We start from the raw sequence: 57671 nt of genomic DNA, 5'->3' as shown, positions 1-57671 counted from the left end.
GGATAGCGCCCGTGCGCTCTTTGCCGAAGCGGGCTACAAAGTGAATGCCCAGGGCGTGCTCGAGAAGGATGGCAAGCCTTTCGCTATCAACTTTATCACCAGCCAAGAAGACTTGCGCCACCTCACGCTGTTCCAGGAAGACCTGAAGAAGGTGGGCGTGGTGGCGACCATCGAACAGATGTCGCAGAGTACTTTGCGCAAGCGTCTGGACGATGCCGACTTTGACCTTTACTGGGTGAACTGGGGCGCTGGCCGCCTCCGCGACCCGGAAGCGAGCTGGTCTTCGGCAACGGCCCTGCAGAAAGGCACGAACAACCTCGCCGGCGTGCAGGACAAGGTGGTCGATAGCCTCATCAACTTGCAGAAGACGGAATTTGATTTGGCCAAGCGGAACGAGATTTTGAAGGCATTGGATAACCGCCTTGCCGAAATCGTGCCGTATGTGCTCATGTGGCAATGCGACCATCACCGCATCCTCTACTGGAACCGTTACGGCACTCCCGAGAAGGTGCTGGACCATTTCAACCGCGAAGACGCCATTCCCGTCTACTGGTGGCTTGACCCAGCAAAGTCCGCCGCCCTCGACAAGGCCATGAAAGCGGGCGAAAGCCTGCCGATTCCCGAATACGACGTGAAGTAGGCTATGTCATCCCCGCTATACGATACTTGGCAACTTGTTGCCATAGTAGAGTTATCCTCTTTGGGGAGTATGCGGGGATCTTATGTAAAAACAAAAGAGACGTGCATTGCTGCACGTCTTTTTAAATGCTATGCGCTAGCAGTTTCGGTTAGAACCAGTAGGTGGCGCCGAGCACGAACTGCAGGTTGGAAGCGTTGATTTCGGCCGAACCGACCAGGGGTACATCGATGTCGTCGTAGATGTTGGTCATGCCGAGCACCACGCGGAAGTCGACATCCACGAACGGGATGATTCCGGTTCCCAGGCCGAACACGAGGTCGAATTCGAAGGAGTTCATCGGCAGGAGTTTGTCGAAGTTCTTGATTTCGTCACCGGAAGCGTCTTCGGCGGACTGCGAAATGTTGAAGGAGAACTGCGGACCGGCCTCGATGAAGATAATCGGGAGCGGGGAGAAGCGGGCGAGCACGGGGATGTCGATGTTCCACTGGGTCACGCTGTAATCGGTGATGGCCTGCTCAAATTCGTAGTTACGCATGTCGGCGAGGACGTTCGCTTCTACCGTGAGGGGCAGGAGCGGCAGGGAGAACTTGATGGCGCCACCGAAGTTGAAGCCGATGCCGGATTCAGAGTTGTCGGTGTCGTCGCCCCAGACATTGTTAAGGTCGCCGCCGGCGTGAACACCGAAGCTGAGTTGAGCGAAGGAGGCGGTCGCCGCGAGTGCTGCTGCCAGGATGATTTTCTTGAACATTAGGATACTCCTTGGTTTTGTTTGTATGCTAACAAAAATAATATAAAAGTAAGCGAAAGGCACGGGTTGGACGCAAAAAAAGCGCCCGCATGTGCGGACGCTCTCATTTTTCTTGAATTTTTGCGCTAGAAGTTGAAAATGACGCCCATGTAGACGCCGTCGGCGTTGCCGCCGAGGTGGAACGGGCTCTCGACAGTTTCGTAACCCCTGTACTTTTCGTGGCGGAAGATGAACTCGGCCTTGACTTCGATCATCTTGTTGATGGCGTACGAGGCGCCGAGCCACAGGTTGAACTGGCGGGACTTGCGGTCGCCGTAGCCGTGGTACTTGTCTTCGCCCTTCACGTAGTATTCGCTTTCGGAAAGGCGGTACTTGAGGAGGAATCCGAGGTAGGGGGTGAGTCCGACATTGGGGATGGTGTAGGCTGCTTCGGCACCGAGGTGGAGGTCAAGCCCGCGTTCATGGTCGTCGTATTCGAATCCCCAGAGGAAACCGCCTTCGGTCCCGAACTTGAATCCCTTGAGCTTGGTCGGCACGGAGAACTGGGCGCCCAGGTACATGGAAAATTCGCCGTTCGAGGGGGCGTGCGTGCCAGGACCGTCATATTCGTCTTCGCCTACGGGGAGGTTGAAGTCGAGGAATGCGGTTACCATGGGGGCGACTTGGTAGCGGCCGCCGATGGTGAGGTCGCGGAGGCCTTCGCCGCCGTTGACGCAGCCGGCGCAGTCGTCTTCGTTCCAGAACTGGTAGCCCCAGCTGGTAAAGGAGATTTCGAGGCTCTTGATCATCGTAAACCGGCCTCCGACCTTGAGGCCAGCCTGAGACCAGTTGTGGTCCTTGTCGTAGTAGAGTCCCGCTTCGAAACTCCCGTGAGAGGAATCCGGGATGGGGTAGTAGTCCCAGGTGGCAAAGCTTGCGCCTGCGAGCAGGGCGACTGCCAGGATGAATTTTTTGAACATCTTTTACTCCTTGATGAATCTTGCGAAAATTTAGAAAAATGCATACTCTTATTCCAAGTTGGAATATAGGGGTTTGTCTTTTGGGCGATAAAGGGTGCGCACGCTCACTGCCGTGCGGGGGTGTGATGTCCGTCGCTTTAAATTCGGGAACATATAATATATCTTTTGGCAAATAGAGGGTTGAGATGTCATTTTTTTCACGTTTTTTTACAATTTCGCTGTTCTCCGTAGCGCTTCCGGCGTTTGCGGGTGGGTTCTATAGCCTCTTTTCCCTGAACTCTAGCCCCGGCAACCTGTATCTTTCCCAGAATGCGAACGCGGGCTGTAACGATCCCGCATGGCAGATCGTGGTGAACATGGCGTCCTACACGGGCGGTCCCCACGGAATCAGCGGCAATGGCGGCTTTTTCCAGGCGTCGGGCGGCCAATGCCTGGGCGTGGCCGATGACGGGAATCCGCAGGCGCTCTACGACTTGGTCCAGGAACATTGGGGCAATGCCGAGAAGAACCTGATGCTTGCTTCCGATATCGACCTTCACGAATTTGACGAGACGACTCCCGCCGGGACATGCCTTATGAACCACGTGCCGCTTGATTTTTCGACAGCGCATGTGATTTTCGACGGCAACGGGTTCTGGGTAAAAAACCTTTGCTATGTGCACGATGTCGCGTCTGGAGCGATGACGCAGCCGGCCGGTTTCTTCAGCTCCATCAAGGAGCACGAGGCCGTGAACGTGAACTTCAAGAATGTTCGCATGGTGGTGTCGGATTTGCGTGCGGACCGCGATGTGGCGGAAGCGGGCGCGGACTACTATCCGGTTGGTGCGCTTGCCGGTTATGTGTGGATGTCGACGGTGCGTCGCGTGAGCTTACAGGATGTGGATATCCAGGCGCCCGTAGCGGGGGCCCTTGCGGGCAATATCAGCGCATCGACGGTTTCGGACATTACGGCGAACGACGACATCCTTATTCGCAACGTGCTCGAACTCTCGAATGAAAAAGGGAACTTTGCGGGCTCTACGTTGTTTGACTGGGGCAGCCGCTATTCCGTGTTCCTGGGTGGAATTGCCGGTTTTGCTTTCCAGGTGGACTTCAAGAATCTGACGGTCCGTGCCAAGGTGCAGGATTCCTCTTCGGCTGCAACGTTGTCTGCTCTCGGTGGCGTTGCCGGGCTCTATGCGTATGCGGGCTTTGTCGATGCGACGGTGGATAGTTCGTCGGTCGTTATGGACAACATAAAGCTTGATTCCAGCGACAGCGGCAAGGCGTATACCAAGATTTCGGGCGGTATGGCGATGGGCGGTATCTTCGGCGAAGCGGGAATCACCTATGGCACCAATGGCCCGTATTCGTCGGCGGTGGCGAACCTCTCGATTGTGAACAGCGCGGGTGTCGTCGGAATCGGCGGTGCCAACGCGGACAGCGTGTTTGCGGGTGGCCTTGTTGGTCGCGTCTCCGTGTTCAAGGGGGCTTCGTTCTCGCTGCAGAAAGATACGGTGAAGGTGATGGTGAAGGATTCCTTGACGCGCGCTGTTTCGCATGCCTACTATGCGGGTGGGCTTTTGGGCCTTGCGGGAGAAACCGATGCCGCTAACCTCACCGACGACAGTTTTGTCTCCATCGTGGGTTCCCGCGCGCTGGGTTCTATCTCGGTGGCAGGGTCTGCGACTGCGGTAGGGGACGGGTTTGATGTGAACGCCTACCTCGGCGGTTTCGCGGGAATTGCTATTTTGTCTGTAAACGGAAAGGGGCTTTTGGGATGCCGTAGCGATGTGGATATCCGTTCGAACCTGAAATCCTCTTATGAAGGCGAACTGGTCAATAGCTATTTCCCGGCATACGACAGCATTTTCGTCGGTGGGTTCTTCGGGATTGCCGATATCCTCGGCAACGGCACCAAGAATGACCTCGAACTTTTGAATTCGACCTATACGGGCTCTATCTCGGTGGCCGACAGCGTAAGCCCTGTTTACGTGGGCGGTATCCTGGGGGCGTTCTTCAATAGGGCGGTCAGCGGGGGAACCAAGTCCGTGTCGTTCCGCGATGTCACGGTAGATGCTTCGGGCGATAACCTTATCCGTATCGACGCTTCGGGATCGAATTTCGAGAAACCTTCCGCTTCGATGGTGGGCGGCATCTGCGGCTATTGCTATGCGCTGCGTAGCATGCAGAAGTCGGGAGCCTCCGGCAATATTGCGGTTCAAGGCGCGTTCGGTACGGACAGCCTGCTGGCAGGTGGCCTTGTGGGTGCGACCGTCACCTATGCCGACGTCGAAATGAAGAATGCCTTCTATGTGGGGAACCTCGTTTCCGTCGATGCGGCTCCCGTCAAGACGGGATACCTTTTCGGAAAGCTCGATGCCACCGCGAAGGTCGATGTGTTTTACGCATACCATTATGGCGAAGATGCGGTGGAATATCCGTATGGCGCCTTCAAGTATAGCGGCAACGATGCTACTGCATCCTGGAAGGTTCAGAACGGCCAATACGCTTCGGGTTACGTGATCAGGAATGGCGCGGTCCGGTCGCTTGACGAAAATAGCAACGGTACGGAGGTTTCTGCGACGATGCAGAAATCCGCTTTCGCCGGGTTCATGAATACGGACCAGTCGCCCTACGTGTGGGCTTTTGAGCAAGGCGAAAACGGGAGCCTTCCCTTTATCGCGTGGGGTCCGCATTCGGCCGTGGCTCCGATTTCCGTGGTGGCCTTCCATGTGAATTTCATGGATAAGGACGGCAAGACGCTTGTCGGGACGCAGACGGTCAAGAGCGGCGAAGCCGCGGTTGCGCCCGAGCCCCCGGAACACGAAGGTTACACCTTTGCAGGCTGGGACAAGGCTTTCGACAATGTGGAATCGGACTTGACGGTGACTGCCCGCTATACGATCAACAGCTACAAGGTGGTGTTCAAGGAAGGTGAACGCAAACTGTTCGAAAAGGAATTCGAGTACGGGACGATGCCCGTGTACGATGGCGAAACTCCGACGAAGCCCGCGACGGAACTGCATACGTGGACGTGGACGGGATGGGAACCGGCTTTGGCGCCGGTGAAGGGAGATGCGGTTTACCATGCGACCTTCCGTGCCGTAGAAATCCCGGTTTCGAGCAGCAGCGCCGAAGTTTCTAGCAGTAGCGTGCCGGAATCGAGCAGTTCGCTCCTGTCGAGCTCGAGCGTGCTCCTTTCGAGTTCGAGCGAAATGCAGCCCGCAAGTTCTTCCGAAGAAGTTGCCGAATCCAGTTCCAGCGGAGAATACGAAATTTCGAGCTCCAGCGAAGAAGTCCCGGAATCGAGCAGTGGAATCGAAAAACCGGAATCCAGTAGCGACCGGGCGGTGGAACCTGCACACATTACGATGGAAGCCCATTCTTGGCAGCTGGTGAGTGTCGCCGCATTTAAGGATATGGAATCCTTCGGCGAGGAATCGGCGTTCTACTGGTGGGACGAACGCAATCCCATCGGCGAATACTGGCAATACCGCCGTTATGACGAAACCGAGAAATACGATGCGACTCGCGGATTCTGGTTTGGAACGTTCGAAAGCAAGACTATCGAACTCCGGAACAGCAACCCCGAGGAGGCTTCCGATATCGAATGGGAACTCGATAGCCTCTACAGTGGTTGGAATCTGGTGGCGAATCCCTACAGCTGGAACATCGTTCTTGATGCGGATGATTACGGTGATGTCCAGTTCTGGCAGTGGAATCCGGAAACAAGCGAATACGAAATTGCCGATACCCTTGCGCCTTACGAGGCCATATGGGCGAAGGTCTCTAGGCCGGTGACGGTTCGGATTCCGGCAAAACCTGCTGCGAAGTCGGCCCCTGCTGTAGCCGGGGCTTCCAAGCGGATGCTTGCGAAGTCCGCAAATGGAAATGGCGGCTGGAATTTGCGTGTGATGCTGTCCGACAAAAACGGCAAGCGCGACAGCTGGAACTTTATTGGCGTGGGTGATGAATCGACGCTGGCGGAACCGCCTGCCGGCATGGGCGATTTTGTGAACCTCTCCATTGTCGAAGACAACCAACGCCTGGCAAAGAGCGTGAAGGCCCGCTCCTGTGCCGCAGAAGTTGATTGTGAATTTGTATGGAACATGGAGGCGAGTGCCACGAGTGCGCGCAAGGCGTCCCTCTCCTTCGAAGGTCTCGAAGATGTCGTGGCCGCGGGTCTCCGCGTGTTCGTTGCCGTAGATGGCAGGACGTTCGAAGCCACGGACGGCAAGGCTATGGAAATTTCACTAGAGAAAAACGCCAAACCCGTGACGCTACGTGTTTCCAGGGAGAACGTGGCCGTAGCGGGGGCGGCGAAATTCTCGAATTTCCGCTTTGTGCAGCAGGGCTCGCTAGTCGGCGTGTCTTTCGATGCGGCGCCCGGCCTGGCGGGCAGCGAAGGCCGCGTTGACATCGTTTCGGTGAACGGAAAGGTTGTTGCAAGCGAACGGCTGGTGGCCCGTCGTGGCGAAAATACCGCTTACATCGCAACATCCGTTAAGGGACTCTACTTAGTACGGGTTCGCCTTGAAAATCAAGTCGGAATCCATAGAATTGTACTAAAATAGTACCTCTTTCTTTAGAAAAAAGATAGATTTGTAGCAGGCCCCTTCCTAAAAAAGGAGAATGTTATGAGTTGTGCCCGTCGTTTGCTGCCCCTTTTCGGTGTCGCTTTTTTTCTTGCGGCCTGCGGTGATGACAATGGCGAGAGTATCCTGGACGAGCTGATGCTTGCCGATTATGTGGTGGACGATGCCGACGGCCTCAAGGAATGCAACGAAGACCGTGATGGCATGACGGCCTACCTGAAGGATGCCGATTCTCTCTTGGTCTGCAAGAAGGGAAACTGGATCGCGTATGATACGACTCGGTCTGGTGATGAAAAATCTTCCAGCAGTGCGGTGAGTTCTTCGTCCGATGGCGGAAGCGGGATTGAAGATGAGTTTATTACGGGCATGAGCCCGTTTGAAACCCTCACGGCAGTTTCTGTGCTGGAACTCAATGGCGAAACGCTCGAAGAGACGGGCCGCGTATACAGGGGATGGTCTACAGGCGGCCTCGGCGGTTATGAGGTGCATGGGGTGACGCTTGCTTCGCAATATGCTGCTGTCGAAATTAGCGGCAATTACCGCCTTGCTGTATCGGGCAGCGTGACAGACATTCCCGTCACCCTGAAAGCTTTGGTGGATTTCTCTGAAACCAGCTCGGTGAACGTGAACTTGCTGACGCATCTGGAATACGCGCGCGTGCGTAGCTTGGTGGCGTCGGGCAAGAGTGTCGCGGACGCGAGGCAACAGGCAGAATCCGAAATCCTGGACGCTCTCGGCATTGAAGGCTCTGTCGGAAATTTCGGGGACCTGGATATCGCTTATTCCGATGACGGCAGCGCCATTCTGCTGGCTGTCGATGTAATCATGCAGGGCGACGTGAGCGACGTGCAGCTTCTGCTTCGGTTGAAAAATTTTGCAGGCGATATCGAACGCAATGGCGAATGGAAAGATTCGACCGTCAAGACCGAAATGGCGGACTGGGCGGTACAGATGGAAATGGGCGGCAAGCTTGCCGCCGTGCGCAAGAACATGGATGCATGGGGCATGGGCGAAATCGCGAATTTCGAAAAGTACGTGCGCATGTTCTGGGCCAATGTCTTTGGACTTGGTAAATGCGATGCGAAAAATGAAGGTAAAAGAGTCGAGATTGCGAATGAGCTCAGCATCTACTATGGGTCGCGATACCGCTTCCTTTGCAGCGACGGCGAATGGGTCGCGGATATCAGGCAGGATTTCGAAGATTGGGAGGCTGTAGAAGATGGCTCTATCAGGTGGAGCGAAACCGGAGATTGCTACAAATACGATGAGTCCCTCGAAAAGTGGGTGGTTGCGACCCCGCGCGAATATATGCTCGGGCTGGGTGGCTGCACGGAAAAACGCAAAGGGTTGGTCCTGAAAAGCAACATGGACTATTCCTATTACATGTGCTCCGATATTGGCTGGCGGACTGTATCTCAACTGGATTTTGACACCTACGGCCATGAGTGCGGGACGGATAACGAGGGCGAAGTCAAGCTGCTTGGCGAAGAGGGATATACCACCTATTATATCTGCAAATCAGACGGCTGGGACGAAGCCCTGGAAATAGAGTATGATACCTATGGCCTGGACTGTGCTTCGAAAAATGTCGGTGATATTAAGTATGGAGTCGTGACGGGGAATGTGAGGTATTACTGCACGGCTAACGGCTGGGTGGATTTTGAAACATGGAGCTGGAATGTTCCTACGGAAACTCGCCTTAGACCGGATATAAAATATGGCACGCTGGTCGACCCCCGCGATGGACAAAAGTACAGGACAATCGTTGTCGGATCCCTGGAGTGGACGGCCCAGAATATGAACTATGCGCCTGTCGAGGGTAGCTACTGCTATGATGACAATGCTGATTATTGCAAGGTGGCGGGGCGCATGTATGACTGGCAAATTGCAGTGGACTCTGCATGCCCTGAGGGGTGGCATTTGCCTACCCAGGCGGAATATAAAACACTGGTAGATGCTATGGGAGGCTCGAGCAAGGTCGGCCCCAAGTTGAAAACGACTAGCGGTTGGAACGATGGATGGAGTGGTTCTGATTCTGTGGGGTTTGCTGGTATTCCGGCGGGCTACCGGTACAATTCCCATTCCTATGAAGAGGGATACAGGACGGGATTCTGGACGAGCGAAAGAAAGGATATTCTGAGCTATGCTTATTTCCTTCCTTTGAACAATAGCAGTGTGATAAACTTTAGTTATGATAGTATTGATGACTATGCGTATTATGTCCGCTGCGTCAGGGAGGTCGAAGAATGACGGGTCGATTTTTTATGGATAGCTTTTTGAACAGGAGTTTCCGTATGGACAGGAAATTTGCCTTCTTGAAAACAGCGGTCGCGCTTTCTGCGACACTCCTCGCTGTGTCGCCGTGGGCGGCCGGAACGTCTAACCAGGAAGAGGAAGGGAAGGTCTATTGCGTAAAGCGGACCGGGTACGACGGCGAATACTACGTGCAGCTGTCGCAGCAACAGGCCGGCTATCAGCCTGCCGAAGGTGAAACATGCAGCGCTCTCTGGATTGGCCCTGAAGACGGAGGAGAGCAGGGAATTTACGAAACCTTGTATGAGCTTATCAACCAGGAGGATGCCCCTATCATGGGTCTCTTCTTGGCGTCGGATGTCGACTTCGGTGGCTATGACGAATCGCAGCAAAAGTGCAATCAGGAGTTCCGTCCGTTTGTTTTTGAAGGGGTAAGCGGTGCGATCATCATTAGGAGCAAGGACAGCAAGACATACACGGTGCGAGGTCTTTGCCGCATATCGGAATACTCCAGTGATTACGCTGCCTTTGCCGCAAGGAGGGATGGGGGCGAAATTACACTTGAGAATGTCAATTTCGAGGATGTCCATCTGGAGAATGATGAATACGCGGGACTTCTTATAAATGAAGCGTCTCTGGGCGCTGCTTCGACTTTCGGGGTGGTTTCGTATGTATACACGAACGTTTCCGTGAAAGATGCCGTTATCAAGTCGTATTCCTTTGCTGGGGTCTTAGCTTCGCAGGCCGTGAATGTAAGTGTTTATAATTTCCAGGGCGAAAATATTTCCGTTTCGTCGGTGGCGACTGAAAATCCGAATGAATATGACCAAGTGATGATCGGCGGTCTCTTTGGAAAAGTGGATACGCTTGCTTCTATGGAAAGTGTCGTTGTCAAGAATTTGTCCGTAACGCATCATCGGGATGCGAAATTTAGCGATGGTCGGAATGAAAATGGACTTATCCTTGCTTCGATCGGGGGTCTTGTCGGCAAGGCTTCTGGAGGCACTTTTGCGAACGTGGCTATAGAAGGTCTTGAAGTTGCGGACCAGACCGAAGCGGGTGGAAGCCGAGTCGGTGGCCTTGTGGGTTATGCAGATCCTTTGCCGTTTGGCACTTCCGGCTATGCTATCCAGATGACCAATACTTTCACCGTGGGCGATATCCGCTGCGATGGCTCGACACCGTGCGAAATCGGGTTTGGAATAGGTTCTATGGCGTTGGGACAGAATCCTAGCCAATATGAGTGGCTCTTTAATTTCTATGCAAACTATCATTATTCCGATAATTCCGGTGACGCCGCCGGCTTTATGGGTGAAATTAGCAGCGATTTTCTTGCCAATCCAGAGACGGCTGCGAATGAATTCAATACCGAGGGCACGCTGACTCCAGGCAGTCAGGCCACGGCTCCGCAACCTATGACTGTTGCCCGGGGCAATTTCCGCAATGCGGTCGGCGATCTCACGGCGGGTGTTTTCGATACGAGTTCCTATGTGGTACGGATCGAGGAAGAGGATGGCAGCGATGGCAGCGAGTTTATGAACGGAGTCATATCCAGTTCTGCCATGAAGTCGGCAAGTTTTGCCGCTGCGATGGACACCTACGGTCGGCGCTTCTTCACGGAAGTGTCCAATCTCTCGTGGCAATATGGCGACAAGCTTGCGACTCCCTATATTTCGGGCTTGCCGGGGTATGCTGACCAGAGTCAGGTCATTGTTGATGATGTTTGGGTCTACTTCTTGATGGATTGTGTCGAATCTGGCTGTCTCACCGAAAGTGAGGAGCGGATGCTTTCCAACTACGGCAACTATCGTATGAGCAATATTAATGAGAATCTCTTTAGGTTCGAAACGAATGATGGGCGCATCAACCAAAAGTGGGCCGAGTTCGCCTACGAACTGACGCAGGACAATCCTGATCGCGCTCCCGTATGTTGGGTGATGTCCAGGGGCAAGATCCCGTTTGCTGTGGATAATGTCTATACGCAGAGTCAAAACTATACGCTTTCTACCGATTGCAATGCGAATGCGGTTTCGGAAGCCGAGATTTTCCTTGGCGAAGGCGTGGATTACATGATGTCGCCCGTGACTGTCATGACATTCTCCAAGGATTCAGCGACGGGCACATTGACGGAAGTGAGCAGCATGGCTAGCGATGGAAGTGCCCCCATGTTCTTCGAAATTGGCCAGGTCATCTATATCTATTCCTCTACGCCGGCAATTACGGATGGCTCCAGGTTCAAGGGCTGGAAACTCCGTGCCGCACTTGCTCTCACGACAGATCAGGATGTCCTGCTTGAAAGGGCGAGGGCGGGCATTCTTGTCCCGTCGGACGAAAACGGCTATTTCGACCTGGGTTCGGTGAACGACGAACTTATGGAAGAATTTTTGAAAACGCCCGAAGGCAAGAAGGCGATGCAAGAAGACGAGGGCGAAATGAAACCCGTCGTTGCGGTGCTAGTCTATCCTGAAGGCTTCGAGAAAGCGAACGGAATCACGGATTCCGGCGATTCGGGAAATGACGAGCCCGGTAAGGAAGGCGATGCCGAATTTGAATTGCTCGAAATCGTGAAACCGCGAATCCTGAGTTCCGGCAACGCTATTCAGTTTGTCGCGCAAACGGGGAACTTTAGGTATGTGCAGGATTACCCCTTTATTGCCATCATGATAGAAAATGACGATGGCGAGCTGATCGTAAATGATACCATCTATAACGGAAGTTGGTGGCCCGAAGAGACGCGCTGGACCAAGTACCCGCTGGCATTCGGAAACTACCTGCTGACCGCGACAATCTTCAATGGCGATCAAAAGGCGACCTATATGCAGGATTTCGAGGTGAAGTCGACAATCGCGGACGGCAAGGCCGATTCCTGGCACATGGTTTCGCTTTGGAATGTCGATTTCGATAGTTACAAGTGGTCGGACGATGGAATCTTCTACTGGTGGGACGAATCGAATGCTGCGGGAAAGTTCTGGCAGTATCAGGAACTTTCGCCCAAGGATTCCTTGGTACAGGGCCGCGGCTACTGGTACAATTCGCTTGACGGCAACGCTCTCAAGCTGAAGGATTCCGCATTCGTCGATGACCTGACCTGGAAACTGGACAGCGTGAACAGCGGTTGGAACCTTGTCTCGAATCCCTACGGCTGGTACCTGGATCTGGGTGTAGACGATGAGGAAGAAGAGGAGGAAGGGGACTACAATCAAGAAAATTCGTGTGACGAGAAGTGGGAATGGCTTGAACACGAAAGCCACATGGGTGGAAGGTTCGACAAGGAGTTCTACGAAAGCCAGAAGGGATGGGTTGAGGAATATTGCAGGAGCTTGTTGCCTGCCGTGGAATTCTGGCGCTGGAATCCGACAACCGGCAACTATGACCCGGCCAAAATTCTTGCTCCCTACGAGGCGGTGTGGGTGAAGGTGAACAAGCCCGACTCAATCTCCAAATGGGAACTTTCATCGGACCCCTACTTTGCCGACTCGCTCAATATGGATGGCGAAAATGTGCTTACGAAGTCGCTGAACAAGAAGTTTGTGCTTGCGAAGGCCGCCGGCAAGAGCGGCTGGGCGCTACAGGTGAAACTCTCCGATGCGCGAGGCAAGATGGATAACTGGAACGTGCTCGGCGCGGGCCGTGTCGCCTTGCGTTCCGAGGAGCCGCCTGCCGGCATGGGCAACCGCGTGAACCTTTCCATCGTGGAATCGGGCAAGCGGCTTGCGAAGAGCGTGAAGCGTATTTCTGACGGCTCCTACGATTGGAATGTCGAACTCTCGGCGACCAGCGACCGCATGGGTTATCTCGAAATAGCAGGACTCGACGACCTTGCTTCGAAGGGCCTCTCCGTGTATGTGACGGTCGACGGCAAGACGACGAAGATGGTCAATGGCACAGCCATGAAGGTGATGCTCTCTACGACGCCGAAGGTCGCGAATGTCCATGTGGGTGACGCCCCGAAGGCCGTGCTTGCGCGCACGCTTGATGGTCTCAAGGCTATGCAGTCCGGTACGACGCTCCAGGTGGGCTTCGATGCAGGATCAGGCCTCGCGGGTAGTGCCGTAAGTGTGGATATCGTAGACCTGAAGGGACATGTGGTGCGCTCCGTTTCTACGAAGGCGCTTGCGGGGGCCAACAGCGTCGCCGTCGAAACGCCGAAGCCCGGTGTCTATATGCTCCGCGTCCGCGCGGGGAATGTGGGCGGAATGGGTCGCTTGATGGTGAAGTAGCAGAGTCCTGTTTTTGAAGGTGGTCCTTTATGAAGACGCTCGTCGTTGTTGGTTTCGTATTAGCCCTTTCCCTGTTCTCCGGATGTTCTATATCGGGGAGCTACGGGCATGTGGAACAGTTCGAGATGGAGGCTCTCGCGTCGCCCGAATTGCGCGGTGCGGGAGGCTTTAGGGAACCCAACACGACAGCGACGCGCCTGACGGCGAATGTCCACATGGGAAACCCGGAGAAGGAACGGCTTTCCGGCATTGTCAACAAGAAGGGAAATTGTGGCAACCTTGCGGACTGCGAGGAATACAAGGATATCGAGGTCAATGAAAACGTGGATGCTACTTACAGGATGGGATTCCCTGTTTTGACCGCTTCCCTGGATTTCGTGTACAAGCATAACCTGCTCATGCTGGGAGGGAGCGCCTCCATTGACAAGGGCGTGTTCGGCAACGCGTTTATGGGACTGAATACGAAGTATTTCGAAATCGGGGCTGCGGCGGGCTTGTGGATCCACCGACGCGAATTCACCTATTCGGGAACGGACTTTTTCTGCGTGCATTATTTCTTGGGCGGGGATGAGCTCGAGGAAGGTTCCTTTGAGTCTTCGACGAGTGTCGGGCAGGTGGCGGTCTATGGCGGTTTTGCCAGTGCCTACTATGGCCCGCTTTCCCTCAGTTTCTCGTTCAGCGTCTATCGCCCCGACCCGGCTTATCCGAATCGGTCCAACGGCAATTTACAGGCGAAATTTGCGTTCCCGCGGGTGATGACGGAATACATTGTCGCGGGCTACAGGCTCAACGACAGTTGGGAATTCCGGGTGGGTGCGGCCAACACCTTCGGAGAATTTCCCGGTTGGCATTGGTCTGTCACGGGCGGCGTGAGCTACTATCCCAAGTAATTGCTATCGGCCCGAGTGGTATATTTGAGACCACAAAAAAAGGAACCCTCGCGGGTTCCTTTTTAGTTATTCTGTCGCGACAGTTGATTACTTGATAATCAACATGCTGTCGTCCCAAGCCTCGTGCTTTTCGAGGCCGAGGAGGTTGGCCGTCGTTGCTGCGATGTTCGACAGACCCCAGTCGCCTTCCTTGAGGCCGAGCTTGCCGCCGGTTACGTTATCGTAAAGGATGCAAGGAACCTTGTTCAAGGTGTGGCTTGTCTTTGCCTTGAAGGTACCGTCCTTGTTGAGCTTCGGCATGCCGGTCTTCTTGTCGATTTCGTACATTTCGTCTGCGTTACCGTGGTCAGCCGTGATGATGGCGACACCACCGAGAGCGTCAATCACCGGGAGCAAGCGGGCGAGGCCGATATCCACGGCTTCGATAGCCATCGTTGCAGCGCGGAAGGAGCCGGTGTGGCCCACCATGTCGCCGTTCGGGAAGTTGCAGCGGAGCGTCTGGTACTTGCCGCTCTTCAAGGCTTCGATCATGGCGTCGGTGATTTCGGCAGCCTTCATCCACGGGCGCTGTTCGAACGGAACAACGTCGGATTCGATTTCCAAGTATGTTTCGCCGTCGAACTTGCTGGAACGGTTACCATTCCAGAAGTAGGTCACGTGGCCGTACTTCTGCGTTTCGGAGCAGGCAAACTGCTTGACGCCCGTTTCGGAAAGCCATTCGCCGCTGGTTTCCTTGATGGCCGGAGGCGGCACCAAGAAGCGGTTCGGGAGCTTGAGGTCGCCGTCGTACTGGAGCATGCCGGCGTAGCACACATGCGGGAAGCGCTTGCGGTCAAATTCGTTGAAGGATTCTTCTTCGAAGGCGCGGGTGATTTCAATAGCGCGGTCGCCACGGAAGTTGAAGAACACCACGGAGTCGCCGTCGTTGATGGTGCCGACCGGAGCGCCGTCCTTTGCAATCACGAACGGGGGCAGGTCCTGGTCAATAGCCTTGGTTTCGCCGCGGAGAGTTTCGATAGCCTGCGTGGCGTTGTCGAAGTAGCGGCCTTCGCCGAGCACGTGGGTCTTCCAGCCGAGTTCCACCATCTTCCAGTTGGCATTGTAACGGTCCATGGTAATCTGCATACGGCCACCGCCGCTAGCAATGCAAACGTCGAATTCCGGGCTGCGGAGTTCGTCCATGAACTTTTCGAACGGGCCAACGTAATCGAGGGCGGAAGTTTCCGGCACGTCACGACCGTCGAGCAAGATGTGCACGCGGACCTTCTTCAGGCCTTCCTTCTTGGCCTGGGCAACCATGGCCTTGAGGTGAGAAATGTTGGAGTGGACGTTACCGTCGCTGAAGAGGCCGATGAAGTGGAGCACGGAACCGTGGTCACGCACGTTCGCGGCAATTTCCTTCCAGGCGTCGCGGCCGAAGATGTCGCCGGAGACGATTGCGTCCTGCACGAGGGCTGCACCCTGGTTATAGACCTGGCCGGCACCGATGGCGTTGTGGCCCACTTCGGAGTTACCCATGTCTTCGTTGGTCGGCATACCCACGGCGCGGCCGTGAGCCTTCAAAAGCACGTTCGGGTACATCTTGAAGAGGTTGTCGAGAGTCGGGGTGCGGGCAGCCTTGATGGCGTTGCCTTCGACCTTATCGGTGATACCAAAACCATCCATCACGATGGTTACGACCGGTCCCTTGATGCCGGGGAAATTGGAAAGCTTCTTGAGCATATTGTGTCTCCTTGAGCTCGGCCTGAGCCTAGCCAGTTGAATTAAAATCCGAGCACAAATTTAGAAAACATCGGGGCTTACGGCTCCGATGTTTCCGAAGACACGACAATATGGCGTGTTACTTTTTCTTTCCTTGGTTGGCGACTGCTTCCATTTTGGCTTTGAGGGCTTCCTGGTCTCCAAGGTAGTAGTGTTTAACCGGGTTCAAGTTGTCGTCAAACTCGTAAACGAGCGGGGTCGCAGTCGGAATATTCACCCCCAGAATTTCTTCCTTGGTCAACTTGTCGAGGTACATCACCAAGGCGCGCAGGGAATTGCCGTGGGCGGCAATCACGACTCGCTTTCCGGCCTTCATCTGCGGCTTGATTTCTTCGAGGTAGAACGGGATGACGCGGGCGATCGTCGTTTCGAGGCTTTCGTTTTGCGGGAGGAATGAAGGATCGATATCGCGGTACATGGGCTGTTTCTTTGCGCTGCGCTCATCGTCGTCATCGAGAACGGGAGGTTTCACATCAAAGGATCTGCGCCAAATTTTCACTTGTTCTTCACCGAATTTCTCGGCGGCTTCGGACTTGTTTTTGCCCTGAAGGTCTCCATAGTGCCTCTCGTTCAGTTTCCAACTCTTTACGACAGGAAGCCACGCTCTGTCCATCTCGTCAAGCATGTGGTTCAAAGTATGGATGGCGCGCTTTAGGTATGAAGTGTAACATAAATCAAAATCATAGCCTTCGGCTTTTAAAAGCTGACCTGCAGCTGCAGCTTCTTCGTGACCTTTTTCGCTCAGGTCGACGTCCATCCAGCCGGTAAAGAGGTTTTTCTTGTTCCATTCGCTTTCGCCGTGGCGGATTAGTACGAGTTTTATCATGAGGTTTCTCCTGATTATTGGTTCTTATGAATAGCAATAATAGAAAAAAAACTGATGAAATTAGATGAATCTAATAAAATTAGTCTAATATAATTTAAAAATATGAAAAAGCGGTCCTTTGCACATCAAAAAAGCCCTCCCGTAGGGGAGGGCTTTTGAAAAGCTTTTAGCAGTCGATTACTTGTAGTAAATGAGAGTCACAGAACCCTTGGTATTGCTTTCGAACATGGGCTTCTTGATCATGACGGGGTAGGTCTTTCCGTTCGCCACGATTTCGAGCCAAAGGCCGGAAGTGAGTTCTTCGTCATAGGCGCGGCTCGAGGCTACGAACTTTTCGAGGCAGACGGGCTGGCCGGGGTTTGCGACTTCCGGTTGCAGGCCGGTGGTCTGGCTGTTGTCTTCGAACACGGAGACTCCGGCGCCCGGGACAAGAGATGCTTCCCTGCCGGAAATGTGCAAGGTGACATGCGGATTGTCTGCGAGACCCGTTTCGAAGTTGAGCGCATTCTGGGAACTACCCGTGGTGTTGGAAAGTTCGACTTCGTTTGCGGTCACCGGGGTGCAGGTTTCCGGTTCCGAAGCAGAAGATGATTCCGGTTCCGGTGCCTTGCATTCGCTTTCGTTACGCGTGAAGGTTAGCTGGTTGTAGGTGTTCGTGTAGGTAATAGTCTTGACCTTCGGATCGACCGTGTGCTTGGTGCTTGAGAATACGGTGATATAGAGGTTGAAAACTCCGCAGCTGCTAAGCTGTGAAAATTCAAAGAACTTCTGGGACAGGGAGATGCGATCGGTGGGTAAAACCTGGCCGTCGAGATTGATGGCGATGGGTTCCTGCATAATCTTTCCGTCGCCTGTGGGCTTGCCCACGGCAAAGTGCACGCTGTCGATGCGCGTCACCTGGTTCGTGTCGCCTTCGAATGCACCTTCGGAACTGAAGAAGTCCGGGTCGATTGTGATGACGCCGCTCAAAGAACCCTGCATGCCGTTCATTCCGGACATTACCGTAACGGAGGGCTCGTTGAACAGGACCGGATTTAGAGAGGATTCCTTGGGAAGTTCGACGGGCTTGGAGGACGAGGATCCCGGACCGACCGGGTTGTCTCCGCCTTCACCGCCGCAGGCAGTGAAACTGAAAAGAGTGGCGGCCGCAGTTAGGCCGAAAAGAATCTTTTTGGAGTTCATGAGTGTACCTCTGTTTGTTTTTCTTGAAAATAAACAAAAATAAGCCAAAATGCAAAGGGAAAAACGTAAAAAAAGGCGAAAAACAATAAAATGTGCTTAAAATCGCCATTAAAAGCCTTATTTTGACAATTGACGGCGCTTTCGGGTCAGCAGAGCCTTTCCGTGAGCCTTGTAAACCGTCTGATGCTCCTGTTGTTGCGGACGGCGGTCGAGAATGCCCCGGGGGCAGAAAGCACCCACACGTGCCCCTTCGCTCGGGTGATTGCCGTGTATATCAGGTTCCGCTGGAGCATCATGTAGTGGCTCGAATCGAGAATCACGATGACCGCCGGGTACTCGCTTCCCTGGCTCTTGTGGATGGTGCAGGCGTAGGCGAGCGCGAGCTGTTCCAGTTCGTCGCCCTCGTACTCGACGGTCTTGTCGTCGTAGAACACCGTCACCTTGTCGTCGCTCTTGTGTACCTTGAAGATTACGCCCACGTCGCCGTTGAATACGTTCTTGTCGTAATTGTTCTTTATCTGCATCACCTTGTCGCCGTCGCTCCAGGGGACTCCCATAATCCTGTGGCGTGCGACTCCGGGGTTCTGCAGTTCTTGCAGGAAGGCGTTCAGCTCGAAGATGCCGAGCGGGCCCTTGCGCATGGGGGTAAGGATTTGCAGGTCGGCCTTCTGGTCGATGTCGATTTTGCTCCGCACGCCCGTAGCGAGAAGGTCCGCGATAATCCGCTTGGCCTGCTCGGGCTCCTCGAACGGGATAAAATGGAAGTTCGGTCCGTCGATAGGCGAGGGGACAATGCCCTGGTTTATCTTCGCTGCCTTGTCGGCGATGTCGTTCCCGCCCGCCTGCCGGAATATGTGCTGCAGGCGCGTCGTCGGGATTTTCGGGCAGCGGATGAGGTCGTTCAGCACGTTGCCCGGGCCCACGCTCGGGAGCTGGTCCGCGTCGCCCACGAGAACGATGCGGGTCTTCGCGTGAATCGCCTCGAACAGCGCCGCCGCAAGCCAGGTATCGACCATGCTGAACTCGTCGATGATGAGCAAATCGCAGGGCAGCTTGTTTTCGGCGTTGCGGTTGAATTTCTTTGTGGCGGGGTCCATCTCGAGCATGCGGTGGATGGTGCGGGCCTTTAATCCGCAGAGGTCGCCCATGCGCTTGGCGGCGCGGCCCGTGGGGGCGGCGAGGAACGCACTCTCGTCCATCTTCTGCGCGAGGTGGAGGATCCCCTTCAGGATAGTCGTCTTGCCGGTGCCGGGCCCGCCGGTGATAATCGATATGCGGTAGGCGAGCGCCATCTGGATAGCTTGCCGCTGGATGGGGTCGAATGCGAACTTGTGCTGGTGTTCCCAGTCCATGAGCGCCCGCTCGAAGCCCGCGGTGGGGAGCGCGTTTCCCGCAAGGCGGTACAGGATGTTGTCTGCAATACTCTGTTCGGCGCGGAATATCGGCGGGTAGAAGCAGTCGTCGTCGACGCGCTTGATGCGTTCGCGTTCGCACAGGTAATCGAACTGCTGTATGAGCCCGTAGACGGCATCGTCGTCTTCCATCGGAATGCGCAGAATCCGGAAGGTCTTTTCGAGCAGGATGTCCTTGGGAAGGTACACGTGGCCTTCGCTGAAACTCGATTCCTGCAGTACGTACATGAGGGCGGACTGCAGACGCTTGGGACTCTCCTTCGGGATGCCGACCTTCATCGCGATTTCGTCGGCCTTCAGGAATCCGATGCCCCAGATTTCTTCACAGAGCAGGTACGGATTCTCGGTAATGCGGGAAATCGTTTCGGCGCCAAACTGGTTCCACAGGCGTTTCGCGACACTGCCCGCGATGCCGTGCCCGTACAGGAACAGCATCGTTTCCCTGCTGTGGCGGTTCAGTTGCCATGCGGCGAGGAAGGCTTCGACCTTCTTTGCCGGGAACCCCTTGATTTTTGCCTTGCGGAATATTTCGGGATGGTTGTCGAGAATGTCCGCGGTGTCGTCGCCGAACACCTTCACGATTGCTTCTGCCGTCTTGGGGCCGATGCCGCGGAATATACCCGAGGCGAGGTATGCGCCGATATCACTTTCCTGCGGGGCCGCGACCTTGTACGAGGTGCACTTGAACTGTCTGCCGTACTTGGGGTGGCGCCCCCATTCCCCTTCCATCAGGAGTCTTTCTCCGCTCCCCAAATCGGGAAAAGTCCCCGTCACCACGACGGGGGCTTTTTCGCCTTCCACGGTCACGCGGAAAACGGAAAACCCGCTATCGGCGCTGTGGAACGTGACGCTCTTGATGGTTCCTTCGAGCTGCATCCGCTAGGCTAGAACTCCTTATTCCGGCTCGTAGTCGTTCTTCTTGTCGATTTCGCTATCCCACTTGTCGGGGTCGAACTGCTTGTTGGAGGCGAGTTTCTTGCCGCGCAGGCACAGGAGTGCACCGAGCACGGCCGCATTTTCGATGGCGAGCACGAGGGCCGTCTTGTAGTCAAGCCCGAATCCGAGCGGGGCGCCCTTCAGGTTTTCGGGGCTCACCCACAGGATGTAATCGAAGCAGATGAACGCCATGAACATGCACGGGATAAGCGCAATCACGTAGTTTTTCTTTTTGCTGCGGAGGTAAACTGTTGCTACGCACAGGCTGCACACGGCCATGAGCTGGTTGCTCCAGCTGAAGTAGTTCCACAGGATGTTGAAGCCCTGCGGGTTCAGGTTGCTCCAGAAGATAATCACGAGGCAGATGGCGAACATCGGCACGGTGAGGAGCAGGCGCTTCTTCGGGTCGGTCTGGTCGATGCCGAAGAGTTCCGAAATCGTGAGGCGCAGGCTACGCAGGCTCGTGTCGCCGCTCGTAATCGCAAGGATGATGACACCCACCACCACGAGGATGGAAATCGGGGCGAACGGGATGACGGTGGAGACGAGAACGCTCAGTACCTTCACGCCGCCGGCCGCCATGAGTTCAGGTTGCATGTGGTAGATGAACATGCCGCCCGCGGCCCAGATCATGCCGATGAGGCCTTCGATAATCATCATGCCGTAGAATGTCTGGCGGCCAGTCTTTTCGGTCACTTCGGTGCGGGCCACGAGCGGGCTCTGCGTGCTATGGAAACCGCTGATGATGCCGCAGGCAATCGTCACGAAGAGCATCGGGATAATGGGCTGGTGTGCCGGATGCTGTGTGAAGTTCGAGGCGATGTCAGAGAGGTTGAATTCGCTAAGCACATTGAGGTGCGGCGCGATGCCGATCATGATTCCGAGGGAAGCGAGAATGAGCATGCCGCCGAAAATTGGGTAGATGCGGCCGATAATCTTGTCGATGGGGAAGAATGTGCTTGCGAAGTAGTAGGCGAAAATCACGCCGACCGCTACCCAGAAGAGCGTGGGGGAGACTGCGGAACCCGCGATGATGGGCGTGTTGATGAGCTGCGCCGGCGTGTTAGTGAACACAGCACCCACGAGGATGAGCGCGATGGAAATGAGCGCCATCACCACCTTCGAGGGGCCCTTGCCCAAGAACTTGCGCGAAAGTGCCGGCACGTTGTAGCCGTTGTTGCGCATGCTTATCATGCCGCTGAAGTAGTCGTGCACCGCACCGCCCAATACGTTACCCAGCGGGAGGATGATGAACACGATGGCTCCGAACTTGATGCCGAGAATCACGCCGATGACAGGCCCGATACCCGCGATGTTCAGAAGCTGGATGAGCATGTTCTTCCAGTGCTTCATCGGGACGCGGTCAACGCCGTCGGGGTTAGCGAGTGCCGGAGTCTTGCGGTCGTCAGGGCCGAAGACATGTTCGACAAACTTTCCGTAGGTAAAGTATCCGCCAATCAGTATGGCGACACCGATAAGGAATGTAATCATGTTATGCCTTCTTGTTTGTTAAAAATCTATTCTTCGGACTGCTCGGCTTCCTGGCTGAGTTCCTGTTGGGCGTCATCGCTTGCTTCTTTTGTGGCTGCGTCCTTTTCTGCAGTCTCGTTTGCCTTCTCTTCGTTCTTTGCTCTGCGCACGTAGCCCTTGTCCTTCGCAATCTCATCCGGTGTCTTGTCTTCGCCGAATTGCTGGCGCAGGTAGAGGATATTCGTCGTAAAGCTCGACTTGCCCGCATAATCGAATCCTGCGACCGGATGGAAACTCTTGCCGAGCTGGAGCGCAATCGCGATGCCGAACTTGAATCCGTTATTGCCTTCGACAGAAATGTTCGGGTTGAGGGTCTGGCCGTAGTATGCGGAAGGATTACCGAAAGCGTCCTTCGCCTGGCAGGTCAGCTTGCCGGAAGATTCCATGGTCGCGGACTGGTAGCCGAGCGTCATCATGACTTCGAAGAAATTGAAGGGCTTGTATCCGATGACTACATCGAATGTTGTCGCCGAAATGTCAAGATCGAGCTGCCCGGTATAATCCTTGGGCTTGTAGCTGATGCTGCTGGAGTTGTATCCGAAGACGAGGCTCACGTCGAGGCCCTGGGCCGCCTTCGGGAGCATGTACTGGAACCACCTGCCAAAGCTGTATTGCAGGCCGAAACCGAGCAGGCTGAACCCGCGCAATTCGCTGATGGCGGGGAGCCACATCCCGCGAACGACGGCACGGGCATGGAACATGCTGACTCCGAGTTGCAGGTAAGGGTAGGTGAAGACTCCGAGACCGTTCAGGGTCTCGTTACCGTAAACGAAATTGTTCGTATTTAGCGGGTCTGCGGTCTTGTCCCAGTTGCTTCCGAAAATCGTGGGCACATCGCGCGTCTGGCCGAGAGCGTCCTTCTCCTTGAAAGTGCGGTCTTCGTCGTTGATGGGGATGAGGGCAATCGGCAATCCGAATTCGAAGGCGAGGCTCTGCGGCACATTCGCGCTTACATACCAGTTGCTGTTGAGCACGTTGCCCAGATTCTCGATGATGGGCTTTACGTAACCGGGACGGTTGAATATGCGGGAATCTCCACCGGGGCGGTTTTCGAACGCGGCGATTGATTCGTAGATAGTTGCCCAGCCTTCGCCGTCTGCAGCAGATGCGATGGATGCAGCCCCTAGGAGAATTGCGATTGTGTACTTGGCAAACGTTTTCATACGCCGCCAAATCTAGCTAAAAGCGAGATGTCGGGCAACGGTGAATCCGGATTGGAGACTTAAAACTGATATTGGACGTTCATTCCGACAAAAACGAATGTTTGCCACATGTAGGAATCGAGATCGCAAAGTTCGCTTTCCTTGGTGTAGACATTCTTGAACCAGTTTTCGTAGATTTTGATGAACGGAACCATTGCAATGTTATCTGAAATAAAATACTTGATATTTGCGATAAGCCCAATACCGGATCCCATGAATTCGGCATCGTAAGCGTCTTCGCCTATGAAAGCCGAATTTTCGGTGGTTACTGCGGTGTAGGAATACGAAGCCCCGACTCCCACTTGGAAAAACTCCGGCCAGAAGAAGTTGTAGATGAACTCCATGCTGATTCGCCAGAGGAGGCTGCTTTCCTTGTGGGTTTCATCGGGGAATCCGTTGAGCGTCTGTTCGGATTCCCAGATTTGAAAGTTGAACGTGAGCGTGAATTCGCGGATGTTCGCGCCGATGGTGAAGTCGGGGTTCGCGAGAAACTCGAGTGCCGGAGCGTGGACAATTTCCTTTTGCCCCAATGTGTCCTTCATCGAAATAACGCGGTTGTTGAAGTCGCCTTTGGATGCGACTGCTCCAATGCCCGCGCTTACAAAATATGAACGCGGCCAGTCTCCATCCGCGAAGGCGGAGACGCCGACGAGCAGAATCAAAATGGCAACGAGTTTCTTCATGATTATTTTGCGTAGTAGAACATGGCGTCGATGCACTTCTTGGCGGCAACGCGAACCGATTCGTCAAGCTCGACATGCTCGGCCTTTTCGGGATGGCGGAGCGTCTCAAGGATGTTTTCGAGCGAGTTGCTCTTCATGTACTTGCACATGCTGCAGCTGCCGATAAAGCGCTTTTTCGGATGCTCGTATTGCATGCGGGCATTGAGGCCGCATTCGGTGAGCAATAGGAACGGAGTCTCGTCGGGCTGTTCCTTGATGTAGTTCACCATCTGTCCCGTGCTTCCGACGTAGTCGCTCAGGAGGGCGACACCCGGGTGGCATTCGGGATGGCTTACCACCTTGAGCCCAGGATTCTGGCTGCGGAAAAAGTCGATAAGTTCGGAATCGTAGGTCTCGTGCACGTAGCAGCAGCCGTTGTGCAAAACGATTTCTTTCTTGATGCCGCGCTTGTCGAGGTCGGCCTGGATGTTCTGGCCCATGAGCCTGTCGGGGACGAAAACGATCTTGTCCGTCGGGAGCCTCTCGATAATCTTCATCACGTTTCCGCTCGTGACGCACACGTCGCAGGCGGCCTTCACGTCGGCGGTCGTGTTGATGTAGCAGACGAACGTGTGTTCCGGATATTTTTTGCGGAGTTCCCTGACTTCTTCTCCGGTGATGGAGTCGGCGAGGCTGCATCCGGTGAGCGGACCCGGGATGAGCACGTCCTTTTCGGGGTTGAGAATCTTGGCTGTTTCGCCCATGAAGCGCACGGCAGAAAACAGGATGGTCTTCTGCGTCACCTTGGTCGCATCCTCGCTCAGCTTAAAGCTGTCGCCATTGTAGTCGGCGACGCCGAGGATGATTTCGGGGGCCACGTAGCTGTGCGCGAGGATGACCGTATCCTGGTCTTTTTTGCGCTCGTTGATTTCGTTGATCAGCGGGAGCATCTGCTCGCATTTTTCCTTGGTGTAGGTGCAGAGCACGGCTCCGGGCTGGATGGACTTGAGTCGGTTGTAGAGTTCGTCTGTCGTCATGGGAAATCTCCGCGCCAAAAATAAAAAAATAGGGAGGCCTCTTGCGGCCATGGGTCAGTATCCGGCCCATTCCGCGCTGATGGAGGGGCTCGCCTTGCGGATTTTTTCGTCCTCGGGCGAATCCTTGCCGGGGGCGATGTCTCCGTTTTCGATTTTCGACTTGATTTCGTCGAAGGTCCGCGGCGGGACCGATTCGGGGGAACTGTCTCCCAGCACCTTGCACGGTGCGTTTTCGGATTCCTTCGCCTTGTCCTTTACCGGCGTGTATTCGCGCGCGGCGGGGACGGTGTAGAACTTGTCCTCTTCGGGGCACCAGGCGGTAAGGCACTTGCCGTAGCAACAGCCGGAATCGAGGCCGATGAATCCGGGACGGTTTACGAATCCCATCTTCGCCCAGTGTCCGAACACGACTGTCTTATCCCATTTCACCTGCTCGAACCATGGCTTGTCATTCCAGTTGCGGATGGAGAGCAGCACTTCGGGACTCATGTCCTCGAGTCGCGCCTTTCCCGGTTCGAGTCCTGCATGCACAAGGAGCGCGTGCGGCGTGTCGCGCCACAGGGGCCAGTTTTTCACGGTGTCGCGGATGAACTCCCACTGTTCGAGCGGGAGAGCCCTGAAACGTTTTTTTTGTTTCTCGGTCCAGGTTTCTTCGGGAGAATCCATCATGCGGATGAGGTGCTCCTCGTGGTTGCCTCGCACTGTCAATATGCCGAGCTTGAGGACCATCTGCATGGCACGCCACATGTCGGGGCCCTTGTTGATGATGTCGCCCGTTTGGTACAAAGTATCATTTTCGCGGACGAATCCGAATGCGTCGATGATGCGCTCGAGCTCGTCGGCACAGCCGTGCACGTCGCCGATGTAGAGGGTCCGCTTCATGCTACAGGTGAACCGCCTGCTTGAGCTTGTTCATCTCGTCGGCGGTCAGCTCACGGAATTCGCCTGCGGGCAGGTCGCCTAGCTGGATGTGGCTATAGCTTACGCGCTTGAGGTCGCGGATTTCGTAGCCGACGGCTCGCATCATGCGGCGGATTTCGCGGTTCTTGCCCTCGATGAGCACGAGCTCCGCAAATCCGTTTTCGAGATACACGTCGGTCGCAAAAGCGATTTCCTCGGTCGCTTCGGGATCGTCGGGATCGCGGATGTCGACTCCGTCGACGAGTTTCTGCGCGGCAGATTCGGAAAGCGGACGGGTCGTCCACACATAGTAGCTGCGCGGAATTTCGTAGCTCGGGTGCGTGAGCCTGTGCAGGAGTTCTCCATCGTCGGTAAACAGCAGCAGGCCGCGGCTCTGCAGGTCGAGTCGCCCCACGTACTTGAATCCCTGGTAGCCGGGAGGCAGGTAGTCATAGACGGTGCGGCGGCCCTGCGGGTCATCCTTGGTGCAGACGCATCCGGCAGGCTTGTGGAAGGCGATGACCTTTGTCTTTTTTGGGAGTGCCGCCTTTCTGCCGTCGACGGTCACGGTGTCAGAAATCTCATCTACCTGGTGTCCGAGGTCGGTAATCGTTTCTCCGTTCACTTGCACGCGCCTTTCCTGCACTAACGTATCGGCTGCGCGGCGGCTTGCGATTCCGCACAGGGAAATAAACTTGTTGATTCGCATCTAGGCTTCCTCGCCGTCCATCTGGATCTTGAGTTCTTTCAGTTTGCGCCAAAGGGTCGCGCGGCTGATTCCGAGGCGCTTGCAGACTTCCGTGCGGTTGCCGTTGCAGACGCTCAGCGCACGCAAGATGTGCCTGCGTTCCATTTCTTCGAGCGAGAGTATTTCGTCGGGGCTGTCGGAAGAGTCCGCTGTACTTTGGAGCGGTTGTCTGGAGGTGGAATCCGCATACGAAATGGCGAGACCCGTATTGGACGGGTTTGGCGAGTCCTCCGTAGCTTCGTTGCCTATGCCATCTTTCATGTGCGGAATGGCGACTGTTTTTTCGCGGGCTTCTTCCTGCACGTTTTCGGGCAAGTCCTCCAGGCGGATGACTCCGTTCTCGGAAAGGACTATCGCATGCTCCACGATGTTTTCGAGTTCACGGATGTTGCCGGGGTAAGGGTATTTCGCGAGCGCGTATTGTGCGGCGGGCTCCACGTCGTGGATGTCCTTGCCGTGGGTTTCCTTGTACTTCAGGATGAAGTATTTTACGAGCGTGGGGATAAGCGGACGGCGTTCCCTTAGGGGCGGAAGCGAGAGGTGGAACGTGTTGAGCCTGTAGTAGAGGTCTTCGCGGAAGATGCCTTCTTCCATGGCGGCCTGCAAATCGCGGTTGGTGGCGGCGATGATGCGTACGTCTAGGTAGCGCGCTTCGGTTTCGCCTACGCGGCGGATTTCGTGATTCTGCAAGAAGCGCAAAAGCTTCACCTGGGTCGCGGCGGAAAGTTCGCCCACTTCGTCAAGGAACAGCGTGCCGCCGTTCGCGGATTCGAACAAACCTTTCTTGTCTACGGTGGAACCCGTATAGGAGCCTTTCTTGGCGCCGAACAGCTCGCTTTCCACCAGGTTCTCGGGTATCGCCCCGCAGTTGACTGCCACGAACGGATCGCTTGCCCGCTTGCTGTAGCGGTGGATGACGTTTGCGAGGAACTCCTTGCCCGAACCGGATTCGCCCGTGATGAGGACCGTGCTCGTAGTGGGCGCAATCTTGTATGCCGTCTTGAGGATTTTCCTCATTTCGGGGGTGTCGCCCAGGAGGCTGTCCAGCACCTGCGACTCCATCAGCTGGTTGGTCGTCTTGTTCTGGCGGAGAGTCTGGATTTTCTTGGTGGTGTCTTCAAGCTGCTCCACGGTTGCGGGTTTCATGATGAAACTGTTCGCACCGCGGTTGATAGCGCTTGTGGCCCCGGGCCAGTTCTTGTTGTCGCAGAGGACAAAAATCTCGATACCGGGCTTGCGTTCCTTGAGATAGCTCACCATGTCCATGTTGTCGAGCGTAAGGAACGGGACCTCGATGAAGGCGAGGTCTATGGGCGCGGCCTTGACCAGCGGCATCAAATTGTTCTTGTCGTCACAGAAGGCTAGCTCTGTGTCGGGCAAAGTCCACGAACGTCGAATGTCGCTGATAAACTCCTTGTCGGAGTCGGCAATCAGGATATTCATCGGCATCGGTTACTGATGGCTCTTTATGATTTCTTCAATCTTTTCGCGGAAGGGCTGCAGTTCGAAGGGCTTGTTGAATGTGGCCGCGACATCGAAATGCTTGGCGGTAATCAGGTAGTCGTCCGCAGCGGTACGTCCGCCTGCGCTGACTGCGATTGTCCTGTCTCCCATGCCCATACGGCGGAGGTCCAGGATGACTTCGTAGCCATCGACGTCCGGCATGATGATGTCGGTAACGATGACATCGTATTTCTTGTTCTGGTAGAGCACCTTGGCGTCCCTGCCGTTGCTCGCAGTTTCCACTTCGTAGCCCTTGGCTTCGAGGGCTGTCTTCATCATCAGGTTGAACTGCTCGTCGTCGTCAATGATCAGGATGGTGGACATGATGCATTCTCCGGTTGATCGTTTGCTATATCCCAATATAGATTAAATTTCGTGCCTTCGCCTAATGTTGTTTGCACTGTGAAATGCGCTTTGCCCTCTTTTAGGAGCCTGAGAGCCGAAGAAAGGCCGAGTCCGAGCCCTTCTCCCGGTGCCTTGGTGGTGAAAAACGGCGAAAAGATGCGCTCGAGCGTCCCGGAATCCATTCCCGTCCCCGTGTCGGCGATGGTGAATTTCGCATAAGTTCCCTTTTCGATGGCGTCCGAGAAGGGGAGAACAAGCGTGTTTTTCAGCGTTTCGCGTTCGAGTCTGAACGTGAGCGTCCCGCCGGTAGACTTCATCGCGAAGATGGCGTTGTTCGCGAGGTTTGTCAGGATTCGGTCGAGGGCGGCGGGCAATCCGCTTATCTTGAGGTCGGGATCTACGATTTCGGTGGAAATGTGGATGTTCGAGGGGAGCGTCAGCTGGAGCTTCTTTACGACATCCTCGATGATGAGGAAGGGCGAGAACACCATGGCTTCGGGTGCGGTTGTCGTCTTTTCGCGCAGGGCGTTCAGCATTTCGTTCAGGGAGTCCTTGGCGCGGTTCGCCGCCTTTGTCGCTTCGGCGATGAAGCTGTTTACCTTGCCGAGTTTCTCGTATTCCTTCTTGGGCACGGCGTCTTCGGGGATGCTCACGAGGATTTCCTGCGCGAGTTCGCTGAAGCCGATTTGCGAACCGAGGATGTTCTTGTAGTCGTGGGCGAAGGCGCCGCACATGGTTCCGAGTTCTTCGAGTCTCGAGTGGATGTTCTTCTGTTCTCGCAGCAGGTCCCTTTCGCGTTCGAGCCTGCGCTGCTCGGTCAGATCTTGCTTGAGCCCGATAATCTTGTAGGGCTTCTGGTTCGCGATGATGGGGATGAACTGGTTCCTGTAAATGAAAATGGTCTTGTGGTTGTGGATCCGGTTGTTGGCCTCTTCTTCGCTAATCTCGTTGTGGTCCTCGTCCTCGTAGCTTGTGTAGATGCTGGGAATCCCGAGTTCGCGGGCCTGTTTCTCGTAGCTTGAAATCTTGTCGGAATTATCCGTCGTCTGGATCTGGTTGCCGCGGTGCTTGATGTCCGTGATGTTCTGGGTCATGTAGACGCCCTGCTCGTTTTTGGACCAGAACTGGAAGGGAAGTGCGTTGATGAGGGCAAGACTCAGGTTGTTCTGCTCCTTGAATTTTTTCTCGGAACTGTCGAGGCGGTCCTGGTAGCGGATGAGATCCTGCTTGTAGTCGGCGAACTGCTTGTTGTATGATTCGATTCGCTGCCTGTAGATGAGCGAGTTGGATTGGTCGCTGAGCAGTATCATCCACATGTAGGTGGTGAGGGTCACCCGAACTTTGAAAAGCGAAATGAAGAACGTGTGGCGCTCGTCGTTGATGACGACGTCCTTGGTTTCTTCACGGATTTCGATGTCGTATTTGATGTCCGGGATGAGGTCCTGGATACGGCAGAGGTTCATTTCGGATTCGGATTTCTTAAAAAGAAGCTGTGCGGCCGGGTTGCTGTCGACGATTTTTCCGTCGGGAAGAAAATGGATGGTGGAATCGCTCAGCTGCGCTTCAAGGTTCTTGAGAAGCCAATGTGAACTCTTGTTCTTGAAAGAGATGGATGTGAAGTACTGGCAGCAGAGGATCGTGAGTATGACTGTCGAATACTGGTGCCATTGCAGGAACACGGGGAAGTGCCCGTCTACGTTGAACGAGAACGAGATGGGAATGAGAAAATCCATGAAGAACGAGATGACGACGAAGAAGATGAAACTTGCCACCATGTAGAACCGGATTTGCGCGGCGTCCTTGTCGCTGGTCTGCATGCTGCTGCGGAGCATCTTGTATAGCGAAAGCATCGTTTCCGGGAACACGAAAAGGAAGAACAGGATGGAATAGGAAATAAAGAAGGGATACTTGTGGAACGGCCTCATGCCAAAGACGGAAAAATCCGTGATAATGGAAGGCTTGATGCAGAAGATAACCGTGACGGCGATAGCGCTTGCACCGCCGATGGCGTTGAGGAGCCTCCAGAAGTTTGAACGCTTGATGGTGAGGTTCTGTTCGCAAATGTGGTAGACGGCGTTTCCGAGCTGGACCCAGGCGATTGCCTGAAGGCCGAACGTGATCTTTGCGCCGATTCCGATATTTGGACCGCTGAAGAACATGTTCCCGATAAGGCTGCCGGTATTCCAGTGGACGCAGATGAGCAGCAGCTGGTAGATGGGCTTCGGGAACTGCTTGATGCGCACCTTCTGTCCCAGCATGTAGGGAATCAGGAAGGTGAGCAGAAGGGCGATAGCCGACAGGATGGTGCTGATGGGGGAACTTGAATAGAGAATTTCCGGCATGTCTGTCAACCTGTCGCTACGTTTTTACTTTGTCCGCTTGATTCCGAAGGTCTCCGTCTTGTCGTAAGAATTCGACGTGTCGAAGCGTTCCTTCGTTTTCATGTCCAGATCCGGGTTGGGAAGGAACTTGCATTCCAGTTCGGCCTTGTAAATATAGGCTCCCGTTCCGACGGCCCGGCCCTGCTGTGACTTTACGCCTCCGGCAGGCGAGTTGACCCATTCTACAAAGAACGTCACCTTGTTGTTCGTGGAGAAGTATTCGTCGGAATTGACGGTGTAGGTGCCGGAAGCGCGGTTCACGTAGCTTCCGAGATTCGTGTAGATGGGAATGTTGTATTTGACCTTGAGGCTTCTCCAGTAGGCCGGCTCGTTCAGCGCTCCGCCACGCGGGACGGTCAGGTCCATGGTCCAGACGACGCCGGTGAGCGGTGTGACTGTTGTGTCTATTCCGGTTTCTACGACAACTCCGTTTTCGATGCGGTCAAGTTTGTGGTTGCTCGGATTGACAATGTAGAGGTTCAACGTCTTTGTAGAATTGATGAGCGAAGCGGCCTGCGAGCTGATGTCGGCAACCTGCTTTTCGAGGTGGATGTCGAACTTGATCTTCGGCTTGCCTTCGCCGCCGACGGTCACCTTTGGATTGCGTTCGGCGGGGCGGTTGCCGTTCTTGTCCGCGAATGCGCTTGCCGTATTGGGCGCAAAATTGATACGGTCGCCTTCCATGACCGCGGCCACGGCGTCGGCGGTGTAGAGCGCGTTCAGCATGGTCTTGCCCGAGGGGAGCCCGAATCCGGCAATGTCTATTTTCGCGATGTTCATGTTGCCGCGTTCGCGCACGTAGAGGATCGCTGCGGAATCGACGATGACGAGCGGCTCGCTTATGTATACGTTTAGCACTTCGTAGGTATTGGAAGAAGAGAGCGAAGCCGATACGAACACAGGGCCCGCCAGGTCTTCGGCAAGCACGGATTCCGTCTCGTAGGCGGCACCGTCACCCAGGTGTTCGATAATCATGCCCGCGCCTTCGACTTCGCGGCCGTTCAGAAGCCCTTCGAAGTTTCCGTTGGTGTTGCCGAGCGCAAAAGGAATCACGAGGTCGAACGAACTTGACATCTGGTCCGTGTTCAGCTGGAATTGCGTCTTGCGGACGACGAGCGTCTCGGGGGCGGCGCTGCCGAAGATGATGGAGATGGAATCCGGGAAGTGCTTCGAATCGACCGTCTGCGAGAACCTGATGTCGACGTGTTCGGCAAGCCCGTCCTGGTTCAAGTCGGAGATGCTTGCATAAGTCATGGGAATCGGACGGATCTTCAGGAGAACGTCGACAACCTTCGGGGTGCAGGGGCCGATTCCGTTACCGGCGATGTCGCGGATGGTGGCTGTCGGCGACAGCTCCGCCTTCATGCCTTCCTTAACGAGTGAACCGCCTCCGGCGTCGAAGTCAATTTCGAATTCCCAAATGTTCAAGTCCTTGTTGTAGGGCTTGACGCCTTTCACGTGGGCCGCAATATCGTTGTGATCTATCCGGAGAGGCCATTCGGGTGAAGGTTCCTTCACAGGTTCGCTGAACTGGATGTAGACGAAATCGCTTGTGGCTTCGGGCAGGCGTTCCAACACAGAAACCGATACCAGGTTGGGTGGAATGCCATCCCTGTAGAAGTCGACCGATTCCTTCTTGCCGTCCTTCGTGTTGCTCACAAGCGTGATGCTTCCTTCGGGGTTTGTGTTCACGGTGGCGCCCGTGAGGTTTGCGCCCACGACGATGTCCTTGCCGTTCTGCGAAATCAGGTTGGTGCTGGTGATGGTATCTCTGCCGTACACGAACTTGATGGAATTGAACGACTGGTTCTCGGCCGTGATGTATTCGTTCGAAAGCGTAATATTGAGCGCGTCGGGAATGTCGTCGCAGTCGGAGTCGACCATCTTCGCTTCTTCGATGATGGGCCATGGCGGCAGGTCTTCGATGATGAGCACTGCCTTTGCGGGAATATAGTTGAATTTGGAGGTGTTGTTCCCGATGGCCTTCAAGATAGTCGTTGTCGCCTTGTCAGAAGAAAGGTAGAATTCGGCTTCGCCCTTGATGATGTCGATTTTTTCGACGGGAATCGTTGAATTGAGGGACGTGTAGAATTTTGCGAATCCCGTTTCCGAAGAAAGGAGAACGCTTATGGGGTCTACGTTGAGTAGCGCCATGTTGCTGTCCAGAAGCTGCAACTTGACCTTGACCATTTTCCCGGTATAGGCGTGCACCGTGTCGACGGTAAATTTCAGGTGGCGGATTTCAGGAGGAACCATGATGGAGTCTATTTCCACGTTGCTGCGGACGACGGCGCAGGCGCAATCGTAGCTGCCGTTCTGGTTCGCTGCGCGGTTGTGCCAGCTGACCCATTCCATGTAGTTGTTGCCGTAGACAAGTGTCGTGTCGATTTTGAACTGGAAGGCGTCTTTGCGGTTTGCCGGATCGTATGCCGTGTGGTTGAAATAGGAACTGCCGTTCATCTCGAATTCATCGAGCATGCCGGTCGGGGTCACCTTGCTCATTCCGCTGTAGGTGGCGCCGTAGTCTTCCTGTTCCACGGAGTAGTGCGGAGATACGAACGGGCTGTCGAAATTGAGCGTTATGGTACGGTTGAGCTGCGGCCCTGTTTCGGGCGAGTAGTCCGGGGCGTAACCGTAGATGTACTTGCCGTGATAGTAGGCCGTGACGTAAGGCGTCTTTCGGAAGGCCTTTTCCTTTACACCATTTATGGTTTCGATGTACATGGTGGAATTGGATTCTTCCTTGTACAACGGTCCACGGGTCAGGTCTATGCCTTCGAACATTTCTGGATCGTCGGAGCCCGTATGTGGCCTGAAGGACCAACTGTTTTCCAGGCTTCCGTAGGAGGGCTGAACCTTGAATTCAAAGAAGTAGCTGCCGGAAACGGCGAGATTGCCTTCAATATGGACTTGCGTGTAATATCCGCTTTCGGTCGTTCCGCTCGGTGTCGTTGCCGTATAGGCTACGGGGGCTTCGAAATTCATCGTGGGCCATCCGACCGATTGTCCCGTTCCGTCCCAAATGGACCTGTTGTCGCTGCCACCGGTGACGGCGACGGGGAAATAGAATCTCAGGTCGAGATCCTGGTACGGCATCGTATCCCTGTTTGTGACGATAACCAGGAAGGTGTTGCATTGCTTCCAGTCGGAGCTGTTGGAACAACCATTCTTGTTGAGAGGCTTCACGTAGATGTCCATCTCGACTGTCGTGGCGTATTCTTCGGTCGTGAAAGAGAATTCGCTTGACGTCGTGGCTCCCGAAGATACGGAGAAATAGTACTTGGTGCCGGCCTGAAGGTTGGTGAGCGTCGCTTCGTGGAAGAGGACTGCGCCGCCTTCTGCCGCTTTGGACTGGGTGTAGGCTCCCGGAGCCGTTCCGAAATTCACGACGCCATTCATGCGGTCGCTAGACCACCAGTAAATCTTTGCGCTCCGGTTGTCGACTTGGCAGATGGTGACCCCGCTGATGGATGTCGTGGCAGGGGTCATGGTGAACTTGTACCACTGGCCGTGATTGTTGTCGGTCGTGAGATTCCTTCTCGTGTCCATGCCTTCGAGGAAGAAGTAGTAGGTCTTCCCCGGGGTGAGCCCGGTGAGTGTGACAGCCCCGCCCTTTGTGGCCGTGTTCTGTTGAACGGACTTGACGGTTGTCTCGTCGGGAACTTCGCTGTAGAATACGGTTACGAGTGCGACTTCGTTGGCGTCCCAGCTCACGATGGCTTCGGTGTCCGAAATCGGTGTGCCGGCGATGTTGCTGAACAGCGGACCATCCATGTCGGGCGGGAGAGTCTGGGCAAGGCTCTGGGCCGGGAACAGGAACTGCGCCGTGAAGTCGATGCAGGTTTCGGTCGAGGTGTATTTGCTCCAGTCTTCGATCAGTGTCTTGTTCGGGTCGCGGGCTCCCATCAGGGCGCCTACGGGGCATTTATAGTCGTACGGCATGCCGCCTGCATTGTAGCCGTCGGGGTTCGAGGCGCGGTTGTGGGGGTGTTGCGGGTTCTTGTCCCCGGTTCCCATCAGGAATGAAATATCCCACGGGTTTGCGCCCAGAATGAAGTACATGTTGTCGAGTGCCACTTTCAGATAGCGCTCGTCGCCGGTGAGTTCGTACATCAGGAAAATGGAAACGGCGGTTCCCATGTTGTAGCGCATCACGCCCCAGTCAAAGCTGGTCCACACCAGGTTATACGGGGTGATTACGTGCAGGTTGCTTGGGCCTTCGTGCGGGTCGCCGCTGCCAATGCCAGGGTTGGTGAGCACCAGGGAGTCGCCCTCGTTGGTACTTACATCGATCAGTTTCCTGAACGTCGCCATGGTTCGCATCGAGAGGGTGTCGCGTTCCAGTTCGCTAAGGCCGTATTCCGCAGAAATCGTCGGGCTGTTCAAAATCAACCGCTGCATCGCAAAAAGCACATACGAATGGACGTTCTGGTAGTCTGTCGCCCAGCCGCCCGGCGTAAATCCGCTTGGATTCCCGAGGAATCCGCCCTTGAAGTAGTCGAGGTTGTACCTGTAGGAATTTGCGTTGTTGTATATGGCCGGGTTCTTGTAAAGGTCGTATTGGTAGGTCGTATCCTTGGTGGCATACCAGAGGGCGAATGCGGCTGCGGCGCCGTCGTCGTTCAGGGGGCCACCACCCGTATAGAACTGGTTGTAGTAATTGCCGCTCGTGATGCGCTTTTCTGCATAGGCAACCTTGAAAACGTTCTTGTAGATGTCTTCTGCCGCAGCGAGAAGGGAATCCGAATAGGCGGCATCGTAGACCTTGTATCCGACGGCCACGTTTGCAAGCGCAGCGGCGAAGATACCCGCGGTATTGGCACCGATTTTCTTGGTTACATCGCGGTCGGGGCCTCCCTTGGCCGGGGATTGTGCGTCCTGGCGTTCAGGCCTGTCCCAGTACGCATGGTCAGGATCGGCGACGCCCACGGAATGGTACATGTCGCCTTGGGCAATCACGCCGTCCGCCTTGGATGCGTTGTAAAGCTTGAGAATGTAGTCCGTTCCGATTTTTGCTTCGTAGAGGATGTCGGGAATGCCGTCGGTGAACACGGTATCCGCATAGGAATTGCCGTAGCGGTCTTCGGCCTTGTCCTGATAGGTGAGGTAGACCATCGAAAGCACATACGCCGCGTAGCCCAGGGTTTCCGAGACCTTGAAGTGGTCTCCGCAGTCGTGCCATCCGCCGGTGAGGTCGTGCCCGATTGCAGAACCGTCCTTCAGGTGGCATGCCCCGTGGAAATGCGACTTGGTGTCGCCGCACCGCTGGATGCCAAAGAACATCAGCGATTTTTCCAGAATGGCGTTGAATATCGATGGGTGGATAAGGAAGTGGGCCGAGGTGTCGTTCCCGACAACAAGGTAGTATTCTCCCATGGAGGTAAGCGTCGTGAAGTCCGCTCGGTACAGGTTTTCTCTGGCAGAACTTATGGAATCCAGAGACCCGAATTCGTACACGCTTGCGATGGAATTGAAGGCGCCATTGATCCAGATATTGGGCTTTACGGCGTTCTGCTTGATAAGAGAAAGGCTGCCGTTCGAAACTTCCGTATTGGTATTCGCGTCGATTACCTTGAAGGTCATGTTCGTCGGGTCGGCGACATAGGCGTACTTGTAATCCTGGGGCCTAAATCCGCTTTGGTTCAAACGGATAGGCCTACGGTTGTACACGTTCAGCGAGTCGAGGTATCGACGCTCGTGGACCTTGTCGGTACGGTCGATTACCGGGAGCTGATCCATGGCGTTCACGCACAGCGCATCTCCCAGTATAAACAAAACAGCCAACAGTCTTTTCAAATACGTCATGTCAAATTCTCTTCCTAAGATAATTGTTCAGCACGAGGCGTCACTTCTTGGCTCGTTTGAAACCGAAGGTCTTCGTCGTGTTGTCGTTCGCCTTGATGACGTCGCCCTTTTCGTAGTCGAGGTCATCTCCCGAACCGGATTCCGCAACGTAGGTTGCCTTGGATTCAAAATCGAACTTCGCAATGTAGGCACCAGTGCCGAGCCTGCGGCCGGTCTTGCTTGCCGGGGAACCGTTGGGCGCAAGCCATTCGAGGTTCAGGTGCAGCACGCCGTCTTCCGAAATCTTGTCGCGACCGATGTCGTCGAGGTCGATTCGGATATCTTGGTTCGCGATGAACTGCCCGAGGTTGTCGTAGACGTTCATCGTGAAGCGGATGTCGAAATCGAAGATAGGCTTGCCGAAGTCGTCGGTCTGGAGAGCCGACGGCATGGTGATATCCACGAAGAACTGCGGGCCCGCATGCTTGTAGGTATTGGTGTCAAGCACGATGGCGGTCGCCGAGAGCTTATTGTCGTTCAGGTTGAGCAGGGTTTCCGTCCCGTTCGAGTTCTTGACGGTGATGCGGAAGATGTCGCCTTCCTTCACGGGGACATCGGCGTAGGGCATTTCCTTGGACGGAGTGGTGATATTGCTTGCGAGCGTCACCTTGAACTTCGTCTTCTCGGCAGCATCACCACCAACGATAACCCACGGGTTTTTGATGGTGGGGTAGTTGCCTGCCTTGTCTTTGTAGCGAGAAAGTTCTTTGAGAGGCACGAGCCTAATGAAGTCGCCCACGCGGACGGCGCCTTCGGATTCGTCCGTGTAGCCGAACGTCTCCTTGGTCTCGTTCTTCGTGGTCACCGAGATCGGCTTGAGGTAGATTCCCTCCTGCGAGCCGCGCTTCCTTTCGATGTATTCGAGAACTGGATTGTCGATGCTCTGGAGCGGTTCAGACATGGTCGCCTCGAGGAACTCGTAAGAGCTTACGGAACTCTTGGTCGCCTTTATGATGATGGGCGGGCAGTTGTCGATGAGCGTTGCCCGTGTTGCATCCAGCAGGCTTTCGAGAGATCCCTTGCGCGGGAGGATAGCTCCGTTGCCGCCACTAGAACCGTAGGTCATGTTCTTGTACAGGCCGTCCGGAATCGCAATCCTGATGGCGCTATGCTCGGTCTGTGCCGAGTCCCAGCCCACGGTGTCAATTTTCGGAATGAACGTAGAATCCTGCGATGTCTGGTACTGGTCGCATTTCTGCGAGACTGTAGAAGAAAGCGTGTCGATATGGTCAACCGTGCATTGGTCGACAACGGTCTGTTCCGCATCGAGGTAGGTGCAGGTGAAAACCGTGTCTGTGACGTAGGTCGTCACGTCCTTGAAACTGATGCAGGTCTTCTTGACGGTTCCCTTTATCCAGGTTCCGTTGGCAGAGTCCAGCTTTGTTATGGCGACAGGAGTCTTTTCGCCATAGACCGTATCGAGGGCCCATCCGCCGGCGGGCGTGGTGAACGGCGTGTAGACGGCGGGGCTGCCCCAGTACACGTCGATCGTGTCGGGAATGTTCTTGTCGCGGAGCAGTTTCACGAACTCGATGTAGATGGAGTCGGGCTGGCCGTCGCCTTCGACATCGAAGATCCTTGCGTAATGCACGGGCACAGGTCGGGTCGATTCTGTCACCGTAATCGGTTCGCAGGAGGCGAGCGCGTTAGTGGACATGTCGTTCACCTGGAAGGATCCGGCAATTTGTGTGCGGAACCCGGGCTTGATTAGGTTCCCGTTCGTGTTGCCTTCGATGACATAGAGCCAGCTCTTGCCGTCGTCGCTGGATGTTGCCGAAATGACGCGGATGCCGGCCTGCACGACTTCGGATGTGCCGTCGTAAACCTCAAGGGGCCATTCCGTCTTTGAACCTAGGTTGATAGGTTCCGAGAATGAAACCTTGAGTGTGTCGCGTTCGTTTTCGTGGTTCTCGTTTTCCAGAATGGAAACGCTCACGAGCTTCGGCTTGATGGCGTCGGTAATGGCTACGGTCGCTGTCTGGGCCTTCCCGTTTTCGCGCAAGTAGACGGTGACGTTACCCTTCGGGTTCGCGATGCTGACGAGCGAGTCGGAAAGGGGGAAGGAGGCTGTCGCACCCGTCACGGTGGAAGACGGAGTCAGCACGAAGGAATTGCCTGCGAATGTCGCGGTGGAATCGAGCGAGACCATCACGCTGTCGAGGATAATCTTGGTGCCATCGAACTGGCTTCCGCTGAATTCGATATTGAGGCTCATGTCATTTACGGGTGCACCGGTCATGGAGCAGACTTCGCTTGTAATGAGAGCCTTCTTGGGGTCGGGCCGGGTCGGCTGCGAGTAGAACCAGACGGAGTCGCGTTCTTCTTCGTCGGCCGGGTCTTGGTACTTGACCCAGATGGTGTCGCCACCGAGGAAGTGGATGTTGGGGTAGGCGTCTTCGCTCGAACTTGCCTTGAGCCAGTCGCCGGAGAAGTAGCCCAGGGCCTCATTATCGCGCCTGAGAATGACTTCGATAGAGTCCCCGGTGCGCGAATTGAAAACCTTCACGGGCATAGTCTCGTTGTTGCGGCTGTCCTTGTCGCGCAACTGAATCTGGAACTGGAGGGAACCGTCTGTCTTGGCGGGGCTCGTTACCGAGTTCCCGTCCTTCTGTACAAGCAGCAGCGAGCCCTGGGTGCGGTCGCCCTTGCTGAACTGCACGTAGTAGGTGCGGTTCACGAACGCGCATCCGCCATTTTCTTGGCATTCCGCACATTCGGGGTTCGGACCCGCGAACACGGTCACGTCCACCTTGTTGGTGCCGATGGTCATCTTGGCCGGGATGTCCAGGTCGAACTTGCCGGTCTCGTAGTTGTAGACGGCCGCCTTCGCGAGTTGTTCCTTGGTGAGCGCCACGCCGTTCACCCAGATGCTGTTCACGTAGCCGCTTTCCGAAATCAGTGCCGTGCCGCGCAGGTGCATGACGCTTGTCGCCGTGTCGATTCGCACATAGGAACCGTTGGACACGTTGAACGGAGCGTCGAACGCTACGGTCATGTCGTAGTGGGCGCGCTTGGTGGTCATTTCCTTGTAGGAGGGGCTGAAGCCCGATATGAACTCGTCCTTGCGGTAGACTACGATGTAGGGGTTGACAGGTGCCTGCTCGAAGTCGCCCTGGTCCTTTTCCCATGCGGGAACGCCATCGTAGTCGGCCCCGTCATCGTCGCGCTTGTGGGCCGCCCAAGACCAGTCGGGAGAGTTGCCGCCGGTCACGAGGCGCTTCTTGCCCGGAGTGCGGAGCGTTTCGCACATGTTGTTCTGGTAAATGCCGCTGGAGAAACCGATGTCGATACGCATGCGCGATGACGATTTGATGGTCGTGCCGCCCAGCGGAATCGGGATGTACCAGTCGTATTCGCCCGTTGCCGGGTTGTAGGTGTCTTCAAGTTTTACCGGCACGGCATGTCTCAGGTAGTAGCGTATGGAATCGTCGACATTCTCGCCTCTTTCGTTCACGCAGGGCCTGTTGAAGCCCGCTTCGTCATAGGCCTGGCAAATGTCGGAATCCACCAGCAGGGGGCAGGTTCCCGGTTGGTTGTTCTGGCCGGGGACGGCCTCGATTTCTTCGGGCTTTGCTGTCACGTAGAATCTAAGGGTCAGCTCGTTGAACGCGCGGTCCTCGTTGTTGGTGAGGTTCAGGTTCAGGAAATCCATCCCGCCGAACTCGTACTGGTACACGCTTACGTCGAAGTCGTAGTGCGTCACGGGAGTAGTAAACTTGAGCGGCATGCCGTTGTCGTCGGTGCAGCGCTGCACCCCGTTGCTTTCTACGCAGTAGTAGTAGGTCGTCTTTTCCTTGAGCTTGCCAATCTTCACGTAGTGGAAGCTGGTCGGGATTCCCGAAACATCCGCATTGCCGTCGATGTCGCAGGTGCCCCTCGGGGTCGTGGGACAGGTCATCTTGTCGTAGCTCGTGAGTGTCGTATCCCAGTAGACCTTGGATTCGTACTGGCCGTTGGGTGTGTACCACATGATTTCGGCGCTGTCGGAACTCAGGTTGCAGACCTTCACGTTCTGGATGTCGGCCGGGGCCGGCGGGCTCACGAGGGTCGTGAACGAGAACGGGGTCGTGGTACTGTCGACGAGCCACTTGGTGGCGTACGCTTCGCTCCTGATGTTAATCGCGATGACCTTGAAGTAGTAGGTTGTGCCGTTCTGGAGCCCCGTCAGGTGGATCTCGTGCTTTACGCTGTTGACGGTATCCTTCGCGGGAATGTTGAACGGACCGGTTTCACTGGTGCTGTAGAGGATCATGGCGGGGCCGCGCATGTCCTGGGAAATCTTTACGATGGCAGAATCGTAGCCCACGTAACGGATTTCCACGTTAATCTGGGAGGGGGCGCGGTTGCGGTCTTCTTCGCGGACGGCAACCGCGCTCGAAGCCACGAACATGGCCGTAGCGTCGATACAGGTTTCGGAAAGGTGGTAGTCTTCCCAGCTGAGCGTCGAGGGCGACCAGGCGTTCTCGACGCCGGGGGTCACGCCGCCGAACAGGGCGCCCGTGGGCGGGTTGTACTTGTAGCCAGCACCCGGCATGTTCTTGCCTTCGGGGTTCGATGCACGGTGGTGCGGGTGGGCGTCGTTCTTGTCGCCCACGCCCAGCAAGAAGGAAACATCCCAGGGGTTCACGCCGAGCATGTAGTTGAGCTGGTTTATACCGAGTTGCTTCATGGCGGCGGAGTTCCAGTTCTGCATGCCCTTCTGCGGCAGGTTGATTCCTTCCAAATCCTTGGTCACGTCGGAATAGGCGAGTACTTCGAAAATGTTGCCCGCCTGGTAGCGGTTGTAAATCCAGGTCTGGTCGGTCTGCATGTTGTACCACAGGTCGCCGAACGAGACTGGGGTCGGGCCGTTCAGGGTCGGGATAGTAATGCTCTGGGAACCGCTTCCGCTCAGGTAACTGATGTTGGTGCCGAGAATCAAGGCGACATTTTCGGCGTAGGTCAGGCGGGTCTTGTCGTCGATGCCGTACTTGAGGCCGGTTTCCTTGTCCTTCAGGAGCATCTTGTAGAAACCGTACAGCGTGTAGGTGTAGGCGTTCGCCCAGCTCGTATTCTTGCTCGACTTCCTCATGCCGTCACGGTTCCAGGCCATCCAGCCGCCATGGAAGAACCCGGTCGAGGCTTCCTGCGGGACACCAATTTGCGTATCTTCCACGGCGTCGTTCAGGTAGTCCATCTTGCCGGTCTTTTCGTAGGTGGCGAAGTGAAGCGCAATGGCCGCAATGGCGAGGTCGTCGTGCGACTCGTTGTTGCCGTTGTAGGCCGGGCTCGACCAGCCGTCGGCCTTCGTATTGTGCACATAGGCCTTTCCGCCGTCGTAGGTTTCGGGGCCAAGGCTCTTTTCCTTGAGCTTCAGGTTCTTGGCGAAATCGTACATCTTTTCGGCCACGACAAGGCAGCTATCAGCAAAGGGCTTGTCGTATGTTGCGTATTCCTTGCTCAAAATGGCGAGGCCCGCCGCGATCTGGCCCGAAATGTTGGAACCCAGTTCGCCGAGGCGGATGTCACGTTCATGCGGACCTCCGCGACCGGTCAATGTCGTGGGCAGCGCATCCTGGTTTTCGGGGCGTCCCCACCATCCGTGGTCGGCGCCAAAGTTTCCTACGGAGACGGCCATATTGTCGATGACGCCATTTGCAAAACGGTAGGCGCGCAAAAAGAAGTCGGCACCGTGCTTGGCTTCGCGCAGAATGTCGGGAATACCGTCGGTATTGATGGTTTCGCCCATGTTGTAGGCGTAGTGGTCCTCGTCGCGTTCCGGGCTCGATGCCGCCATCACGGCAAGCACCATGAATGCATAGGCCTGGGTCTGGGATTCCTTCAGGTGGTCACCGCAGTCGTACCAGCCGCCCTGCAGTGCGCCCTCTTCTGGAGTGAAGCCTGTGACGGCGCCGACACCCTTTACGAACTTGCCGCTGCCGTCTTTGGTGTGGCTCGGCTTGTGGAACCAGGATTCCGAATTGCCGGAACGGTTGATACCATAGAACTTGAGGGTCGCATCGCGGACCATCGAGTAGACCTTGTCGCTAATAATAAAGGTAGCGGAATACTGGCTCAGCACCTTGACGCGGTAGCGCTTGTTCATGTCGAGTCCGGCCGCCTGGCTCAGTTGGCCGATACAAACCTTGCCCTCGGGACCTATGGCCTTGGCCGTGTAGCGCCCTTGGTTGTTCGTCGCGGCGTCAGTTCCTGCCTTGATGTCCCAACTGGACCCGGTGGACTTGCCGGAGTTGGTAAAGGTTCCGCCAGTAAAGACTTCGTTCCCTTCCAAATCGACAACGGAGAATTTTTCGCTACAGTTGCCCGCGGATACATAATAGAACTGCTTTTCCGGGTCTTCGGGCAGGTAGCCCGCCTGGTTGATACGGATACGGCCGATACGGAGGTTCTGTGCGTCACGGAAAGCCTGGTTCAACGAGTCGGGAATGATTCCGTTTGGAACAAAGTCTTGGGGCATGGATCCGATGGGGGGCACGGTATTGTGCTTGCGGGGGTTCGGAGTATACTTGCTGAAACTCTCGACTGTACCGCCGTTGTCTGTGGCGGCCGTATCCCACTTCATGGGCCATATCGGACGAATCAAGTCATAGGGTGTCGGTTGTTCTTGGTCAACCGCAGCAAAAGTCAGAGATGCCAGAAGCAATCCTGCTACTAGGAAAAACGGCATATAGCCTCCCTTAAAAAAGTACTCACAACAATCCCATCTAGAAAATAGACATTTTTAACGCGGTTGAAAAAAAGTGTATCAAAAAAAACTACTCATTCGGGCTTTTTTTTATATATTTCAAAGTATGACATCCTCTTTTTTTAAGAAAAGATTTTTTTACATTCCTGCTTCGGCGCTGTTCGTTTCCGGATTGTCGCTGTTCGGTCTTTCCGCTTGTGGAGACGAGGTGGCAGGTCCCAAGGAACCGTCTAGCCAGTTGCCCGATGACCCTCCTGCGGTGTCTTCCGAAAGCAAGCTCTCCCAGGAGGGAGGATCCTCTTCCTCGTCGACAGTCTCAAAGCCGTCTTCGTCCTCCTCGCAGGCATCCAAGCCCGTTGCCTCGTCATCTTCCAAGACGGCGACGGAGTCTTCTGAAGAGGTTCTGAACGAGCCGTCTCTCAAAGTTTCCGGAAGTTGCGGTCCCAAGACCCCCATCATTGAGAAGGGAGGCATGGCGACGTGGTCGTTCTATCGTGAAGGTGGCGATGTCTTTGATGCCATCATGGCTCCGTTTGTATGGAAATTCCCCGAACTGAACAAGACGGTGCAGGGGAATGGGATGAACTCCGTGGATGTTTCGTATGAGCAGTCCGGAACTTACACGGCAACGCTGAACGTCGATGGTGCAGATGTCGTTTGTGATCCCCTACAGGTGCAGGGCATTCCTATTACTATCAATTCCTGCAAGGCCGACAAGGAAACAGCCAAGGCGGGCGAAACGATTACGTGGAAGGTCGAGGCGGAATCCGATGCGAACATCACCGGGTATGCCTGGACTTCGACGCTCGGGACGATTTCTGGTTCGGGGACGAGTGCTACTTTGTCTGCAGAAGCTTCGATGCACAAGCAGAAGGTTGCCCCCATGGTTGCCGTGACCAACGATGACAGGACCACGCAAACTTACCAGTGCGACGGCGTGACTGTGCTTGACCCCGAATCGGTGGACCTAGTGCTCATCGTTGCCGATGTCAACAGTCCGCAGTATGGCGAGACCAATCGCGCGAATCTCCCGGATTCCATGTTCATTCCGGCGCAGTCCCCGATTACCGCCCAGGTTCCGAATACTGCGAAGGCAAACTGCAACCTTTCTTGCGTGCCCAAGGTTGGAGCCGATTACATGTCCCTCAAGATTACCGTGGACGGAAATCAGGTTGACAACATCGGTTACTTCAATCCCGGCAACAGCTGCGCGCCTGGCAAGAAGTTCTCCATCGAGGCAACGGTCACCGCGCTTTGCATGGTTTCGCCCAACTAGAAGGCGGCAAACTCATTTAACGAAGGCCGTGGTCCTTGTGACCGCGGCCTTCTTATATGCATCTGGAAATACAACAAAGATTGCAAAAAGAAAGACGGCCAGAAGCCGTCTCTCTTAAACCTTTTTGAAGGAGCTTATCAGTCCCCGGTGAAGATGATCACGAGCACAGAAGCAACGAACAGGGCGGAAACCACGAGGAATTCCCACGGATTTTCCATGATGGTGGTCTTTGCAGAACCCATGCTGGAAGCTTCGATCTTCTGCTGTTCTTCGGCCTTGGCCTTGGCTTCAGCTTCGGCAGCCTTCTTTTCTTCTTCGGCCTTGGCGAGAGCGGCGGAGTCTACCGGGGCTTCTTCGGTCTTGGCTTCGAGGACTTCGGTCTTGGCGGTGTCGGCCGGAGCGGCAGCTTCGGCGGGCGCTGCTTCAGCAGGAGCGGCGGCGGAATCAGTGGCGGCTACGGCTTCGGCAGGAGCGGCCTCGGCAGCGGGCGCTGCTTCAGCAGGAGCAGCTTCGGCAGCCTTGGCGGTGTCGGCAGCGGCAGGAGCGGCTTCAGCAGCAGGAGCGGCGGCCGGGGCTGCTTCAGCGGCAGGGGCCGGAGCAGCGGCTTCGGCAGCAGGTGCAGCAGCCGGGGCAGCCTCAGCAGGAGCAGCAGCGGGTGCGGCGGCTTCGGCGGCAGGTGCCGGTGCGGCAGCGGGGGCTGCCTTCTTGGCGGACTTGGCCGGCGCAGCGAATGCGACTGCTGCGGCGAGCATGGAGACCATCAAAATCTTTTTCATCATAGATTCCATTCCTCTTTAGGGGTTGTTTTTAAACTTACGCTCTAAAAAATAGCACATCTTGGGGCGAATTGCTAAAAAAAAATAAAAAAAATTCAAATAATCCCCTTTTTTTGTACGTTCATCGGCGGTTTTTACAAAAAAAGGCATTACGCCTGGCGAGACCGCCCCCTTCGGTCGGGGCAATTTTTATCTTATGAATCAAAATTTAACCCCTCACTAGAGACACAAATTATGGCATTCAAATACGAAGCTACCGTCCAGCACGGTGAAGATACTACCGAATACGTGAACCTCGGTAAAGACGGCGTTTCCGTCGCCGAATTCGAAGGCAAGAAGATTCTGAAGGTCGCCCCCGAGGCGCTCACCAAGATCGCCCAGGCAGCCTTTGAAGAAGTGGAATTCTGCCTGCGTCCGGCCCACACGGCCAAGGTCGCCAAGATTTTGCAGGACCCGGAAGCTTCGGACAACGACAAGTTTGTCGCGCTCACCATGCTCAAGAACGCCTGCGTTGCAGCAAAGGGGATCCTCCCGTTCTGCCAGGACACTGGTACCGCAATCTGCGTTGCCCACAAGGGCCAGCAGGTGTGGACCGGCTTCGACGATGCCGAAGCGATTTCCGAAGGTATCTACAACGCCTATACCACCAAGAACCTCCGCTACAGCCAGATTGCACCCTTGACCATGTACGAAGAAAAGAACACCGGTTGCAACCTGCCTGCCCAGATCGACATCCACGCCGAAGAAGGCGCCGAGATGAAGTTCCTCTTTGTGGCCAAGGGCGGTGGCTCTGCCAACAAGACTTACTACTGGCCCATGACCAAGGCGCTCCTCAACCCGAAGTCCTTGGAAAAGTTCCTTGCCGAAAAGGTGAAGACCTTGGGTACTGCAGCATGCCCTCCGTACCACCTCGCGATCGTGATTGGCGGAACCTCTGCCGAAATGAACACGCACATGGTGAAGCTCGCTAGCTGCGGTTACCTCGATGATATTCCGACCACGGGTTCCGAAGGCGGCCGTATTTTCCGCGACCTCGAAATGGAAGAAAAGGTTCTGCACATTTGCCAGAAGACGGGCATTGGCGCCCAGTTCGGCGGCAAGTACCTGGTGCACGATGTGCGCGTGATCCGCGCTCCGCGCCACGCTGCAAGCTGCCCGGTTTCTATCGGCGTGAGCTGCTCTGCAGACCGCAACATCAAGGCAAAGATTGACGAGAACGGCCTCTGGCTCGAAAAGATGGAACACCATCCGGAAAACTACATTCCGGCAGGCAACGCCGTGAACCTCGCTCCGGCTGTGGAAATCGACCTTGACCGCCCGATGAAGGAAGTGCTCGCCGACCTCACCAAGTATCCGGTGAAGACCCGCCTCAGCCTCAAGGGCACGATGATTGTGGCCCGCGACATGGCACACGCGAAGATTGCTGAAATCTTCGACAAGCAGGAACGTGGCGAAGAACTCACCGACGAAGAAAAGACCGTGCTCAAGGTCGTGTCTGACCACCCGATTTACTACGCCGGCCCGGCCAAGACTCCGGCAGGCATGCCCACCGGTAGCTTCGGCCCGACGACCGCCAACCGCATGGACCCGTACGTGATGCGCTTCCAGAGCAAGGGTGCCTCGATGATCATGGTGGCCAAGGGCAACCGCAGCCAGGACGTGACTGACGCCTGCAAGAAGTACGGCGGATTCTTCCTCGGCTCTATCGGCGGTCCGGCAGCCATCCTCGCTGAACAGAACATTCTGTCTAACGATATCGTGGCCTTCCCGGAACTTGGCATGGAAGCCATCCGCAAGATTACCATCAAGGACTTCCCCGCATTCATCCTCGTGGATGACAAGGGAAATAATTTCTTTGAAGGCTTGATCTAAAAGCTTGTTATCCCCGCCAGCGGGGACCTCCCTTTTCAATAGAAACGCCCCGCAAGTTTGTGCTTGCGGGGTGTCCTTGTATGTGAAAATTTGAGGAGTCTCTAGTTTTTGAATTCTACGCTCTCGATTGCCTCCAGGAGCGTTGCCTTAACATCCGTGTCGTAAGTTAAACTACGCATGAAGGCGATGATAATATTTCCTTTTGGTGTTAATCTTGATGCGATGCAGATGTCCTTTGGCGTTTTTATTTTGTAGCATCTGTATGTATACTTTTTTTCGGAATTATAATCGGCATCAACAAGGTTTTCTTTTGTAAAACTTGGGAAGAAATCTTCGTAAGCAGAAAAAATTTTGGTTGTCTTCAATGAATCGCTTATATCGTTCTGAAAAACTTCTGGGTTGTTTTGCGAAGCATTGCTATATGAAGCGAGTCTGAAACCCATTTCTAAATCTCCATTATCTAACGTCACAGAAGCTATTCCTTTAGTGGTGTCATGAATGGCGTTTCTGTAATCGAAACGACCGCTGACATAGAATGGGGTGTCGATTTCAAGTTTTTCTGGCATCTCGGTTGCAATAAATGCCTTTGCTGTTGATGTACGGACGTAAATGAGCATTTTCCCAAGAATGATTGGACGCATGCTTGTTCCCATCAAAATGGCACAACTAGAAAGAACAAGTGTCGTGAAAATAAGTAAAATCTTTTTCATGAATACCTCTTTTAGGTTATGTTGAAATAATAATAAATTTTATACGAATAAAAAGCAGCCCCCTAGAGAAGTCAGATTAAATGACTTTGTCTGTAATTGTGCGCCACTCGCCGGGCTTTAAGTTGCCGAGCGGGATGTTGCCCTTGGTCTATACGACCAAAGACCGACCAAAAAGTTTACAAAAAGGAGCAATTTTGTGTAGAAAACGGCGAATTTGTGCCATTTTGTAAAGCAAACGGGCTATTCCTACTTGGAATGGTGTTGGCTGTTCAACCCTGAATAATGTATATTATGGAGGAGGTTTATATGGAAGATCTAGTTCTGACAATTCCAACCCAAGATTTGGGTATCATGGAAACGCTAGCAAATCGCATGGGCTGGACTGTGCGGTCAAAGCGGAGCATTGTCCAGAAATTTGTCGATTCTTGCCCCAAGACCCCAATGATGACCGACGAAGAAATCGCCGCTGAAGTCAACGCTGTTCGATACGGGAAATGAAGGTCCTGTTCGGCACAAATTTGTGAATATCATTCATGATAGGCAAGCGGCTTGCTTCGCTTGCCGATGTTTTATGCCGTAATGATGTTCAAGTTTATATGAGCGAACAACTGCTAGACGAAATTCAAACTGTGGTCGCTCGTCCGAAATTTAACGTTATTATTTCTCAAGAATCATGGCAAGCGTTTGTTGACATGGTGGATAATGTTTGCCATTGGACTCCAATCACAATACAGGCAAAATCACCTATCAGGGACATCAAGGATCTCTTTATATTGTCAATGGCAGAAAGTGTTCCTGTTGATTTCATCGTAAGCGGAGACAAGGACTTGACAGAGTTAAAAAGTCATGCAGGAATTCCGATTCTTTCGTATTCAGAGTTTTTGAATAAATTAGGTTTATAGAAAAAACGCAGGCTCGGGTTGAGTCTGCGTTTGCTAATATGTCATCCCCGCGAAGGCGGGGATCTTTTATGCCGCGATGATTACCGCACAACCTTGCGGTCGTCTTCGGTCATCTTGAGGAAGTCGGCAACCTTCATGCTGCCCTTGTCGCCGTCCTTGCGCTTACGCACGGACACAACACCATCGGCGACTTCCTTCTCGCCAACGATGAGAAGGTAAGGCACCTTCTGCAATTCGCACTGGCGGATCTTGTAGCCGAGCTTTTCGTTGGATTCGTCGACTTCCACGCGGACGCCGGCGTTCACGAGTTCCTTTTCGACCTGCTTCGCATAGTCAACGAACTTCTCGGAAATCGGGAGCACGCGGGCCTGCACCGGAGCGAGCCACAGCGGGAAATCGCCCATGAATTCTTCAATCAAAATGCCGAGGAAGCGTTCGATGGAACCCACGGCCGCACGGTGCAACATCACCGGAATGTGCTTCTGGTTGTCCTTACCGACATATTCAGCACCAAGGCGCTGCGGAAGGTTAAAGTCCACCTGGATGGTACCGCACTGCCAGTCACGACCGAGGCTGTCCTTCAGCGTGAATTCGAGCTTCGGGCCGTAGAAGGCACCTTCGCCCGGGTTCAGGATGTAGTCGAGGCCAGCAAGCTTCGTCGCTTCGGCGAGGGCGGCTTCAGCCTTGTCCCAAATTTCGTCGGAACCCACGCGCTTTTCCGGGCGGGTGGAGAACTTCACCACGATATCGTCGAAACCGAAGTCGTGGTAGATTTCCTTGACGAGGGCGCAGAAGTCGGCCACTTCGCTTGCAATCTGGTCTTCGGTACAGAAGATGTGGGCGTCGTCCTGCACAAAGCCGCGCACGCGCATCAGGCCGTGCATCGTACCGGCAGGTTCGTAACGGTGGCACTTACCGAATTCGGCAAGGCGCATCGGCAGGTCGCGCCAGCTGCGGAGCCCCGTGTTGAAAATCTGGATGTGGCAGGGGCAGTTCATCGGCTTCACGGCCATTTCCACGTCGCCAGCCAGCGTCTTGAACATGTTCTCGTTGTACTTGTCGGCGTGGCCGGACTTGATCCACAAAGTCTTGTTCACGATTTCCGGCGTAATCACTTCCAGGTAGCCGCGACGGTCAATCTTACCGCGGATGTAGTCCTTGAGGGCGTTCACCATCTTGGTGCCCTTCGGGTGCCAGAACACCATGCCCGGAGAATGGTCTTCGATGTGGTAGAGGTCCATTTCCTTGCCGATTTTGCGGTGGTCGCGCTTTTCGGCTTCTTCGAGGAACTTCAGGTAAGTTTCGAGGCCTTCCTTGTCGGCAAAGCAAGTGCCGTACACGCGGGTCAGCTGGTCACTGTTCTGGTCGCCATGCCAGTAGGCGCCCGACATCGAGAGCACCTTGAAATTCTTGAGCTTGCCGGTAGAGGGCACGTGGGGGCCGGCGCAGAGGTCTTCAAAGTTCTTGCCCGGTTCGCCAGTCACGTAGAAGCTGAGCGTACCGTCGCTACCCTCGCGGGCGAGAGCGCGCTGCGCGTTGTCCGTCTTGTACTTGTCGCCTTCCGTGCGCTTCAGGCCATCGGCGGCGCTGACTTCGCAACGGGTAAACGGACGGTCTTCCTTGATGATTTCCTTCATGCGCTTTTCGATGCGCTCGAAATCCGACTGCTGAATCGGGGTCGGTGTCATCAAATCGTAGTAGAAACCCTTTTCGATAGCCGGACCGTAGGCGAGCTTGGTGCCCGGGAACAGGTCGCAGATGGCTTCGGCAAGCACGTGGCTGCAGCTGTGACGCAGGAGCATCAGAGCATCCGGGTCGTCGTTGCTCGGCGTGATAATCTTGATGGTGCCGCTTTCGGTGAGCGGGCGCGTGAGGTCGAGGACCTTATCGCCGAGTTTGACGCCAAGCGCCTTGCGTGCAAGACCTTCGGAAATGCTCTTTGCAATTTCGAGGCCGGTGGTGCCCGATGCTACGGAACGTACGGAGCCATCGGGGAAGGTGAGTTCGATTTGAGACATAAATAATCCTTTTTGTGGGCGGTTCTCGCCCGGTTCCCCAGAAATACGACATCTGGCGGTGAGGCGTAAGATAGAAAAAGACTATAGGTGTGGCTAGTGGTTGGTGATTAGTGGTTAGGAAAACAACCCTTTCAAACGCGTCATTCTGAGCGAAAGCGAAGAATCTAGCACTGATAATATAAAGGGGGAAGAATCCCCCTGATTGCAGCCCGCTTCGCGGTCTTCCATCACCCCTTTGCCTAGGGGACACCCCTAAGACCCCAATTCCATTGTTATATTAAAACACATGGCATTACTTCACAGACATCCTCAAGGATTCTTGCTGCGTGTTGCATACATTATCGTTCTTTGCATTTGCAGTAATGCCATAGCCCAGTTATCGGAAGAAGAGCAACTGGACAAAATGCTCGAACACCATAATGAAGAATACATGCCCAAACTTCTTGGTTTTAGTGCCGGCTATGCGACACCTAATGTATTTGACTTTTCCATTTTTTCTATTCTTGGCACTTTTCCAATCAATATTACGGATGGGTACAGAATCCATGTCGGATATGACCCCCTCCATTTAAGGGTTGACGATATCGGAGCATCCGACGACGCTTTGTTTGCCGTGAGTACATGGTTTCTTTTCAATGGAATTGACGATATCGCAAACAAAATAACAGGTTCAGAATCAGAAGGCCCGGGCATTTTGGTTTTGGCGACGCTCTTTATCTGGTGCGGAAATGTATACATTCCTCTAGTACCTGGTTCTTGGCTCGGTATCAACGACCAAAACCATTTTACGACTCATGTAATTCAAGAAGGTTTCCATACGCGAAGCTTCACCTACACGAACGATTTGAGTTTACGCTTTTCTGCGAAACCTTCTAGTTCTGGATTTTTTCTAGATACGGGAATCCGGTTCGAAAAGAACTTCGCCGAAGATTTCAAATACAGGTTCTTTGTTCAACTAGGTCTATTTGGCTCAGGGTAAAGCCGCAGACCATAACGACTCATTCAATAAATTGGAACTCCGCTAGAAACTTCTATTAATTTTCTACACCTTCGCCCTGTACTGTCCCCTTTTCTCGGCGACGCAAAGTTCTAAAGGCCGTTTTCAACCCCAAATTGTTCGGCTCGGGTATACCAGTTCGGTATTATTTCTTGATGGAGCCGAAGATTTGACTAAAATTGGAGAAAATAGCGTAAAATCGGTGATTTTACACTTTTTCGGTGGGAAAAGTGCGATTTTAATGCACTAATTCGGTTGAAAAAGTGTGCTAAAGTATTGACAATTCGGTCGGAAAAGTGTAGTTTTGGGATATGTTCAAGAGAAAAATCCTTAAAGAATTTGAAAATTGGAAGATCTCGGGGGGCAAAAAGAAGTCCCTGGTTGTTAAGGGTATGCGCCAAATCGGCAAAACGTCCAGCGTCCTGGAATTTGCCCGCGCCAACTACGAGAACGTCGTCTATATCAACTTTAAGGAAAACGAAAACGCAAAGCGTGTCTTTGACAGTGACCTGAACGTGGGCAGGATTACCATAGACCTTTCCGCGCTTTTCCCCAACGTGCATTTTGTCGAGAACAAGACCGTCATCATCTTCGATGAAATTCAGGAATGTGCAAACGCCCGCGCAAGCATCAAGCCTTTTATGGAAGACGGTCGCTACGATGTCATCTGTACTGGCTCCCTGCTTGGTATTAAGGGGTATAACCGTAAAAAGGGAAAAGGCGTCCCAACCGGTTTTGAAAGAATAATTTATATGAAACCCATGGATTTCGAGGAATTTCTGTGGGCGAAGGGAATTGATGAAAAAGTCATCAGTTACCTGAAGGAATGCTTCGCGAAAAAGGAACCCGTAAGCGAGGCGACGCACAACGCCATGCTCCGCTACTTCAAGGAATACCTTTGTGTAGGCGGGCTCCCTTATGTTGTTTCTCGATTTGTCGAGACGAACGACATGAACGTCGTTTGGCAGGAACAGCAAGACATTCTTGAAGAATACAAGGACGATTTCGGCAAGCACCTTGACGAGAACGAAAACGAGGAAATCGACCGCACGCTTCTTGGCCGCATCAATCGCGTTTTTGATTCAATTCCCGCCCAACTTGCGAAGGAAAACAACAAGTTTGTCTATTCGCAACTAGAAAAGAAGGGTCGTTCCGAAAATTACCAAACCGCAATCCAATGGCTCTACGACTGCGGCATAATCAACATTTGCCACAACCTGACCAACATCGCAGAACCCCTTGAAGGCTACAAGATCGAGAATACGTTTAAGATTTATGTGCAGGATTCCGGCCTGTTTGTCGCCATGCTGGAACGCGGCACTGCGGCCAAGATTCTAAGCGGCGATTTGGGATTCTATAAAGGCGCCATCTACGAGAACATCATCGCAGATTGTTTCTCTAAACAAGGTCGCAAACTATTCTACTTCCGCAAAGAATCCGGGCTAGAAATTGACTTTGTAGAAAATGTCGGCGGCGAACTCGCCATTATTGAAGTCAAGGCGACAACGGGACGCTCCAAGTCGGCAAAGACCGTTCTGAGTAACGACAACTACGATGCAAAAGTTTGCTACAAGCTCTCCAAAAACAACATCGGTGTTGCTGGCAAAATGGTTACCCTGCCGTATTACATGGCGATGTTCTTGGAGTAAATTTTTAAACTGGTAGGGGAAAGCCTTCCCCTCGCTCTCCTTCTCCAGCCACATAGGCTAAGGACCCTGAGCCTGTCGAAGGGCCGCTACCCCTTCTAGCGGGCGCTCAATCGCCGCGCCCGCAACGCCCCAGGCTTACTGAAGTAAGCTGCCGCTTGTTGTGCTGAAGAGGTGAGAAATGGGGCTGTTTAGCAACCCCAGCAAAATAGAACTAATTGATAATTAACAAGAAATCTTTAAGGTTTGCTTAAATTCCGCATCAAATCGTTCCTTCATTTCTTTATCCGTGTCGTTAAAGAATGGAAGTCCGATTAGAATATATTCCTTAGACTTTTCAACAACGATGTTGTTCAATCCGTAGCGTTTTGAAATTTCCAGCAGAAACTTTTCTTTCCAACCATCATTTTCTTCGCCTGCAAGATGTTTGCCCTTGGGTTCAACAAATACTTGATAATACGCATTGTTATTGCCGTTCTTTCCCTGTAACAACAACAGGAAATCAGGTTGAAAGCCTTGCCCTGTTTCAAAGTCAAAAATCTTATAGACTTCTTCGTTTCGTAAAAGTTGGAAAGACTTGTATTTGTCTTCTAAATTTGATTTGCGAGACTTAATGAATTCAATCAGTTTTCGCTCCTCTTCTGTGCCCCAGAAGGAATCAAGCATATACCAGGCTTCATTTTTCAGTTCCTTTTCAAGCCGTTTGTTTTCTTTTGCATCATCATTCTCATCATCTATAAGAATCATCTTCTCTTTTTTGAAACCAATTTTTCCTTTCTCGTCATCAAAAGAGAATACGTCGGAAAATTTTACCAACTTAAAATCAGAGCCAATATAGGGTTTATCATAAGATTCTAATTCACGCTGCAAATACAACATAAATCCTTCACACATCTTCAGAAACTCTGCATTTGGGATGTCTTCAAATTTCATCGGTGCCGAAATACAGATTTTCACATCCTTTACAAAATTCAAAAAATCATCCATACTATCAACATTGAATCTTTTACAAACATTCTCATAGTTGAAATAAGATGATGAATTTGCATTCAATCGGTGAATGACTTTGTACTTGATATGTCGCGGAATTTCTGCAAAAGAGATAGCCTTTGTTTTTGTTGGCGCAGAGTCACTAATGTACAATGTATCTTCTTTTTGAGATAGATTTACTGCTTGCACCTCAGAATATAATCCCTTTATACTCCATTCAAATGCAGGGAGATTTTTGAAATCCTTTGGTAAAGTCTTTAAGCGCCTATTGGGATTTTCTTTTTTTTCGTTGACAAAGAAATACATTCCATTCAAGAAACTCTGATATTTTTCTTTGACATTGAAAATTTTTTGCGTTCGCTTATCTTGCATAAGACCGCGATTTTTCAACTCATTAGAAAGGTCGGAAATGTATTTTTCCTCGTCTTCAGAATGAAAGTAAAATTCCTCCAAAATTCTCAATTCATTTTGTAGGTCGTCGTCAAATTTTCGACGACCTTTTTCTTTGTCCTTGTACGCGAATGGGTGATAACGAACGCCACGACCTATCAACTGGACTTCACTCGTTGTATGCGAACCAACTTTTTTATTTTTGTAATCAGTATCGCGACCGGTGTAAAGACGAACAATATCGTATAAATTTAGAACGTCCCACCCTTCGGTCAAACGTTGAACGGTAAAGATTGCACGAATATGATTTGAACGATCTTCTAGACTATTCAGTAAATAATCTATTTCCCCATCTGTTTTTTCTTTTTGCGTTTTATTCGTTTTTGAGTTCGTTATAACTATATTTCGTTCCTGGAAACTCTCACGAATATAAGCAACTACGTTTTCAAAAGAAATTTTCCGCTCTTCCATATAGAGGCGTATTCTCTCAAAAATTCGGCCATCAAATGAATATGTCTTATCGGCTTGATCGTCACTATCATTTTTTATTTTTGAAAGCTTTTTCACAAACCCAAAATCGGACACCTTTACATTTTTGCACAGAGCAAGAAACCTCTGATAATCCGCCTTTGAATTTTCAATTTCCTTGCTACGGAAAAGTATGACAGGCTTGAAATTCGGAATACCATAATCTACGCCAATTCGATATCTGTACCAATTCAAAAGAAGAGCTTGAAGAACGCGTTCTTTTTGTTCAAGATTTGAGCGAACTAGCCGAATATGCTTTGTGCATTTAGCTTCCACAAAATCTTTCAGCTCGAACTTTGTAATTATCTTGTCTTCATATTTTTCTTGAATTAGATCATTTCTTGGTATCGTTGCGGTAAATTCTAGAAGAGCGTTCCTATTCTGCTCAGCAGCGTAAGAAACTCCATCTTTGCCTTTCTTTCCCAATATATAGTTGCAGATGGTTGTTTCCCATGATTTTTCGATATCATCATCTTTGGCACTGTCTTTTAGTTCACCTATAAAGGATGGCGTCTCAATTTCTGTTTGTTCCTTCTTTTTCTTTGCTGTGCTGGCGTTAAGATGATGGGCTTCATCCCCAATAAGAATCAGGTCTCTTTTTTGAAGGTCCGAAAGAAGTAAAGCATTTTCGCTTTCTTTGTAAATATCGTTGTGTAATTTTTGAATGGTGGTAAATTTAATCTGAATGTCGTCGCTTGAATTTGAGAATACGTCAACTTCGCGAATGCATATTCTTTTGCCATCAATTACAATGTTTTCCTTAAACAAGTATTTATTGTGGCTACTGTTGATGAAATTTGCCTGGGTTTTTCCGAGAATTGCGTTTTGGTTCACGAAAAAGATGAAATTACGAAATCCCTGTTTGTAATAATACAGGATTAAAGCGGCCATAACAAGTGTCTTGCCACTCCCTGTTGCCATATTGAACATCAAGTGATTCGGATTCTGTTTTTCACCCTTGCTCTTTTTCTTTTCGCGAGTAATTTCGTTTACCAAGAAATTCTCAAGAGCCTTTCGTTGCCATTCATAGAGTGGATAGCGAAGATTTTCTGTTATATACGAAGGAATGTTGTATTGTTCCTCGTCAAGAATTTCTTTTTTACTTTCAATGTCTTCAAGCAGCATTATTTACCACCTTTTTTCAGTTGGTAAAAATCCTCTGTAACGACAATGTCGTTTGCGGAAAGTCCACTATTCTTGTCCTTTCGATCATCGACATTCACATAGAGTTGGTTTAAATCTAACATCCGCGCAAACATCTCTTTCTGCTTCTTGAGCGGTTGCTTTTGGAAATGGACACTTTCGATTTCTTTACAGAATTCTTTTACGCGGACATTGTAGTGCAAGAAATATTTGGTGCAGAGCGACTTGAAAAGCTTTACCAACTCTTCATAAGATTTGCAAGCGGAAATTTGTTCCATCGCCATTTCGTTTTTCTTGGCGAGTTCAAGATAGACAAAGGATCCTCCACCTTGCCAGTTGACTGATTTTGAAATGCCAGACTGATCTCCTTCAATAACATTTTTCAATCTGACAACGCTGTCATTTTCACCATAATCCAATTGTTCAACGCCAATGTATTGGCGATTCATTTTATGTGCTACTGCAGCAGTAGTTCCCGAACCAAGATGATAGTCTAGAACAATGTCTGATTTATCAGAACACATTTCTATTACACGGTTTAACAAGGCTTCCGGTTTTTTCCCGTTTTTAAGCTTGACACCTCCTTCAGGAGCGATTCCTGTTGTTTTTATGTCTGACCAAAGAGACCCTAATTCTTTTACGATTGTTCGATTTCCTTTTTTATCGAATTTGATGTTTTTTTCGTAAAAACGAACCATTCGACCTCTATATGTATAAATCGGTTCCATCTCATTTCTTTCGTAAATATCCCAGCCATCTGTTTTTTTTGATCGCTCCATTGCATTTTTCAATCCTTCCCCAGGGCCTTTGGGACCAATCCCTTGGAAGATTCTATCAGCGTTATCAATTACAAACTGTCTTACATCTTTTTCCTCGATTTTCTTCTCCTTAATAATTTCATTTACACTTTTTACTTTCCATTTTCTAAAGTTCATTTCTTCCTTGTTAATCACAAATTTGTTATAAGCTGTATCGTGCACATAGCTTTTGACCTTTCCCTGCTCTGCCTGTTTCAAAAGCTGGTAGGTGTCTTTGCTCCATGCCACCGTTTCTTCCCGGACTTCTCCAGCAAATGTCTTTCCTTTCTCCGGCACATGCAAGCCCTGTTCCCAGCTCTGCTCGTTGCACCGTTCCTTTAAGTCTTTAAGGTCGTGCTTACTCAGAGGGTAATTTAGGGTATAA

33 protein-coding genes (1 of these 33 running past the window's edge) are annotated in these 57671 nt (G+C 53.3%); 11 read left to right on the top strand and 22 right to left on the bottom strand.

Features of this window, described 5'->3' with window-relative positions; genetic code table 11:
- Positions 1–640, top strand: the end of a protein-coding gene (locus tag B4B27_RS09570; protein WP_290726021.1) for an extracellular solute-binding protein. The gene continues 1172 nt to the left of window position 1, outside the view; the window shows 640 of its 1812 coding nt (coding positions 1173–1812); its start codon lies off the left edge, out of view; it ends in the stop codon at positions 638–640.
- A 148-nt stretch (positions 641–788) separates the two neighbouring features.
- On the opposite strand, the gene B4B27_RS09565 is transcribed toward B4B27_RS09570, so the two are convergent.
- Together B4B27_RS09565 and B4B27_RS09560 are read right to left on the bottom strand one after the other, a co-directional pair.
- Complete coding sequence (locus B4B27_RS09565; RefSeq protein WP_290726020.1) at positions 789–1388, bottom strand: porin family protein; 600 nt, start codon at positions 1386–1388, stop codon at positions 789–791.
- Between the two features lie 125 nt (positions 1389–1513).
- Positions 1514–2347 (bottom strand): transporter, encoded by an 834-nt coding sequence (locus B4B27_RS09560; protein ID WP_290726017.1) that lies wholly within the window; start codon positions 2345–2347, stop codon positions 1514–1516.
- Between the two features lie 185 nt (positions 2348–2532).
- Here B4B27_RS09560 and B4B27_RS09555 point away from each other — a divergent pair, with 185 nt between their 5' ends.
- The 4 genes from B4B27_RS09555 to B4B27_RS09540 all read left to right on the top strand — a co-directional run bounded on the left by B4B27_RS09555 (position 2533) and on the right by B4B27_RS09540 (position 14287).
- Positions 2533–6903 (top strand): InlB B-repeat-containing protein, encoded by a 4371-nt coding sequence (locus B4B27_RS09555; protein WP_290726014.1) that lies wholly within the window; start codon positions 2533–2535, stop codon positions 6901–6903.
- Positions 6904–6966: 63 nt separating this feature from the next.
- A complete protein-coding gene (locus B4B27_RS09550) occupies positions 6967–9174 on the top strand; it encodes a fibrobacter succinogenes major paralogous domain-containing protein (RefSeq protein ID WP_290726012.1) in 2208 nt (735 codons plus the stop codon).
- A gap of 44 nt (positions 9175–9218) precedes the next feature.
- The gene (locus tag B4B27_RS09545; protein WP_290726010.1) at positions 9219–13397 is read left to right on the top strand and encodes a hypothetical protein; all 4179 of its coding nucleotides are present in this window, start codon (positions 9219–9221) and stop codon (positions 13395–13397) included.
- 29 nt (positions 13398–13426) lie between these two features.
- Positions 13427–14287: a hypothetical protein gene (locus tag B4B27_RS09540; RefSeq protein ID WP_290726008.1), complete on the top strand. Its 861-nt coding sequence runs from the start codon at positions 13427–13429 to the stop codon at positions 14285–14287.
- Between the two features lie 87 nt (positions 14288–14374).
- On the opposite strand, the gene gpmI is transcribed toward B4B27_RS09540, so the two are convergent.
- The 15 genes from gpmI to B4B27_RS09465 form a co-directional block, all read right to left on the bottom strand.
- Positions 14375–16009 (bottom strand): 2,3-bisphosphoglycerate-independent phosphoglycerate mutase, encoded by a 1635-nt coding sequence (gene gpmI / locus B4B27_RS09535; RefSeq protein WP_290726006.1) that lies wholly within the window; start codon positions 16007–16009, stop codon positions 14375–14377.
- 118 nt (positions 16010–16127) lie between these two features.
- Positions 16128–16871 (bottom strand): 2,3-diphosphoglycerate-dependent phosphoglycerate mutase, encoded by a 744-nt coding sequence (gene gpmA, locus B4B27_RS09530; protein WP_349678244.1) that lies wholly within the window; start codon positions 16869–16871, stop codon positions 16128–16130.
- 180 nt (positions 16872–17051) lie between these two features.
- Positions 17052–18056, bottom strand: a complete 1005-nt coding sequence (locus tag B4B27_RS09525) for a hypothetical protein (protein WP_290726002.1) — start codon at positions 18054–18056, stop codon at positions 17052–17054.
- A 146-nt stretch (positions 18057–18202) separates the two neighbouring features.
- Positions 18203–20344 (bottom strand): ATP-dependent RecD-like DNA helicase, encoded by a 2142-nt coding sequence (locus B4B27_RS09520; protein WP_290726000.1) that lies wholly within the window; start codon positions 20342–20344, stop codon positions 18203–18205.
- An 18-nt stretch (positions 20345–20362) separates the two neighbouring features.
- Positions 20363–21895, bottom strand: coding sequence for a carbon starvation CstA family protein (locus tag B4B27_RS09515; RefSeq protein WP_290725998.1), 1533 nt, complete (start codon positions 21893–21895; stop codon positions 20363–20365).
- Between the two features lie 26 nt (positions 21896–21921).
- Positions 21922–23097 (bottom strand): DUF6588 family protein, encoded by a 1176-nt coding sequence (locus B4B27_RS09510; RefSeq protein WP_290725995.1) that lies wholly within the window; start codon positions 23095–23097, stop codon positions 21922–21924.
- 59 nt (positions 23098–23156) lie between these two features.
- The gene (locus B4B27_RS09505; RefSeq protein ID WP_173364969.1) at positions 23157–23819 is read right to left on the bottom strand and encodes a hypothetical protein; all 663 of its coding nucleotides are present in this window, start codon (positions 23817–23819) and stop codon (positions 23157–23159) included.
- 2 nt (positions 23820–23821) lie between these two features.
- The gene (nadA, locus tag B4B27_RS09500; protein ID WP_173364968.1) at positions 23822–24835 is read right to left on the bottom strand and encodes a quinolinate synthase NadA; all 1014 of its coding nucleotides are present in this window, start codon (positions 24833–24835) and stop codon (positions 23822–23824) included.
- 54 nt (positions 24836–24889) lie between these two features.
- Positions 24890–25717 (bottom strand): metallophosphoesterase, encoded by an 828-nt coding sequence (locus tag B4B27_RS09495; protein ID WP_290725992.1) that lies wholly within the window; start codon positions 25715–25717, stop codon positions 24890–24892.
- A 1-nt stretch (position 25718) separates the two neighbouring features.
- Positions 25719–26444 (bottom strand): pseudouridine synthase, encoded by a 726-nt coding sequence (locus tag B4B27_RS09490; RefSeq protein WP_290725990.1) that lies wholly within the window; start codon positions 26442–26444, stop codon positions 25719–25721.
- Positions 26445–27932, bottom strand: a complete 1488-nt coding sequence (locus tag B4B27_RS09485) for a sigma-54 dependent transcriptional regulator (RefSeq protein ID WP_290725988.1) — start codon at positions 27930–27932, stop codon at positions 26445–26447.
- Positions 27933–27935: 3 nt separating this feature from the next.
- The gene (locus tag B4B27_RS09480) at positions 27936–28310 is read right to left on the bottom strand and encodes a response regulator transcription factor (protein ID WP_173364965.1); all 375 of its coding nucleotides are present in this window, start codon (positions 28308–28310) and stop codon (positions 27936–27938) included.
- A complete protein-coding gene (locus B4B27_RS09475) occupies positions 28295–30673 on the bottom strand; it encodes a PAS domain-containing sensor histidine kinase (RefSeq protein ID WP_173382122.1) in 2379 nt (792 codons plus the stop codon). The genes B4B27_RS09480 and B4B27_RS09475 overlap by 16 nt, the downstream gene beginning before the upstream one ends.
- A 24-nt stretch (positions 30674–30697) precedes the next feature.
- Complete coding sequence (locus tag B4B27_RS09470; protein ID WP_290725984.1) at positions 30698–36517, bottom strand: glycoside hydrolase family 9 protein; 5820 nt, start codon at positions 36515–36517, stop codon at positions 30698–30700.
- 40 nt (positions 36518–36557) lie between these two features.
- Entirely contained in the window at positions 36558–43223 is a 6666-nt protein-coding gene (locus B4B27_RS09465) for a glycoside hydrolase family 9 protein (protein WP_290725982.1), read from the bottom strand.
- A gap of 124 nt (positions 43224–43347) precedes the next feature.
- Here B4B27_RS09465 and B4B27_RS09460 point away from each other — a divergent pair, with 124 nt between their 5' ends.
- Positions 43348–44517 (top strand): hypothetical protein, encoded by a 1170-nt coding sequence (locus B4B27_RS09460; protein ID WP_290725980.1) that lies wholly within the window; start codon positions 43348–43350, stop codon positions 44515–44517.
- Between the two features lie 137 nt (positions 44518–44654).
- On the opposite strand, the gene B4B27_RS09455 is transcribed toward B4B27_RS09460, so the two are convergent.
- Positions 44655–45296: a hypothetical protein gene (locus tag B4B27_RS09455; RefSeq protein ID WP_290725978.1), complete on the bottom strand. Its 642-nt coding sequence runs from the start codon at positions 45294–45296 to the stop codon at positions 44655–44657.
- A gap of 231 nt (positions 45297–45527) precedes the next feature.
- Here B4B27_RS09455 and B4B27_RS09450 point away from each other — a divergent pair, with 231 nt between their 5' ends.
- Positions 45528–47165, top strand: coding sequence for a fumarate hydratase (locus B4B27_RS09450; protein WP_072812275.1), 1638 nt, complete (start codon positions 45528–45530; stop codon positions 47163–47165).
- A gap of 101 nt (positions 47166–47266) precedes the next feature.
- Here the strand turns inward: B4B27_RS09450 and B4B27_RS09445 are convergent, their stop codons facing one another.
- On the bottom strand, positions 47267–47875 hold the full coding sequence (locus B4B27_RS09445; RefSeq protein ID WP_290725975.1) for a hypothetical protein: 609 nt from the start codon (positions 47873–47875) through the stop codon (positions 47267–47269).
- Positions 47876–48181: 306 nt separating this feature from the next.
- Here B4B27_RS09445 and B4B27_RS09440 point away from each other — a divergent pair, with 306 nt between their 5' ends.
- Entirely contained in the window at positions 48182–48373 is a 192-nt protein-coding gene (locus B4B27_RS09440; protein WP_141100396.1) for a hypothetical protein, read from the top strand.
- 35 nt (positions 48374–48408) lie between these two features.
- Entirely contained in the window at positions 48409–48777 is a 369-nt protein-coding gene (locus B4B27_RS09435) for a putative toxin-antitoxin system toxin component, PIN family (protein WP_290725970.1), read from the top strand.
- 80 nt (positions 48778–48857) lie between these two features.
- Here B4B27_RS09435 and thrS read toward each other — a convergent pair whose 3' ends face one another.
- Positions 48858–50795 carry a threonine--tRNA ligase gene (thrS, locus tag B4B27_RS09430; RefSeq protein WP_290725968.1) on the bottom strand — a complete coding sequence of 646 codons (1938 nt, stop codon included), beginning with the start codon at positions 50793–50795 and terminating at the stop codon, positions 48858–48860.
- 286 nt (positions 50796–51081) lie between these two features.
- Here thrS and B4B27_RS09425 point away from each other — a divergent pair, with 286 nt between their 5' ends.
- Both B4B27_RS09425 and B4B27_RS09420 read left to right on the top strand, forming a co-directional pair.
- Positions 51082–51774 (top strand): hypothetical protein, encoded by a 693-nt coding sequence (locus B4B27_RS09425; RefSeq protein ID WP_290725966.1) that lies wholly within the window; start codon positions 51082–51084, stop codon positions 51772–51774.
- A 329-nt stretch (positions 51775–52103) separates the two neighbouring features.
- Positions 52104–53441, top strand: coding sequence for an ATP-binding protein (locus tag B4B27_RS09420; RefSeq protein WP_290725964.1), 1338 nt, complete (start codon positions 52104–52106; stop codon positions 53439–53441).
- 222 nt (positions 53442–53663) lie between these two features.
- On the opposite strand, the gene B4B27_RS09415 is transcribed toward B4B27_RS09420, so the two are convergent.
- Both B4B27_RS09415 and B4B27_RS09410 read right to left on the bottom strand, forming a co-directional pair.
- Positions 53664–56471, bottom strand: coding sequence for a DEAD/DEAH box helicase family protein (locus B4B27_RS09415; protein ID WP_290725962.1), 2808 nt, complete (start codon positions 56469–56471; stop codon positions 53664–53666).
- Positions 56471–57424, bottom strand: coding sequence for a DNA methyltransferase (locus B4B27_RS09410; RefSeq protein ID WP_109639671.1), 954 nt, complete (start codon positions 57422–57424; stop codon positions 56471–56473). Before B4B27_RS09410 ends, B4B27_RS09415 begins: the two co-directional genes overlap by 1 nt.
- Between the last annotated feature and the right edge of the window lie 247 nt (positions 57425–57671).

It is taken from the genome of Fibrobacter sp. UBA2449 (assembly GCF_002342555.1).
Classification (GTDB): domain Bacteria; phylum Fibrobacterota; class Fibrobacteria; order Fibrobacterales; family Fibrobacteraceae; genus Fibrobacter.
This window is presented reverse-complemented; position numbering and strand designations above follow the sequence as displayed.

What these genes read in the sequence shown, in the direction of transcription:
- B4B27_RS09565 (WP_290726020.1), bottom strand. Translation starts at nt 1,388, where the DNA reads ATGTTCAAGAAAATCATCCTGGCAGCAGCACTCGCGGCGACCGCCTCC.
- B4B27_RS09560 (WP_290726017.1), bottom strand. Translation starts at nt 2,347, where the DNA reads ATGTTCAAAAAATTCATCCTGGCAGTCGCCCTGCTCGCAGGCGCAAGC.
- B4B27_RS09555 (WP_290726014.1), top strand. Translation starts at nt 2,533, where the DNA reads ATGTCATTTTTTTCACGTTTTTTTACAATTTCGCTGTTCTCCGTAGCG.
- B4B27_RS09550 (WP_290726012.1), top strand. Translation starts at nt 6,967, where the DNA reads ATGAGTTGTGCCCGTCGTTTGCTGCCCCTTTTCGGTGTCGCTTTTTTT.
- B4B27_RS09545 (WP_290726010.1), top strand. Translation starts at nt 9,219, where the DNA reads ATGGACAGGAAATTTGCCTTCTTGAAAACAGCGGTCGCGCTTTCTGCG.
- B4B27_RS09540 (WP_290726008.1), top strand. Translation starts at nt 13,427, where the DNA reads ATGAAGACGCTCGTCGTTGTTGGTTTCGTATTAGCCCTTTCCCTGTTC.
- gpmI (WP_290726006.1), bottom strand. Translation starts at nt 16,009, where the DNA reads ATGCTCAAGAAGCTTTCCAATTTCCCCGGCATCAAGGGACCGGTCGTA.
- B4B27_RS09525 (WP_290726002.1), bottom strand. Translation starts at nt 18,056, where the DNA reads ATGAACTCCAAAAAGATTCTTTTCGGCCTAACTGCGGCCGCCACTCTT.
- B4B27_RS09520 (WP_290726000.1), bottom strand. Translation starts at nt 20,344, where the DNA reads ATGCAGCTCGAAGGAACCATCAAGAGCGTCACGTTCCACAGCGCCGAT.
- B4B27_RS09515 (WP_290725998.1), bottom strand. Translation starts at nt 21,895, where the DNA reads ATGATTACATTCCTTATCGGTGTCGCCATACTGATTGGCGGATACTTT.
- B4B27_RS09510 (WP_290725995.1), bottom strand. Translation starts at nt 23,097, where the DNA reads ATGAAAACGTTTGCCAAGTACACAATCGCAATTCTCCTAGGGGCTGCA.
- B4B27_RS09505 (WP_173364969.1), bottom strand. Translation starts at nt 23,819, where the DNA reads ATGAAGAAACTCGTTGCCATTTTGATTCTGCTCGTCGGCGTCTCCGCC.
- nadA (WP_173364968.1), bottom strand. Translation starts at nt 24,835, where the DNA reads ATGACGACAGACGAACTCTACAACCGACTCAAGTCCATCCAGCCCGGA.
- B4B27_RS09495 (WP_290725992.1), bottom strand. Translation starts at nt 25,717, where the DNA reads ATGAAGCGGACCCTCTACATCGGCGACGTGCACGGCTGTGCCGACGAG.
- B4B27_RS09490 (WP_290725990.1), bottom strand. Translation starts at nt 26,444, where the DNA reads ATGCGAATCAACAAGTTTATTTCCCTGTGCGGAATCGCAAGCCGCCGC.
- B4B27_RS09485 (WP_290725988.1), bottom strand. Translation starts at nt 27,932, where the DNA reads ATGCCGATGAATATCCTGATTGCCGACTCCGACAAGGAGTTTATCAGC.
- B4B27_RS09480 (WP_173364965.1), bottom strand. Translation starts at nt 28,310, where the DNA reads ATGTCCACCATCCTGATCATTGACGACGACGAGCAGTTCAACCTGATG.
- B4B27_RS09475 (WP_173382122.1), bottom strand. Translation starts at nt 30,673, where the DNA reads ATGCCGGAAATTCTCTATTCAAGTTCCCCCATCAGCACCATCCTGTCG.
- B4B27_RS09470 (WP_290725984.1), bottom strand. Translation starts at nt 36,517, where the DNA reads ATGACGTATTTGAAAAGACTGTTGGCTGTTTTGTTTATACTGGGAGAT.
- B4B27_RS09465 (WP_290725982.1), bottom strand. Translation starts at nt 43,223, where the DNA reads ATGCCGTTTTTCCTAGTAGCAGGATTGCTTCTGGCATCTCTGACTTTT.
- B4B27_RS09460 (WP_290725980.1), top strand. Translation starts at nt 43,348, where the DNA reads ATGACATCCTCTTTTTTTAAGAAAAGATTTTTTTACATTCCTGCTTCG.
- B4B27_RS09455 (WP_290725978.1), bottom strand. Translation starts at nt 45,296, where the DNA reads ATGATGAAAAAGATTTTGATGGTCTCCATGCTCGCCGCAGCAGTCGCA.
- B4B27_RS09450 (WP_072812275.1), top strand. Translation starts at nt 45,528, where the DNA reads ATGGCATTCAAATACGAAGCTACCGTCCAGCACGGTGAAGATACTACC.
- B4B27_RS09445 (WP_290725975.1), bottom strand. Translation starts at nt 47,875, where the DNA reads ATGAAAAAGATTTTACTTATTTTCACGACACTTGTTCTTTCTAGTTGT.
- B4B27_RS09440 (WP_141100396.1), top strand. Translation starts at nt 48,182, where the DNA reads ATGGAAGATCTAGTTCTGACAATTCCAACCCAAGATTTGGGTATCATG.
- B4B27_RS09435 (WP_290725970.1), top strand. Translation starts at nt 48,409, where the DNA reads ATGATAGGCAAGCGGCTTGCTTCGCTTGCCGATGTTTTATGCCGTAAT.
- thrS (WP_290725968.1), bottom strand. Translation starts at nt 50,795, where the DNA reads ATGTCTCAAATCGAACTCACCTTCCCCGATGGCTCCGTACGTTCCGTA.
- B4B27_RS09425 (WP_290725966.1), top strand. Translation starts at nt 51,082, where the DNA reads ATGGCATTACTTCACAGACATCCTCAAGGATTCTTGCTGCGTGTTGCA.
- B4B27_RS09420 (WP_290725964.1), top strand. Translation starts at nt 52,104, where the DNA reads ATGTTCAAGAGAAAAATCCTTAAAGAATTTGAAAATTGGAAGATCTCG.
- B4B27_RS09415 (WP_290725962.1), bottom strand. Translation starts at nt 56,471, where the DNA reads ATGCTGCTTGAAGACATTGAAAGTAAAAAAGAAATTCTTGACGAGGAA.
- B4B27_RS09410 (WP_109639671.1), bottom strand. Translation starts at nt 57,424, where the DNA reads ATGAACTTTAGAAAATGGAAAGTAAAAAGTGTAAATGAAATTATTAAG.